The sequence below is a fragment of the Dehalococcoidales bacterium genome (assembly GCA_035529395.1).
Lineage (GTDB): Bacteria > Chloroflexota > Dehalococcoidia > Dehalococcoidales > Fen-1064 > DUES01.
In genome coordinates this window covers 1-56,399 of record DATKWT010000058.1, presented here as the reverse complement: position 1 = coordinate 56,399, position 56,399 = coordinate 1, and the positions used below count along the sequence as shown (strand labels likewise).

Annotated in this window: 52 protein-coding genes; 18 read left to right on the top strand and 34 right to left on the bottom strand. The window is 55.7% G+C overall.

From position 1 onward, the window contains the following. Positions 1–439 precede the first annotated feature (439 nt). From VMW13_04035 to VMW13_03985, 11 genes are all read right to left on the bottom strand, one after another. A complete protein-coding gene (locus VMW13_04035; protein ID HUV43984.1) occupies positions 440–808 on the bottom strand; it encodes a helix-turn-helix transcriptional regulator in 369 nt (122 codons plus the stop codon). A 166-nt stretch (positions 809–974) separates the two neighbouring features. Continuing rightward, positions 975–2,918: an FAD-dependent oxidoreductase gene (locus VMW13_04030; GenBank protein ID HUV43983.1), complete on the bottom strand. Its 1,944-nt coding sequence runs from the start codon at positions 2,916–2,918 to the stop codon at positions 975–977. A gap of 109 nt (positions 2,919–3,027) precedes the next feature. Then, positions 3,028–3,531 (bottom strand): VOC family protein, encoded by a 504-nt coding sequence (locus VMW13_04025; protein HUV43982.1) that lies wholly within the window; start codon positions 3,529–3,531, stop codon positions 3,028–3,030. A 36-nt stretch (positions 3,532–3,567) separates the two neighbouring features. Beyond that, positions 3,568–4,473 carry a 3-hydroxyacyl-CoA dehydrogenase NAD-binding domain-containing protein gene (locus VMW13_04020; protein ID HUV43981.1) on the bottom strand — a complete coding sequence of 302 codons (906 nt, stop codon included), beginning with the start codon at positions 4,471–4,473 and terminating at the stop codon, positions 3,568–3,570. Between the two features lie 27 nt (positions 4,474–4,500). Further along, a complete protein-coding gene (locus VMW13_04015) occupies positions 4,501–5,337 on the bottom strand; it encodes an enoyl-CoA hydratase/isomerase family protein (GenBank protein ID HUV43980.1) in 837 nt (278 codons plus the stop codon). Between the two features lie 61 nt (positions 5,338–5,398). Continuing rightward, on the bottom strand, positions 5,399–6,220 hold the full coding sequence (locus VMW13_04010) for a CoA-transferase (protein ID HUV43979.1): 822 nt from the start codon (positions 6,218–6,220) through the stop codon (positions 5,399–5,401). After that, a complete protein-coding gene (locus VMW13_04005) occupies positions 6,217–7,188 on the bottom strand; it encodes a CoA-transferase (protein ID HUV43978.1) in 972 nt (323 codons plus the stop codon). Before VMW13_04005 ends, VMW13_04010 begins: the two co-directional genes overlap by 4 nt. A 487-nt stretch (positions 7,189–7,675) precedes the next feature. Continuing rightward, complete coding sequence (locus tag VMW13_04000) at positions 7,676–7,861, bottom strand: hypothetical protein (GenBank protein HUV43977.1); 186 nt, start codon at positions 7,859–7,861, stop codon at positions 7,676–7,678. 182 nt (positions 7,862–8,043) lie between these two features. Further along, the gene (locus VMW13_03995; GenBank protein ID HUV43976.1) at positions 8,044–8,250 is read right to left on the bottom strand and encodes a 4Fe-4S binding protein; all 207 of its coding nucleotides are present in this window, start codon (positions 8,248–8,250) and stop codon (positions 8,044–8,046) included. A 74-nt stretch (positions 8,251–8,324) separates the two neighbouring features. Further along, positions 8,325–8,996 (bottom strand): Crp/Fnr family transcriptional regulator, encoded by a 672-nt coding sequence (locus VMW13_03990; GenBank protein ID HUV43975.1) that lies wholly within the window; start codon positions 8,994–8,996, stop codon positions 8,325–8,327. Between the two features lie 245 nt (positions 8,997–9,241). After that, complete coding sequence (locus tag VMW13_03985; GenBank protein ID HUV43974.1) at positions 9,242–10,522, bottom strand: MFS transporter; 1,281 nt, start codon at positions 10,520–10,522, stop codon at positions 9,242–9,244. 500 nt (positions 10,523–11,022) lie between these two features. Between VMW13_03985 and VMW13_03980 the strand changes: the two genes are divergently transcribed. Beyond that, on the top strand, positions 11,023–11,766 hold the full coding sequence (locus VMW13_03980; protein HUV43973.1) for a TatD family hydrolase: 744 nt from the start codon (positions 11,023–11,025) through the stop codon (positions 11,764–11,766). Positions 11,767–12,109: 343 nt separating this feature from the next. On the opposite strand, the gene VMW13_03975 is transcribed toward VMW13_03980, so the two are convergent. Further along, the gene (locus VMW13_03975) at positions 12,110–13,714 is read right to left on the bottom strand and encodes a thiamine pyrophosphate-binding protein (GenBank protein ID HUV43972.1); all 1,605 of its coding nucleotides are present in this window, start codon (positions 13,712–13,714) and stop codon (positions 12,110–12,112) included. Between the two features lie 224 nt (positions 13,715–13,938). After that, the gene (locus VMW13_03970; GenBank protein ID HUV43971.1) at positions 13,939–14,736 is read right to left on the bottom strand and encodes an SDR family NAD(P)-dependent oxidoreductase; all 798 of its coding nucleotides are present in this window, start codon (positions 14,734–14,736) and stop codon (positions 13,939–13,941) included. Positions 14,737–14,984: 248 nt separating this feature from the next. Between VMW13_03970 and VMW13_03965 the strand changes: the two genes are divergently transcribed. After that, entirely contained in the window at positions 14,985–16,175 is a 1,191-nt protein-coding gene (locus VMW13_03965; GenBank protein HUV43970.1) for a CaiB/BaiF CoA-transferase family protein, read from the top strand. 49 nt (positions 16,176–16,224) lie between these two features. On the opposite strand, the gene VMW13_03960 is transcribed toward VMW13_03965, so the two are convergent. From VMW13_03960 to VMW13_03925, 8 genes are all read right to left on the bottom strand, one after another. Then, on the bottom strand, positions 16,225–17,199 hold the full coding sequence (locus VMW13_03960) for a GNAT family N-acetyltransferase (GenBank protein HUV43969.1): 975 nt from the start codon (positions 17,197–17,199) through the stop codon (positions 16,225–16,227). Between the two features lie 31 nt (positions 17,200–17,230). Further along, a complete protein-coding gene (gene rsgA / locus VMW13_03955) occupies positions 17,231–18,331 on the bottom strand; it encodes a ribosome small subunit-dependent GTPase A (GenBank protein ID HUV43968.1) in 1,101 nt (366 codons plus the stop codon). Between the two features lie 348 nt (positions 18,332–18,679). Continuing rightward, the gene (locus VMW13_03950; protein HUV43967.1) at positions 18,680–20,140 is read right to left on the bottom strand and encodes a CoA-binding protein; all 1,461 of its coding nucleotides are present in this window, start codon (positions 20,138–20,140) and stop codon (positions 18,680–18,682) included. A 143-nt stretch (positions 20,141–20,283) separates the two neighbouring features. Further along, positions 20,284–20,973: a TIGR00730 family Rossman fold protein gene (locus tag VMW13_03945; GenBank protein HUV43966.1), complete on the bottom strand. Its 690-nt coding sequence runs from the start codon at positions 20,971–20,973 to the stop codon at positions 20,284–20,286. 370 nt (positions 20,974–21,343) lie between these two features. Continuing rightward, entirely contained in the window at positions 21,344–22,102 is a 759-nt protein-coding gene (locus VMW13_03940) for an SDR family NAD(P)-dependent oxidoreductase (protein HUV43965.1), read from the bottom strand. 326 nt (positions 22,103–22,428) lie between these two features. Further along, positions 22,429–22,863: a GNAT family N-acetyltransferase gene (locus tag VMW13_03935; GenBank protein HUV43964.1), complete on the bottom strand. Its 435-nt coding sequence runs from the start codon at positions 22,861–22,863 to the stop codon at positions 22,429–22,431. Between the two features lie 113 nt (positions 22,864–22,976). After that, entirely contained in the window at positions 22,977–23,384 is a 408-nt protein-coding gene (locus VMW13_03930) for a Zn-ribbon domain-containing OB-fold protein (protein HUV43963.1), read from the bottom strand. Between the two features lie 7 nt (positions 23,385–23,391). Further along, a complete protein-coding gene (locus VMW13_03925; protein HUV43962.1) occupies positions 23,392–24,552 on the bottom strand; it encodes a thiolase family protein in 1,161 nt (386 codons plus the stop codon). A 538-nt stretch (positions 24,553–25,090) separates the two neighbouring features. On the opposite strand from VMW13_03925, the gene VMW13_03920 reads away from it, so the two are divergent. Further along, the gene (locus tag VMW13_03920) at positions 25,091–25,570 is read left to right on the top strand and encodes a carboxymuconolactone decarboxylase family protein (protein ID HUV43961.1); all 480 of its coding nucleotides are present in this window, start codon (positions 25,091–25,093) and stop codon (positions 25,568–25,570) included. Positions 25,571–25,719: 149 nt separating this feature from the next. On the opposite strand, the gene VMW13_03915 is transcribed toward VMW13_03920, so the two are convergent. Further along, positions 25,720–26,406, bottom strand: a complete 687-nt coding sequence (locus tag VMW13_03915; protein HUV43960.1) for a DUF1847 domain-containing protein — start codon at positions 26,404–26,406, stop codon at positions 25,720–25,722. 287 nt (positions 26,407–26,693) lie between these two features. Between VMW13_03915 and VMW13_03910 the strand changes: the two genes are divergently transcribed. Further along, positions 26,694–27,317, top strand: coding sequence for a glycerol-3-phosphate acyltransferase (locus VMW13_03910; GenBank protein HUV43959.1), 624 nt, complete (start codon positions 26,694–26,696; stop codon positions 27,315–27,317). Positions 27,318–27,433: 116 nt separating this feature from the next. On the opposite strand, the gene VMW13_03905 is transcribed toward VMW13_03910, so the two are convergent. Then, positions 27,434–27,865, bottom strand: coding sequence for a MaoC/PaaZ C-terminal domain-containing protein (locus VMW13_03905; protein HUV43958.1), 432 nt, complete (start codon positions 27,863–27,865; stop codon positions 27,434–27,436). A gap of 25 nt (positions 27,866–27,890) precedes the next feature. Further along, on the bottom strand, positions 27,891–28,355 hold the full coding sequence (locus VMW13_03900; protein HUV43957.1) for a MaoC family dehydratase N-terminal domain-containing protein: 465 nt from the start codon (positions 28,353–28,355) through the stop codon (positions 27,891–27,893). A gap of 601 nt (positions 28,356–28,956) precedes the next feature. On the opposite strand from VMW13_03900, the gene VMW13_03895 reads away from it, so the two are divergent. From VMW13_03895 to VMW13_03875, 5 genes are all read left to right on the top strand, one after another. Continuing rightward, positions 28,957–29,259: a GYD domain-containing protein gene (locus VMW13_03895; GenBank protein ID HUV43956.1), complete on the top strand. Its 303-nt coding sequence runs from the start codon at positions 28,957–28,959 to the stop codon at positions 29,257–29,259. A gap of 181 nt (positions 29,260–29,440) precedes the next feature. Further along, positions 29,441–30,607: a TRAP transporter substrate-binding protein gene (locus VMW13_03890; GenBank protein HUV43955.1), complete on the top strand. Its 1,167-nt coding sequence runs from the start codon at positions 29,441–29,443 to the stop codon at positions 30,605–30,607. 78 nt (positions 30,608–30,685) lie between these two features. Beyond that, complete coding sequence (locus tag VMW13_03885) at positions 30,686–31,186, top strand: TRAP transporter small permease (protein HUV43954.1); 501 nt, start codon at positions 30,686–30,688, stop codon at positions 31,184–31,186. Then, complete coding sequence (locus VMW13_03880; GenBank protein ID HUV43953.1) at positions 31,183–32,487, top strand: TRAP transporter large permease; 1,305 nt, start codon at positions 31,183–31,185, stop codon at positions 32,485–32,487. The genes VMW13_03885 and VMW13_03880 overlap by 4 nt, the downstream gene beginning before the upstream one ends. Positions 32,488–32,528: 41 nt before the next feature. Beyond that, a complete protein-coding gene (locus VMW13_03875; GenBank protein HUV43952.1) occupies positions 32,529–34,079 on the top strand; it encodes an AMP-binding protein in 1,551 nt (516 codons plus the stop codon). Between the two features lie 196 nt (positions 34,080–34,275). Here the strand turns inward: VMW13_03875 and VMW13_03870 are convergent, their stop codons facing one another. The 4 genes from VMW13_03870 to VMW13_03855 form a co-directional block, all read right to left on the bottom strand. Further along, a complete protein-coding gene (locus VMW13_03870; GenBank protein ID HUV43951.1) occupies positions 34,276–34,584 on the bottom strand; it encodes a zinc-ribbon domain containing protein in 309 nt (102 codons plus the stop codon). Positions 34,585–34,794: 210 nt separating this feature from the next. Continuing rightward, positions 34,795–35,433, bottom strand: a complete 639-nt coding sequence (locus VMW13_03865; GenBank protein HUV43950.1) for a 50S ribosomal protein L25 — start codon at positions 35,431–35,433, stop codon at positions 34,795–34,797. Positions 35,434–35,736: 303 nt separating this feature from the next. After that, a complete protein-coding gene (locus tag VMW13_03860; GenBank protein HUV43949.1) occupies positions 35,737–37,662 on the bottom strand; it encodes an aldehyde ferredoxin oxidoreductase N-terminal domain-containing protein in 1,926 nt (641 codons plus the stop codon). Next, positions 37,619–38,248 (bottom strand): 4Fe-4S dicluster domain-containing protein, encoded by a 630-nt coding sequence (locus tag VMW13_03855; GenBank protein HUV43948.1) that lies wholly within the window; start codon positions 38,246–38,248, stop codon positions 37,619–37,621. The genes VMW13_03860 and VMW13_03855 overlap by 44 nt, the downstream gene beginning before the upstream one ends. A gap of 398 nt (positions 38,249–38,646) precedes the next feature. Here VMW13_03855 and fdhD point away from each other — a divergent pair, with 398 nt between their 5' ends. Both fdhD and VMW13_03845 read left to right on the top strand, forming a co-directional pair. Further along, on the top strand, positions 38,647–39,498 hold the full coding sequence (gene fdhD, locus VMW13_03850) for a formate dehydrogenase accessory sulfurtransferase FdhD (protein HUV43947.1): 852 nt from the start codon (positions 38,647–38,649) through the stop codon (positions 39,496–39,498). Beyond that, positions 39,495–40,598 carry a serine hydrolase gene (locus VMW13_03845; GenBank protein HUV43946.1) on the top strand — a complete coding sequence of 368 codons (1,104 nt, stop codon included), beginning with the start codon at positions 39,495–39,497 and terminating at the stop codon, positions 40,596–40,598. The genes fdhD and VMW13_03845 overlap by 4 nt, the downstream gene beginning before the upstream one ends. A gap of 337 nt (positions 40,599–40,935) precedes the next feature. Here the strand turns inward: VMW13_03845 and VMW13_03840 are convergent, their stop codons facing one another. The 3 genes from VMW13_03840 to ltaE all read right to left on the bottom strand — a co-directional run bounded on the left by VMW13_03840 (position 40,936) and on the right by ltaE (position 45,169). Further along, positions 40,936–42,366 carry a CoA-binding protein gene (locus VMW13_03840; GenBank protein HUV43945.1) on the bottom strand — a complete coding sequence of 477 codons (1,431 nt, stop codon included), beginning with the start codon at positions 42,364–42,366 and terminating at the stop codon, positions 40,936–40,938. Between the two features lie 200 nt (positions 42,367–42,566). Further along, positions 42,567–43,868, bottom strand: a complete 1,302-nt coding sequence (locus tag VMW13_03835; GenBank protein ID HUV43944.1) for an MFS transporter — start codon at positions 43,866–43,868, stop codon at positions 42,567–42,569. A gap of 260 nt (positions 43,869–44,128) precedes the next feature. After that, positions 44,129–45,169, bottom strand: a complete 1,041-nt coding sequence (gene ltaE, locus VMW13_03830) for a low-specificity L-threonine aldolase (protein ID HUV43943.1) — start codon at positions 45,167–45,169, stop codon at positions 44,129–44,131. A 331-nt stretch (positions 45,170–45,500) separates the two neighbouring features. On the opposite strand from ltaE, the gene VMW13_03825 reads away from it, so the two are divergent. The 5 genes from VMW13_03825 (at position 45,501) to VMW13_03805 (ending at position 51,459) form a co-directional block, all read left to right on the top strand. Continuing rightward, complete coding sequence (locus VMW13_03825) at positions 45,501–46,961, top strand: hypothetical protein (GenBank protein ID HUV43942.1); 1,461 nt, start codon at positions 45,501–45,503, stop codon at positions 46,959–46,961. A 112-nt stretch (positions 46,962–47,073) separates the two neighbouring features. Beyond that, entirely contained in the window at positions 47,074–48,558 is a 1,485-nt protein-coding gene (locus tag VMW13_03820) for an alpha-L-arabinofuranosidase C-terminal domain-containing protein (protein ID HUV43941.1), read from the top strand. 119 nt (positions 48,559–48,677) lie between these two features. Next, positions 48,678–49,979, top strand: coding sequence for an anaerobic sulfatase maturase (locus tag VMW13_03815; protein ID HUV43940.1), 1,302 nt, complete (start codon positions 48,678–48,680; stop codon positions 49,977–49,979). 163 nt (positions 49,980–50,142) lie between these two features. Continuing rightward, positions 50,143–50,511, top strand: coding sequence for a hypothetical protein (locus tag VMW13_03810; protein HUV43939.1), 369 nt, complete (start codon positions 50,143–50,145; stop codon positions 50,509–50,511). A 309-nt stretch (positions 50,512–50,820) separates the two neighbouring features. Next, positions 50,821–51,459 carry an MBL fold metallo-hydrolase gene (locus VMW13_03805; GenBank protein ID HUV43938.1) on the top strand — a complete coding sequence of 213 codons (639 nt, stop codon included), beginning with the start codon at positions 50,821–50,823 and terminating at the stop codon, positions 51,457–51,459. Between the two features lie 22 nt (positions 51,460–51,481). On the opposite strand, the gene VMW13_03800 is transcribed toward VMW13_03805, so the two are convergent. Next, positions 51,482–52,183 (bottom strand): PIG-L deacetylase family protein, encoded by a 702-nt coding sequence (locus tag VMW13_03800; GenBank protein ID HUV43937.1) that lies wholly within the window; start codon positions 52,181–52,183, stop codon positions 51,482–51,484. Positions 52,184–52,269: 86 nt separating this feature from the next. Between VMW13_03800 and VMW13_03795 the strand changes: the two genes are divergently transcribed. Then, on the top strand, positions 52,270–53,184 hold the full coding sequence (locus tag VMW13_03795; GenBank protein ID HUV43936.1) for a GNAT family N-acetyltransferase: 915 nt from the start codon (positions 52,270–52,272) through the stop codon (positions 53,182–53,184). Here VMW13_03795 and VMW13_03790 read toward each other — a convergent pair. Next, positions 53,181–54,416: a glycosyltransferase gene (locus VMW13_03790; GenBank protein ID HUV43935.1), complete on the bottom strand. Its 1,236-nt coding sequence runs from the start codon at positions 54,414–54,416 to the stop codon at positions 53,181–53,183. The genes VMW13_03795 and VMW13_03790 overlap by 4 nt on opposite strands. Positions 54,417–54,440: 24 nt before the next feature. Then, a complete protein-coding gene (locus tag VMW13_03785; GenBank protein ID HUV43934.1) occupies positions 54,441–55,421 on the bottom strand; it encodes a GNAT family N-acetyltransferase in 981 nt (326 codons plus the stop codon). 219 nt (positions 55,422–55,640) lie between these two features. Between VMW13_03785 and VMW13_03780 the strand changes: the two genes are divergently transcribed. Continuing rightward, a partial coding sequence (locus tag VMW13_03780) for an amidase (protein HUV43933.1) occupies positions 55,641–56,399 on the top strand: 759 nt, incomplete at its 3' end.

The window sequence follows — 56,399 nt, the reverse complement described above, 5'->3', positions numbered from 1 at the left end:
TCAGTTCTCATGAGACGTCACAGGCGCATATTGTCTCCGGGTGGTGGTAGGACCAAAGTGTAACAGTTGTTCGTTTGTGATAGGCCGAACTGACAGATGGTAATACGGTGGAGGGCCATAGTCTGGAAGTGCCGACAGTTCCTGCAAAGAAGAAATAGGATGAGCGGATGAAGGTACGCAGTGGTCAGGAGAGCAGTCCGGCTTGGTCTCACAGACCCTGCTCGTTAAGGTGGGGCCACATTTACCCGTCGCGCAGGCCTCAAAAATACACATAGCGAAATAGTCCGCCATGAGCTTGTTGAAATAGCCCATAATAACGCCCTCTTGCTGGATACAGCTATGGCGTTATTGCGGCTCCGGCAGCGGCTGATTATTGGGTACGTTATCCCGGCGTTGCTACTAAAGATGGGACCATGGTTATGGTTCCCACTCAGGTTGTTTACCGGGCGCGCTGTTTATCCCGTCGGCGCTCGATGAGGTCCTCAATCATGATGATAATGTCCTCATCAAGCTCGTTGGGATACTTGCGGTTGGCGTACTCACGGAACTCCGGCCATTCAGCAGTCGGTGCCTGGGTTATTGTTGGCAGGTGTCCCGACATGGAGAGGACTTCCTCCACGGAAACGCCACTGTACTCAGCCAGCTTGCGGCATGAAGCTGTGCTGGGGACATCTTCACCTGACATCCAGCGTCCGACGGTTGGGTGGCTGACACCGATATCGGAGGCTAGCTGACTGGGCAGTCGCCTCCGACGGGCCATCAGTTTCTCCAGGAATGGTATTATGGTGGTCTCTTTGTTGGTACTCATACCAATATTCTAGCATACCTGCCATCCGCCTGCCAAATACGTCGTAACCCAATATGGCAGACTATCGTATCCGTCAGTACGGAGTCCACTACCTGCACAATGTCATTATTACAGCTTGAGAAGGTGCCGGACTTCTGTGGCATACCACAGAAGTCCGGTGCGTTTTTTAAATCGACCTTGCCAGGACAGCGCCGTCATTAACGGCCCAGAGTATCTTTTTAACGCCCCGGCAGTCACCGATGACGTGGATGTTCTTCACTTTGTCCTTGAGTGCATAGTACAGTCCGTTGTTCTCGACGCCGCCAAAGGCGAGGACCACGGTATCAATACCATCAATGATTCTATCTTCCTCGGTGTAGATGTTGGTCACAGTGACCTTGTTACCAGATATCTCTCTGACCCTGGTATTAGGGGTTAGTGTGACCCCGTTCATGAGCAGCCGCTGAAGCAGGACAGCACGGGTGATATTCTCAACTGAGGGCCCCGGATACTGTCCCGGGAAGACGACTTCCACTTTCTTGCCCTGTTGGAGCAGATAATCAGCGGTACTGAGTCCCTGAATGTGCGACTGGTTATCAATGACAACCACGTTCTGCCCGACTTCAACCGTGTCGTTGAGGACGTCCCGGACATCGACGACGTTGTCCTGGTCGACACCGGGGATGTCGTCGGGGACGTACGGTAGTGAGCCGGTGGCAATAACGACAATATCCGGTGCCTGTTCGAGTACGGCATCCACGGTCACCTCGGAGTTGAGGTGTACATTCACGTTGTTCAGATTCATCTGGTACCGGTAATAACGTGCCAGTTCCCCGATGTCTTCCCGTCCGGGCGCTTTGGCAGCGGTCAGGGTCAGCCCGCCGAGGTCATCGCTCTTGTCCCAGAGGGAAACGTCGTGGCCGCGCGCCGCGGCTACGCGGGCCATTTCCATTCCGGCAGGGCCGCCGCCAATGACCATCACCTTCTTCTTTTCCGTCACCGGTACCAGCTCCAGCCAGCCGAGGATACTCTCCTTGCCCACAGTGGGGTTATAGGCGCACGTAATCCCCTGTGGATGGCGGTTCTGCTGGACATTCTGCCAGCAGCCTTCGGAGCAGGACATACACTTGCGTATCTCTTCGACCCTGCCTTCGCGGGCCTTGTTCGGAAGCTCGGGGTCGCATATCGTAGCCCGGTTCATTGCCACAAGGTCCGCCTGCCGCTCCTCAAGTATCTTCTCCGCCTGGGTTGGGTCATTGATACGGCCGATACAGCAGACGGGCAGGTCTACCACTTCCTTGATGTTCGCTGCCAGGTAAACGGAGTGGCCCAGCGGGTAGTACATGGGCGCAATGGTCAGGTAACTGCCTGTGCTGACGTTCAGGTAGTCCAACTTTCCGGTGTTGGCCATCATCGGGGCCATTACCTTCATGTCCTCGATAGTGTATCCACCCGGCCTGAACTCGTCTCCATTGAACCTGATGCCCACCACGAAGTCACTGCCAACAGCGGCACGGACGGCATCGATGACCTCCAGGGTAAACCTCATCCGCCCCTCGAGGCTGCCACCGTACTCGTCGGTGCGGTGATTGGTCACCGGTGACATGAACTGGTTGAACAGGTACCCATGGGCACCATGCAGTTCCACGCCGTCGACCCCTGCTTTCTTCACTTCGGCCGCACTCCAGGCAAAGGCCTCGACGACTTCCTTTATCTCTTCCCTGGTCATTTCATGGGGAATGCCACCGCCGGCGGCACGAGGTACCGCCGAAGCGGACCACGCCTGGTTACCCACCAGCTCTGACGCCGACGAAGACCCGCCGTGCCAGAGCTGGACAAAGAACCGGGTGCCGTGCTGTTTTATCGCGTCGGCCGCTCTCTTCAGTTTCTCGGTGTGGTTGGGCATGAGGCTGGGCACCATCAGGGTTGACCGGTGGACGCCCCAGACCCCGGTGCAGATAAGGCCCACTCCACCCTTAGCCTTCGATTCCCAGTAGGCTATCAGGCGGTCTCCGGGCAGCATGTCCGGGTCACGCATTGCCGGGTAGTGTCCCGGGACTACTATACGGTTCGGAATGGTGACGGGACCTACCTTGATAGGACTGAAAAGAAGCGGAAACCGGTCTGCCATTTGTTTACCTCCATATCCCTGAATGTGATTACTTCGCGCCGAGAACAAAAGGCGCCAGGATAGCGCCCGAATTACCCTGTTACAAACCAATACCGATAGGTAGCTGACTCTACTTGATGTCTTTCAGGTCCGGCAGAGAACCATCTTCTCCAACGGTTGCTTCACCTAGTTCGAGCCTGAATCCGACCTTCTCCATGGTGTCAATCATGTGCACCGGGGCCTGGTTCTCCTTGACACTGACACCGGGAGGCATGATTTCTGTCATATAGGACCAGTCCAGGGGGAACTTGAGCAGTACAGGGGCACCCTCCTTTTCCAGGGCGCTCACCGTCTCGTCCATGTTCTCCACGGTGAAAGTAAGGTTGTGCACACCCGGGCCCTTCTCCTTGAGGAAGTCCGACCAGAGAGTTCCCTCCATCCGGGGTTCGATGAACTGGAGCACGACCCCACCCAGCTCTACGTGAACAACATGTGCGCCGGGACCGTCCAACATGCCGGCGAACTTGAGCTGGGTCTTTTCCGCGCCGAAGACCCGCTTGAGGAACTGGTAGGCTTCTTCAGCGTCACGGACAGCTATCTCGATGTGTACCAACGGTGATACTTTGCTTGGCATATCTTGCTCCTTTCGCCCTTCAGGCAGTACTAACGCCTAGTCGTTCTCCCCGGTGAGGAAATCCGGCTGCTGGAAGGCGGGATTGGGGTACGTGTAGAACCCCTTCCCGGTTTTCATGCCCAGTTCACCGCGCTCAACATAGGGGAGGATGAAGGCCATCATCTGCTCCTGGGTAACTTCGGTATCATTACTTGTCAGGCCCTGACCGGCCTCGAGGACGATGTTCAGGCCGACGCCGTCCATCATGGCAAAGGGTCCGGCGGGTTGTCCCGTGACCATCATATATGCCCGGTCGATATCATGTGGGTCGCCGTAACCTCCGGCTGCCAGGATGAGCGCGGTACGCAGAAGACCACCGAGCATGGTGTTGAACAGGTAGCCGCCCTTTTCCTTCTTCATGACCATGGGCACTTCCCCGATGCTGCGCGCGAACCGCTTCAGGAACTCCACGGTCTCATCCGAGGTCCGAGGTCCCCGCATGATGTCCACCAGTGACCCCAGCCCGCCGTGGAAGTGCATTGCGGCAAACCTATCACCACGTGAGACGGCACCTTCGATGTCCGAGACCAGTAGACTGGAAGTGTTGGTGGTCATGATGGTGCGGGAAGGACAGAGCTTGTCGAACCGGGCGTGTGTCTGGCGTTTAACCTCCACCAATTCAGCAACGGACTCGCTGAGGATATCCGCATTCCCGGCTGCTTCGACGGGGTTGGTGGTGTAGCTGATGCGGGCCATTCCGGCATCAAGCTCCTCCTGGTTCACCGCGCCGGCGGCAATCATCATTGCCCCCATCTGTCTCTGCCGGTCCGGACAATTCTGCAACGCTTCTTCGGAGATATCGTAGACGGTCACCTCATAGCCGCCGCGTACGGCAGACATCAGGGAAATACGCCCGCCCATGGTACCGGCTCCGAGAACGCATACCTTCTTGACTTCATCCATCAGTATCTATTTCCCCCTTTTTATCAGTCAGGACTGCGCCTGGCTGTTCTTATCCTGGTCGGTGTCTTCCTCTTCGTCCAGAATACGCCGTGCATTCTGTCCTGTGGCCACATAGGCACGCATTCTCTCCATGGCCTCGCCACTCTGGAGTAGTTCACGGAAGAGCTCTGATTCCATAGCAAGACCGTCTTCCAGGGGCATATCTATACCTTCGAAGATACACTGCCGGATATGGTGAACGGCCAGTGGCGGTCGCGTTGCAAGCTCCCTGGCGAAAGCAAGCGCCTCCGGCATCAACCTCTCCGGGTCGCAGGCCCTGGTGATAAGACCGATACGCTCCGCTTCGTCAGCAAAGACGGCTCTGCCCAGCAGTTGTAGCTCCAGCGACTTGGCGATGCCGATAAGGCGTGGCATACGCTGTGTCCCGCCACCACCGGGCAGGATGCCGACGTTAACCTCACCCTGGGCCGCCCGGGCAGTACGTGACATGAAGCGGAAATCGAAGCTCATCACCCGCTCCAGGCCGCCGCCGGCCAAATTGGCATTGATTGCCGCGATGATTGGCTTGGAGTCGCGCCGGAAGCCGATGCGGCGCTGTGGAGGCGGTGCCTGTGCTGCCTGCTTGGCAAGGTTCTCTCCCATATTGACCAGTATCAATACATCGAAGTGCTGGATAAAGACGTCCGGCATGGCACTTGTGAAGATGCCCACTCTGAGGTCCGGGTCAGCATAGAACTCGCTTTCAAGATTGGCGAACTCCATTCCGGTCTCTGTGGTCCAGAGATTCTTGGGCGGGTTGTCGAATCTCCAAATAATGACCGGTCCGTCCTTCTCAATCTGGAAGAATCTTGGCTGCTCTGTCATTAGTCACTCCTTCTGCTTTTTACTTCTCTTCTCGAGCCGGCCCTTGATTTATACGGCAGACTCAGTCCTCCGGTTTGTACTCAATCCATGTACCCTGACCGAGGACACGGCCGCCGGGGTCAATCTCGGCACGTAGTACCGTAAGCTGCTGCTCGGTCGGTGGCGGCAGTTTCTCCAGTGGGTCGGCGATGAGCGGTTCGAAGTCCATCTCGACAAGCAGGTCGTCCAGGGTAACCCAGGGCGCAATCGCCAGGAGCTTCATCATGTGGGTCTCTTCATCGAAGCCGAACATGGCTATCTCCGAGACCACCCGGTATGGTCCGGTGTTTGCCGGGAGACCGGCCCTTTCGCGGGCGCGAGGAGAGCCATCCAGATAGCCCGGAGACGAGATGAAATCGACTCTCCTGGGGTACTTGCGCTTCTCCTGGTCGGCCATGAAGATTGTCTGCCAGCACATTGAGGCTATCTCGTTGGCGCCGCCCGGGCCACCAAACCGCCTTTCCGGGTGCTCATAACTCCCACCGATGAATGTAGAGTTAATGTTGCCGTACATGTCTACCTGGAGACAGTCCAGAATACCGTAGTCGTAGTAGCCCATGGCGCAGTGGAAACCGACGGTATTCATATCCTTCCAGGCAACAGCGCGGTACTCGGCAGCGCCGCTTGCCCCGGAAAGGAACGGGACATACTCCAACGGGTCCGGACATATGGTGCCATCCTCAACGACGTAATAAGCTCTGGGGGCAAGGGTCTTCCTTGCCAGCATCATCGCCATCATCGGTGACCCGCCGATGGCCACCCAGTAGTACTTGTTGTTCTCAATCAGGTTGGCGACATTGATAAGGAGTGACTCGGTTGTGGTGAAGTTGATTGTCTCACTCATGCGCGGTAACCCTCCCTGAAAGTCTCGGCCTGCATCAACTGAATGAGCTTTCTGGCTCCCACCAGCTTGTCCAGCATCTCGGCGTGGGACTCAAAAGCGTAGACCCATTTCTCCAGATATGCGTCCATGGTACCCATGCGGTCAGCCATCATCATCTCTATCATGTGCTCCGGGTCGCTGCCATAGAGCCCCGGCATGGCACCCGGATACGTGCCAAACGGCACATTTACCACAGCATCGACCATGTAGTAAGGAACAGTGGTGAGCTGTGGGCGACGCCGTATCTCATCGGAACTGACAACCTCCTCGGTAGAGATGATAAGCTTCTTGGCACAGGAACAAGTCTCCATCGGGGAAAGGCCGGAACCGAAAATGCGGGCATTACCAAACTCGTCGCACTGGTGGACATGAACGACAGCAACGTCCAGGTTGAGCGCCGGGACGAGGCATATCTCCTGTCCGGTGAAGGGGTCTTTGATAAGCTTGGCACCGGACTGCTCGAAGGTGTCGGTACCGCCAATGTAGCGGAGAGGCAGGAAGGGCAGCCCCATGGCGCCGGCAAGTTCGCGGTAGACCACTGCGCCATTGGTCCACTCGGTGACCTTGATTAAGCCTTCCTGGATTGCCCGGGAGCAGGTACCGCTCTGGATGAACCAGCCGATGTCAATCCGGCTGACACAGCCACCGGCGATGAGAATGGCCGGGTCCATGCCGCTGAACCTGACAGCCACCCAGAGGTCCTTCTTCTTCTGGCGGATAATCTCGTGCATGAGGGCAGCAGGCCCTCTCTTGTGGATGTTGAGGTCGTAACCCAGATAGTCACCATCACTGACGAACTTCTCGACGGCCTCTTTGGCTGTCATCACCTTGCTCTTCAGCTCCCGGGACTTGTGCGTCCGCACCCATTCCCGGTGACCGTCCGGGTCCGGGGTCCGGTACACTCCCTTGCCTGAAGCCAGTACTTCCATAGTCAATAGTCTCCTTTCCTTAGTTAGTTAGTACCTGGCTGGTCGGGTACTAACACATCGGTAATGCACGAATATTGGCACAGGCGCTGGTGCATGTCAAGAGAGTTTGGCCATGTTGGTAATTGCTGCGGACATGAGAAAAGGCACCCATAAGGTGCCCTTCATGTTGGATTCTGTGGTGAAACCGGACTGATGCGCTACCCCGAGGACGAATCACCCCCGGGCGGTGAGGAGTGTTTCCTGCTGTCGGTTACGTAAAAGCCTGACCCTTTGAAGATAACCGCGGTGGGTTGGAAAACACGGTGGGTATCTCCTTCGCACTGGGGACAGGACTCCATAGATGTATCGTGAAAGCTGCGACGTACTTCAAATCGGGTCGAGCATTCTTCACATTCGTATTCGTAGATAGGCAATCCGATGTATCCTTTTTTATCCCTGCTACTATCAATATAGCATATTTCTTGTGTCGGTGACCTTGCTGGCAGCGTCAGGCTGCATTCAGGTCATCATGTTTACCTGCGGTTCGTACCGGTCGCTTCATGAACTGTTCAAGGTCCTTCAGTTCCCGGCGGTGGCCACACAAAAGGCATTGCTCGTACCAGCCATCTATGTCATTGTCTATATAACTGTCACCACCACATCGGGGACAGGCCTTAAATCTCCACCTTAGCATCAGCCACACCTCCTTCATCCGCGCCGGGTTCTCTCCCTTGATGTTCTACTCAATTCTAGGCGCAAGGAGAGACATTGTATGTAACATTTGTCTCTTTGGGGTAGCTGCGGTTGGGTGAAGGAGGAGGGATGCCAGCAGGTTAAAAAGTGGGATATACTGGCCGTACAGGCTGTGGTTACCGGTTAAGGCCGGGTCACTTCGTCGAGTACTATCTCAAAGGGACAGGTAATGGCTCCGAGGGGGCATACAGCTTCGCACATCATGCACCAGCCACAGGCCTGGGTCTCAATAACGGTGACAGTCTCTTCGATATAGACCAACGCACCACAGGTACACACACTGACGCAAAGTCCGCAGTTGTCGCACTTATCCTTATCGATTTGTGGCATGAACGGCAATGTAGTCTACCCCCGTCTTTCTTATACTATATCCTGGTACTGCGTCTCAGTCTGTAACATATATCTCAGACCGATGCTGCTACCATATCTTCGAGTGCTTCTTTGTCGGCTATCTTTATCTGGTGCCGCTCCAGCCTGATAGCCCCTTCCTCTTCCAGTGCCTTGAGCGACCGGGCGACGACCTCCCGAACGGTACCCGCCATGGCGGCCATATCCTGCTGGGTCAGCCGCGGCCTGGGAGAGGTGCCGTCGCCGGCGTGTTCCAGGAGTATCTTGGCTACGCGGCCAATGACGTGCCGGAAGGAGAGGTCCTCTACAAGCTCCACCAACTGTCGTGTCCGGTCAACGAGTACCCTGATGGTATTCAGGGCCACCTGCGGGTGCTGCCTCAGGATGGTCTGGATTTCGTTCTTTGATATCCCATAGAGTACGACGGGACTCATTGTCTGGGCACTGGCTGGTGCAGGACCGTCATCGAAAATGGCGATGTCGTTAAAGGAATCCCCGGGTCGTGCTATGCTCAGAATCTGTTCCTTACCTTCAGCGGACGTCTTGAATACCTTGACTGCACCCGAGGCGATGAAGAAAAGCGCCTCGGCGGATTCGCCCTCGAACTGGATTATTTCGTTGCGGTCGACCGTCCTCTCGAATATAAGCTGCCGCACTGAGTCCAGCTCAGTTGCGTCAAGTCCGGTGAAGTAGGGGATTGATTCCAGGAACTCCCGCTGAATGGTCATGCTCTCCCACGTGTCTGAGGTTGTGCTTCAGATACACCTAAGATTATATCAAGAGCCGCCGGAACGCAAGGCTTTGTACTCGTCCGGTATATCAGTGACACTCCGGTATAGCCGATGCCGGTTGCCACTGGAAAGCAGAAGGAGAAGACCGACAAGTAGTCTTCTGAACGCCTGCCGTCTCACTTCCCCGCATCACCTGGAAACGTTTGTATCTGTGGACCCTGCCCCGGGCGGGGTCTTTCCAGTTACGGTTTGTCCTGTGAATCGGTCAGATGGTAATCGACAGACGGACCAATCCGGGCCCTCGTGCCCCACAGGTAGAAGCCCACTGCAGCAATAAAAGCCACAGCGCTGATTGTACTCCAGATAAACCATGGCTCACGAGGAAAAGTGTCGAGCAGGACCCCGCCGAACAGCGGTCCCAGGGACATACTCAGACTCTGGCTCAGTCCGAAGAACCCCATGTACCGCCCTCGACGGTCTGATGGTGCAAGCTGTCCCACTGTTGATAGTGACAGTGGAGTGAACGTTATCTCTCCGGCGGTGACAATCGCTATCGATGCCAGCGCCCAGCCGAAGTTCTGGACCCAGCCCATAGACAGCCAGCCGATGCCGAAGAACAGACTCCCCAGTATCATACCTCGGGCCCTGGTCAGTCTTCCTGCCCAGCGCGCCACCGGGTACTGGAACAATACCACGATAATACCGTTGGCGGTGAGCAGCATCCCGTACTGGGCAGTTGACAGGCCCATCCGGTCCACCGTGAAGATAGACAGGGTACTGCCAAGCTGTCCCATCGTCATGAACACCAGCAGGCAAAGGCCACTGAAAGCCAGGAAGGTCCGGTCGGTGGCTGCGGTGAACATACTGCGGAAGTCTACGCGGTCCGTGGTGGCAACGTAGGACTCCCTGAGGAGCAGGAATATCAGAGAGAAAGTCAGGATGCTTGATAGGGCGGTCACTCCGAAGAGCCAGGCGTAAGGCAGGAAGGTTATCAGGTATCCGCCCACTGCCGGGCCCATTGCCCAGCCAATATTCTGTCCTACCCGCAGGAGTCCATAGGTCTCGGTAAGCTGGTTCTCGGGAGAGAGGTCAGCCACCATGGCTGTCATGGCGGGACGCATCATCATTCCTGCTGACTGGCCGGCGATATAGATGGTGATGATGCTCCATACCGGTGCCGAGGTCGCTATCAGGACAGCCAGCCCCGAGTAGAGGAACATCCTGATGATAGAGGTACCGAGAAGCAGTCGTCGCCGACCGAGTCGGTCAGCCAGCACGCCTCCCACCATCTGAGTGGTAGAGGAGCAGATGCCCCCGATAAGAAAAAGTACACCGACCAGTGTCATCACCAGGCCACGTTCCTGGTGGAGGTACAGGGGTAAAAAAGGCAGGCAAATGGAGAAACCTGCCGAAGCAACCAGCTGAATGACCATGAGCGCCCAAATCCCGCGTGGGAAGCGGTTAAGCACGTTTCCACGCAGGTATTGTGTCGCCCTTGAATATGGATTAACCATCAGCGGCATGGATGTCGACCCCTTCTGTGGAGGTGAGGGCCCTCACCAGTCCGGCATTCGGCGTCTGTACTTGCTCCGTACACCCGAAGTGAAACTCTTTGCCTTTCAGTATATCATACGGTGGTAAACGGCCATTGTTGCTTCTGGCCGGTGATTGACAGGATTACTGCATGGTTGTATCTTAGCAGAGTGATGAAAAAGGAGAGTCCAGAGGGAGCGCCCCTCAGAAGGGGCGAAACCCCTCTTCTGAGAGGGGCCGAAGCCTCCTTTGGCAGGGGTGTCTGGGCGTCATTCTTACAGAATGACGTTAGCAGAATCCGAAACCAGATTCTGCCGGTGTCCCCCAGATACAATCTTTCCCCCCTTCCTCGGTAGGAAGGCTCTTCCTGGACAGGAAGGGGAAGGCACCGCCCCTTCTGAGGGGCGCCACATCTGGGCCGCACGGGGATTGGTCGAAAGGGTTTTTCAGCAACCTGTTAGGGCAGAATGCGGGTTGCAGGAGGTAGACGGTGTTTTCAGACAGCCACTGCCACATGGACGGTTTTGAGTCGGAACAACAGCTTATGGAGGTACTTGAGAGGGCGGCGGCCAGCAATCTTGACATAATACTGACAACGGGGATGAGCCTGGAGTCATCGGAAGAGGCCATCCGCCTGGCGAGGACTCACCGGGTAGTACTGGCTGCGGTAGGAATCCATCCCTGGAATGCCGTTGCCCCCACGGACGAACTGTGCCGTCGTCTTGAAGAGCTTGCCATCACGGAAAGCGTTGTTGCCATGGGTGAAATAGGACTGGACTATGCCCGAAGTCCACAGACGGCAACCGAGCAGAGAGAACTGCTGAAGTATGAGCTGTCACTGGCCCACGAGAAAGGTCTGCCTGTAAACCTGCACTGTCGCGAAGCCCATGCCGACATGATGGGACTGCTTCGCAGGGAGGTCGGCTCCGGGTTGACAGGGAACATCCACGGGTTCTCCGGTGACAGCGACATGTTGAAGGACTGGCTTGAAATCGGGTTCTACGTTGCTATCGGCAGGGCGGTACTTGGAGATATGCCCGAACTGGAAGAGGCAGTTACCCGGATTCCGTCCGACCGGCTGCTCACCGAGACGGATGCTACACCGAGGGGGCAGTCAGCCGGTCCCGCAGAGGTGGTTGCAGTGGCCGAGAAAGTGGCCGCACTCCGCGGCGTTACAACCGAAGAAATTGGCCGGACCGCTACGGCAAACCTCAAGCGCCTGCTCAGACTGTAACCGGACTGTGGTGATGCCCGGCACTGTGGCTGGCACAGGTCTAGCAGGGTGATGAAAAAGGGGAGTCCAGAGGGAGCGCCCCTATGGCAGGGGTGTCTGGGCGTCATTCTTACAGAATGACGTTAGCAGAATCCGAAACCAGATTCTGCCGGTGTCCCCCAGATATAATCTTTTCCCCCTTCCTCGGTAGGAAGGCTTTTCCTGGACAGGAAGGGGAAGGCACCGCCCCTTCTGAGGGGCCCCGCCTCTTCTGAGAGGCGCTCCATCTGGGCCGCACGGGGATTGGTCGAAAGGGTTTTTCAGCAACCTGTTAGGAGTGTCCTCAGGTTTTTTCGTTACCCTCCTAGAAGGAGGTCCGCACATTGATACAGGCGGGCAGACCCGAAGCGAAGGCCCTTTCCAGCGCAGGACGTATGTCTTCCGGTTTGTCTACTGCTTCTCCGTAGCCGCCAAGGGCCTCGACTACCTTATCGTAGCGGACATAGCCCAGGTCGGACCCCACCACGCGGCCAGTCCCCCTGTTCTGCTGGAGGCGCTTTATCACTCCCCAGCTGCCGTCGTTGCTGATTATGGAGACAATGGGAAGGTTATGCCTGACCATGGTGTTAAACTCCATGGCGTTCAGCCCGAACGAGCCGTCGCCACTGAGGTAGAGCACCTGATTGTCCGGTCTCGCCAGCCTGGCTGCTATTGAGTAGCTGGGACCCACACCGAGTGTCCCGGTAGGGAGAATGCTGAGCATGTGCCCGGGGTAATAGCTCCGCAAAACCCTGAATCCCCACCCGGAGATTTCACCGCCATCCATAACTATTGTAGCGTCCCGGTCAAGGAAGTCACGAATCTCCCGGCAGAGACGGGCGGGATGGACCGGGCTACTATCGGAGTTCATAAGGCCGGCCATCTGCTCCTGCTGGACCATAACAAGCTTGTGGCATTGCTCCACCCAGGGTAGTTCCTTTCTGCCCTGGCACCTGTCGCGGGCTTCGTCGCTCATCTGCCTCAGCACCGCTTTCGCATCCCCGATAATGCCGATGTCAATCGGCCGGTTACGCCCTATCTCGGTGGGCTCGATGTCTATCTGAATCCACTTGCTGTCCTTATTGAACTGGGGGGCTCGTCCGTAAGCCATCAGGAAGTCCATCCGTTTGCCGATGACCAGAATTGCGTCTGCCTGGTCGGTTCCCACGCGGGGATTGAGGCATAGCGGATGGTCGGCGGGAAGCGAGCTGCTGCCGATACTGCTGCTGAAAGGTATACCGGTCAATTCAATGAACTCGCGGAGCTCATCGGCGGCCTGCGACCACCAGAGGCCCATGCCGCCGATTACCAGCGGTCGTTCGGCCTTCAGAAGGATGTCCACGGCCTGCCTGACCATCTCCGGGTCTCCCTGGGGTCGGGCGTCTGTCCGGTAGTTGGTCGGCAGCACTACCTCATCCTCTTCAATCTCAGCGTTGAGCACGTCAACGGGAAACTCCAGGTAGACCGGTCCCGGTCGACCGCCAAGGGCCTGCCGGAATGCCATGCTGACATACTCGGCGATTCGTTTCGTCTCGTAGCCCGCCCGTGCCCACTTGGTGATGGCGCTGGCCAGTTCCAGGGAGTTCATGTCCTGGAGGGCACCCAGTTCGAAGTTCTGTATTCCTGTCCTGCCCCCGAAGACTATTATCGGGCAGGCCTTCCCGAAAGCGTCCCACAGTCCGGTGACGGCGTTGGTGAATCCCGGCCCCGCGGTGGCGGCGGCAATACCCGGTTTTCCCGTCATCATAGCCCAGCCTTCGGCGGCGAAGACCGCCGCCTGTTCATGACGGGTGTCTATGACCTTAATACCTTCGTCGGTACAACCCTGGAATATAGGGTCGATTTCCCCGCCGGACAGGGCGAATATATACTCTACTCCCTCCTGCTTGAGCACTCTGGCAACCAGCTTGCCTCCGTTAATCCTGGCCACTAGTTAGACCTCCTTAGTACTGCTGAATCTCACCTGTTCCCGGTTTGGTGTATGCCGAGTTTCTAGTACTCAGTTGCCTAAATACCAGGTAGTATGTTCCGCAGGGTGAGACCCTTCGCTACACTCAGGGTGACATGCCATTGACATGTCATTCTTAGCCGGGACTCCGAGCGGAGCGAGGAGACACAGAATCTGAATGTTGCGCGGATTTGTGCAACTAGGTACTAGTTCATAACATTGCCGCCGTTGACGTTCAGGGACTGACCGGTGATGGCCCGTGCGTCCTCGGAAGCGAAGAAGACTACCGTTCGTCCAATGTCTTCCGCTGTCTCCTCTCTCCCCATCGGTCTTTGGGAAACTATCCGTTTCTCGAAAAACTCACGCGGCGACATGTCTTTAAGAGCGGGGTTCATGTCAATCAAACCCTGCGCCAGCCTCTCCCACAGTGGCGTCCAGATGACACCGGGGCAGACGCAGTTGACGTTGATATTGTCGCCAGCCAGTTGCAGGGCGAGTGACTTTGTGAGAGAAATCACACCGCTCTTGAATGCGGAATAGGCCATCAGCAGGGGGGAGCCAACCCGACCCGCCTCCGAGGATATGTTGATTATCTTACCGCTCTTCTGCTCTCTGAGGTAGGGTATTACTGCCTGGGACATGAGGACGTGCGCTTTCAGGGTCAGGCGATAGTATCCGTCCCAGCCGGTCCCGCCCAAGGCTATACTATCGGAGCCTCCTTCGTCGGAGCCACCGACATTATTGACCAGGATGTCGATCCTGCCGAAGTGGTCGATAACCTCCCGGACCGACTTCACCACGGAGTCATCATCGGTGGCATCAGCAACGACGACCAGTGCGCGTCGTCCCATTTGCTCCACTTCGGTGGCGACCTTTCTGGCGGTCTCAGGGTTGATTTCAATCACGGCAACATCAGCCCCTTCTTCAGCAAGACAGAGCACAATACCCCGGCCGATTCCCTGACCGCCACCGGTAACGACGGCAATCTTGTCTTTTAGTTTCATCTTGACCTCGCTATTACGACATATTCAGGGTATGTCCACCATTATAGCATCACTTCGTAAATATCCAAACTGCCCCGGCTGCTCTTGCGGTCGACGGTGTGTCTCTCATTCAGAACAGGTATTCTCCGGTGGCAACCGGCATTGGATGTGCCGGAGTGCCAATAATGTATTGAACGAGTACAGATAGTTGCACACCGGACAGGGGGGAATGTATCATGTCACTATCGAATCTGTCCAGGAGGTCTACCATGCTGCCGTTTGAAGGACTCGTTGCCTTGGATTTCACACGTGGGTACCCGGGGTCGCACACTACCATGTTCCTTGGTGATTTTGGGGCTGACGTTATCAGAGTCGACCCACCACCCGGTGCCACGCCGCGTGGGGATATGGACCAGGAGAGACTAGCCGCTTTCCAGACAGTCCACCGCAACAAGAAGAGCATCATCATCAACCTTAAGAGCGAGGATGGCCATGCGGTGCTGAAGAAGCTGGTAGAAAAGGCGGACGTGCTGCTGGAAGGTTTCCGTCCCGGGGTGATGGCACGCCTTGGTGCCGGCTACGAGGACTTGAAAGTGATAAACCCCCGGCTGGTCTATTGCTCGCTGAGCGGTTTCGGGCAGGACGGACCCTATGTTTCCAGGCCCGCCCACGATATGAACTACATCTCACTTGCCGGCGCCCTCAGCCTTATCGGACAGCGGAACGGCCCCCCATACCTACCGAGCAACCTGGTCGCCGACTTCGGCGGTGCGGCGATGCATGGCCTGTCGGGTATCCTGATCGCACTCTTCGCCAGGGAGAGGACCGGGCGGGGTCAGCATGTCGATATCGCCTATCTTGATAGCGTCATCTCACTCATGTCACAGGAAACGCCCAACTACTTCCTCACTGGCGAGGCGCCCCGCCGCGGCGAAACGCGCCTCACCGGTGCACATCCCTGGACGAACGTCTACCGCTGCAAGGACGGGGAGTATGTCACCATTGCCTGCATCGAGCCGCAGTTCTGGGACACCCTGTGCAAGGAGTTCGGCAGGGAGGACCTGATACGGTTCCAGAGAGAGCCTTACCCGCAGGAAGAGCTGGACGATGTCACCAGGCAACTGGCGGAGGTATTCCTGGCAAAGACCCGCGATGAATGGGCCGCGTTCTTCGAAGGAAAAGAGGTCTGCTTTGGTCCGGTCCTCTACCTGAACGAGACGTTCCAGGACCCGCAGGTCCGGCACCGCGAGATGGTGGTGGAGATTGACCATCCCACGGTGGGTAAGGTGAGACAGATTGGCCTGCCGGTCAAGCTGTCCGATACCCCCGGGGAGATAAGAAGGCTGGGCACTCCCAATGGCGCTGATACCGGGGAGATATTGCGAGAACTGGGCTATGGTGAGGAGGAGGTCGGGGCACTGCTCGACTCGGGGGCGGTAACGCAGTCGGGTGCGGGGTAAGGTCCAGAGATATCGTGAGATGAACTGGCCGCGTTGAGCAAGCAGGCAATCAGCTTTGGAATTCGCGAAGAATGTCGGTCTCGTCCCGGTCCTTGTGTGCCCAGGCGATCCGCTCGTCGACGTGGCGCACCAGCGAGTAGCACACCGGTCTGAAGCCCTTCGATTCCCAGAAGCGGGAACCGATTATATTGGTGGATTCGTAGTCTACTGAACAGCGCTCATAACCGGCCGACCGAGCCCAGTCCAGCGAATAGTCCAGCAATGCGGTGCCGAAGCCACGAAGACGAAGGTCCTCCCTGGTGAAGGTGCGGTTAAAGGCGACGATGGTTTTGTCGGAGACGGGCATCACGGCACCATGCGGGTCTGACGGCTGGAGTCCCATGAATCCGACCGGTTCATCATCATGATATGCCAACCACATTGCGTTGTTAGAATCGGAGAGCCACTGCTGTGTCCGCTGTCTCTCGCGGTGAGTAATAAAGGGCATGAATGCGGGCGCGCTGGCCATATGTCGCCGCAGGGCAATCACCAAGGTAATAACCGGGTCGATATCCTGGAGTGTGGCGCGACGGATTTCGACATCGGTTACCGGTCCTTCAACAGGAGCGAGATCGCGGAAGGCGTCCACAGTCGTCACGCCAAAGCCGAGGGAGTACCAGGCATCGGAAACAGTATGTTCGTGGGCAAAGACGGTGACGGCGTGAGCAAAGTATCCGTCAGTAACCCAGCGGGGCGCCAATTCGGCGTACATAGCCCGATAGATTTCACGATTATCATCAGAGTCAGCGGCATGGCACCAATCGGGACTCCAGGCTAGGCGACGGTCTATGTTAAGGACGAGGAGACCCAAAAGAAAGCCGGCGAGTCGGCCGTTCGCATAGTCCCGTAGCCTGGGCACTATAGAGCCTGAGTCTTCAAATGCAGGAGGGAGGGAGAGGTCAAGCTTTCTCTCTGCCCGGTACCTTGCTGCTACCAGAGCACCGGCGTCTTCCAGGTGCTCCTCGTTGAAAGGCATAATTACCATTCGGTTACTCCTTTACTTCACGTTAATCCCATTATAGGTTCTCGCTGTACCATCTTGACCACTTGGATATCTTTTTCCACTTTGCCTTATCTTCGAGACGAGTCCGAATATCCTCGCGCGCTGCCAGATGTCGAAGCTCTTTCTCCAGCTTCCTGTAGCTCTGAAGACGGGCAGTATCCAGACTGCCCTGCTGGATTGCCGCCTTGACGGCACATCCCGGCTCGGAGTGATGTGTGCAATCTCTGAAGCGGCACTCACGTGACAGCCATTCGATGTCTTCAAACGCGCTGCCGAGGCTGTCTTCATCGGCCCACATCTGGACCTCCCGCAGGCCCGGGGTGTCAATGACAGCCCCTCCGACGGGAAGGAGGACCAACTCGCGCCGGGTGGTCGTATGCCTTCCTTTTCTGTCTGTGCTCCGCACTTCACCAACTTCCTGCCTTTCGATACCGAGTAGAGCGTTCAGCAGAGCGGATTTACCCACTCCGGAAGGACCGAGAAAGACGGTTGTCTTTCCTCTGGTCAGGTACGTCTCCAGAGCGTCCAGCCCCGATCGCTCGGTAGCACTGACGGCATGAATGGGTACACCGAGAGCGACGGGTTCAACGTCCCGTATGCACGCGTCGACATCCGGGCAGAGGTCCGCTTTGTTCAGTACGATTACCGGAACCGCACCGCTTTCCCAGGCAAGGGTCAGGTAGCGTTCGAGCCTTCTCAGGTTAAGGTTCCGGCTGCCGTCCAGCCCGCTGACGATGAATACCGTGTCTACGTTAGCGGCAAGTACCTGCTCGCGACTCAGGCTGCCGGACATCCGTGCCCGGTCATCGGACATCTTACGGGAGAAGCAACTTCTTCGGGGAAGGACCGCGTATATCAGACCCTTTTGCTCATCAGTGTTTGGCATGATAATTACCCAGTCGCCAACGGAAGGGTACCGGTCACCTGCCCGGCTCTCGTATCGCATCCTGCCCGATACTCGTGCGGGAAACTCTCCGTATTGGCTATACACCTGATAGGAGTGCTTTCCCGCAGCGATAACCCTGGCTGGCACACAGCCATCCACCATCGAAGACTTGAAGTGGTCCATGAAAAATGAATCCCATCCCAGTTCTGCCAGTCTGTCTTGACACATATCGTTTGCGCTGCTCCCTTTATTCGGATTGTGCGAGTACTCGTTGCGCGGCTGTCGTTACAGGTCGGGAAAAGAAAAGACCGCGGATGTGTCACGCCCGCGGTCTATCTTGCTTTGGTATCCTTGGTCCACCCATAGGAGCAGGACAAAGAAAAAACCGTTCCCGGGGGAACGGCCTAAAACACTCACAGTCACAAGAGACTACTCGGCCGGAAACCCTCCGGAGCGCGACAAGCTAATGTATCGTCTTACTTCTGCAATCATCACACCCCTCCTTTCCGGTTTCCCTTTGCATGTATGGACCGGTGTCTACTGTCCAGTTGATGATATCATTGGAATCATGGCAAGTCAAGCTGACGGTTGCTCAGCATCTCCCGGAGCGGTCCGCAGGCGGCTATTCCAGGCGACCACCCGGGCCATGGCGACGGCCGCCTGTCGCAGGGAGTGGAAGACAGCGAATCCGGCGTTGACGAACGCCTCCTGGATGGCAAGGAACTCCTTCATCGCTTCCATGCTGAGGCCGGGGCGCACTGCCAGCACAATCGGCTTACCTGATTCCTGCCAGACCTTTTTCATGGCATCGATGGTGGGTTCGAGGAAGTCCGGTGAGGCGAAGCGTCCTCCACCCAGACCGCCGATGGGGTGGAAGCCCAGGTGGTAGATGAGAATGTCTATTTCAGCGAGCCGGCTGAGGACGCGCATCGTCGGTCCGATTGCCTGGGGAGTGGCCAGGGTCGGAGCATCGATAGGATTGGTGAGGATACTGCCTGCCAGGGGCAGGAACTGGAGAAGCTCCTCCTTCGTTTCACGGGATATGGCCGGCATATACAGCCCTGCCTTTTCTATTTCATCACTGGCGAGGACGCTGGGGCCACCACCGGCCCCAACCAGGGCAACGCCGGTACCCTGCGGCCGGGGACTGGCAAAACGCAAGGCCACGAGCACGTCAATCAGTTCATCGAAGTCATCGACTTGAATAGCCCCCACTTGCCGGCAGAGGGCCTTGAAAACGTCCACAGAACTGGTCAGGCTGGCAGTGTGTCCGTGAGCAGCCCGCAGGCCGGCCCCGGTAGTACCTCCTTTATAGATAACCACCGGCTTGCGTGAGGCGGCCTCCCTGAACGCTGCCTTGAAGCGCTCTCCGTCCTTGGCACCTTCGATGTAGGCAGCGATAATCTCAGTTTCCGGGTCACTGGCGAAATAGTGAAAGAGCTCACTATCATCGATGTCCAGGCCGTTCCCGTAGCTGACCACCTTGCTGAAGCGAAGGCCCCGGGGACCGCCGTCCGCCGGGAAGAAACTGGCGTGACCGCCGCTCTGTGAGATGAAGGCTACCGGACCGGGTTCCATTGGCCCGCTCCCGGCCTGGACCAGTCGGCTCTTTGGGACGAATAACCCAATGCAGTTCGGACCGATAATGCGGAATCCACCCTGCCTGGCTTTGTCCAGCATAGTCTGTTCCAGCTCCGCACGCTCGGCGATGCCGCTTTCGCCGAATCCGGCGGTGAAAAACTGGACCGCCTTCACTCCCTTGGCAGCGCAGTCATCCAGGAGCGTAAGCGCCGACTCCGCGGGTATGCTGACGACAACGTAGTCGACAACGCCGGGGATATCACGCACGTTGGGGTAGCAGGGGATACCGAATACATCGGTATATTTGGGGTTGACGGCATAGATAGCCGGGAAACCAGCTTGTTGCAGTGACATGAGGACTCCGGTTCCGAAGCCTCTGCCTGCGGGCGAGGCCCCTACTACGGCAACACCACGGGGCGAAAAAACATCATCCAGGGAGGGTCGTTTTAATTCCATGTGGTCATAATATCAGGCCGGACAGCAAACGGCAAATCCTGACGGGAACGGCAAATCCTGACGGGGACGGCAAATCTTGCCGCGAACGGCAAATCTTGACGCGGGTGCCGCGCGTTTCGTCAGTCGGTGGTTAGATTGAAACTCTATGCGTGTTTTTCCAGTGCCCTTCTACCGCCGATTTCGTGCTTGATGCACCACTGCTGTACTGCATCGACGACAGTGTCCGGTTCGTCACATATCCGCAGCAGGTCGAAGTCGTCTTCGGAGATATATCCCCGAGCCTGAACAGTGCTTCTCAGCCATTCGAGGAAACCACTCCAGTACTGGCTGTCAAAGAGTATCACCGGAAAAGGTCGTATCTTGAATGTCTGTATCAACGTCAGCACCTCGGTTACCTCATCTAGTGTCCCCAGACCGCCGGGCATAATAACGAAGGCTATGGCGTATTTCACCAGCATGACCTTGCGCACGAAGAAGTGGTGAAAGGTTATCGACTTCGTGGTATAGGGATTGGGGTTCTGTTCCTCCGGTAACTCTATATTCAGACCTACGGAAGTTACGCCGGCAGCCAGGGCTCCTTTGTTGGCTGCCTCCATAACACCGGGACCGCCGCCGGTTATTATCGAGAAGCCGCTCTCACCGAGACGGCGTGCGACTTCTTCTGTCCGCGCGTAAAGCTCATCGCCCGGCTGCACCCGGGCCGAGCCATAGATGCTCACCGCTGGTTCGACTCCTGAGAGTGTATCGAAGCCCTCCACCAGCTCTCCCATTATGCGGAACATGCGCCAGGACTCTTCCTTGGCCATTTCATTGATTTCGTAATCGTATGCCATACTGCCCTCCCTGTACATCGAATACTATCATATTGTGTGTTGGCAGTGGTAACCCGGCGGTTATGTGAGTGACCGGTGAATTCATGGCTCTGGCTGCCATCCATGTAGAGGCGACGACTGGTTCCGGTCTCCGGGTTCCGTTGACTATGGCTGAGAAGACGGGTGACATCCAGGCGTTTCTGGTGAAGGTAGTTAGCAACGACGGCTTTATGCCGCTTGTGCGCACACTCAAAGATGTCGGTTGTCAGGGCTGTAATACGCTGAAAGTATGCGGCCCCTGTGGGACAGGAAACCGGAGGCAGCCTGCCAGGTGTCGCTCTGGCACCCTATGGTCAGTCTCGGACAGCTGTTCGAAGAGCAGGCTATCTGCCTACTGGGCGGAGAGGCCGCCGTCAATGGGTATCGTCTGCCCGGTTATGTAGGAAGAATCCTCCGATGCCAGGAACAGCACTGTCGCTGCTGTCTCCTCTGCTTTGCCGTGTCGTTTCAGCGGTACCCTTTCCTCAACACGGCGAATACGCTTCTCGGTCATAATCGGCGCTACCAGGGGTGTGTCCATGAGGCCCGGGGCCACGCAGTTCACCCTGATGTTGTCCTTCGCCAGGGCGACGGCAAGACACCGGGTCAGGGCAATGACGCCGGCCTTGGACGCCGAGTAGGCGTAGATACCGTGGGAGTGGTAGGCTGCCATAGACGAGTTGTTGACTATCGTGCCGCCGCCATTCTTGACCATCTCGGGGACGGCGTATTTGCACATCAGGAGAACGCTCTTCAGATTGAGGTCCATCGTCGCATCCCACTCCTCGACGGTAACCTTGAGGCCGGTACCTCCGTAGGCACCACCGACATTGTTGAAGAGAATGTCCAGTTTTCCGTAGGTGGCGATTGCCGTCTCTACGAGTTTCCTGGCACCCTGTTCACTGGTGACGTCGGCCTGGACTGCGACAGCTTCACCACCTTCGCTGTGAATGATGCCTGCGGTCTCCTCGGCGGCCTCCAGATTCAGGTCAGCGGCAATGACCCTGGCCCCTTCCCTGGCGAAGAGAATCGCCGTGGCTTTGCCGTTACCCATACCGGGTCTTATCGAACCGGCTCCTGACACTACTGCAACCTTATTCTTTAGCCTCATTTTTCCATCACCTCAAAGACGGCGCTGAGATACCGGGTCCGAACCCTGTAGAATGCTTCCGGTGGGTTCTGCTGCCAGAATATACGACCGTAATAGCCGGCGTCAAGGAATGAGAGTACTGAAGGTATCGACCTCTAGCCCCGGTACTTATTGGAAGGCATTCATCAGTGAAGCCGCTTACCTCCAGCCAGTGACTGTACTGGACATGCACGGGTACATTTAGAGACGAGAGGGGCTGGGTTTTCTCAGGCTCAATACTGGTTCCCACGTCGTCAGTCTCAGCCCTATCTGTCGTCACAAGGTTAGTGTATCCGCATTGGCCTGTTTCAGAGCTTCATCCACATCTCCATGTGTTCGATACCAGCCTCCCAGAAGGGAGAGCCTGTTTCCTGGAAGCCGTGCAAGCTATAGAACCCGGTGACGGTTGTCTGAGCATGCAGGACCGCCTGCTCTATACCTCTGTTTCTTAGCTCATGCTTCACGAAGGAGAGAATGGCGCTGCCGATACCTTTGCGCCGGAACGGTTCCAGAACGGCCATCCTTTCTATCTTCGCCTGGTTGTGGGTCGGAAATCTGACCCTGGCCGTACCAACGACTATATCCCTGTTTCTAGCAATAACGTGCAACGCTTCGCCGTCAAGGCCGTCATACTCAAGGGCTTCAGCGACACCCTGCTCCTGGACAAAGACCAGTCGCCTGACACCAAAGGCACTCTGGAGTTCCATGTCACTGGTGACCAGTTTGCAGGTGAAATCATTCATGATTACGTGTCACCCTGAGTTTACCTGCTGGCTTTGCCAGCAGGCCGAAGCCGAAGGGTCTCACCCTGCGGAACATACTACCTGGTATTTCTGCAACTGAGTACCAGTGGGAACTATGACCTCGGCCTGAACCTGGGAAGACTGAATTCCCCGGTGATGTCTTCCCAGACTACTTCCACGGGCATATCGCACTCAATCTCGTGGGGTTCGCAGCCAACAAGGTTGCTGAGGAAATGAGGCCCTTCCTCAAGTCCAATCACTGCGGTTACATAGGGCACCTCGCCCTCAAATCCTGGATGATACGCCTGGTGGTAGATAGCATAGGTGTACACCGTGCCCTTCCCGGTGGCTTGTACCAACTCAGTATCATGAGAGTGGCAGTTGGGGCAGAGTATTGAAGGCGGCCAGCGAACCAGACCACAATTGAGACACTTCTGAAACAGCAGCCTGTGCTCCCGGCAACCATCCCAGAAGAACCTGTCATCGGCATTCGGCTGAGGTAACGGTTTCTGATAGGTCATTTTTAGACTACAACCTCCTTAGGATGGCGGTCGCGTGGGTCTGGAGTATGCCACCGTTATCACTGCATAGCAAAATTTCAGGCGTCCTGGTGTCGGTCCTGGGCCCCAACTGTCTCTCCCCACACCTGCCCATCAACTGCATGGTCGCTTCCGTGAGCTGCGTCAGGCCCATGAAGTAAGCCTCCGAGAGTTGACCGCCGGACGTATTGACCGGCATGCTGCCGCCCGGCTCGATAGTGCCGTTTTTGAACCAATCCTCACCCTCCCCGGGTCCGAAGAAACCGTAGTCCTGTAGTGTAATCTCTACCGTGTAGGTGAAACAGTCGTATATCTCGCAGGCATCGATATCATCCACTGTAATCCCGGCCATTGACAGTGCTGTCATCCCCGATATCTTCGCACCGGTAGGGCCAGCCATATTGGTTGCCTGCTCAATCTCACAGGACGGGTTGTGCTGCCCTATTCCCATAATGGCGACCACCGGATGTCTCAAGTCACGAGCCCGCTCAACAGAGGTTATCACACAGGCACGACCGCCGTCAGTAACCAGGCAGTTATCGAAGAGTCTCAGCGGCTCCACCACCCACCTGGAGCTGTAGTAGTCCTCAAAGGTCATCGTGCGGTCATGCATCATGGCCATCGGGTTGAGATTGGCCCACTTCCTCTGACCTGCGGCAATATGCTTCCATGTTTCCGGACCGGTCTTGAAGGTGTGCATGGCTCTTCGTGCAGCCATGGCATAGCCGGATGTTGCCCCGAACTGTCCGAAGACCGCCTTATTGTGGTCCTCTATCCGCTGTCCGAAGAAACGCCCTCCCGAGAGTGGGTTGTGGGCATATGAGATGACTGCATAGTTGCACAGTCCTGCTTCAAGCCAGCCCAGGGCATTGAGAAGCTGGCTCCGGGCACAATTGGCTTCCTGGCTCATTACGTTAGGGGCCAGTCCGAGTTGCTGTGCCACCAGGTAGGGTGTTACATCAGGTTCGCCGCCAAGAGAAGGGAAGTGACGATAGCATATCAGACCATCGATGTCGTCCTTACCCAATCCGGCGTCTTTGATGGCATTGCTGACTGCTTCTACATGAAAGCTCAAGGCTGTCCTGTTGGGCACGCGTCCCTGCGGGGTATAGCCCACGCCAACAATGGCGTACCTGTCCTTCAGATTCACCGGTACTTACCTCCCTTGCTGCTCTCATCGAGAGCGTATTGCCTGATACTGTCTGATACAAACCCAATCCCAATGAAACCATGGGCGAGGTTACTTCTTGACCATCTCAAGCAGTTGGACCGTGCCCTGGCAAGTCAAGCGACGTCGTGCAATCACAGCCGTTAGCTCTCCGTTACCGCAAACATCAGCATAGCGTGCTTAAGCCCAGAGAATCCTTCCGTAGCCGTTCAGTCTCGCTCGCTTCGTAAGTCCTGCTACATGAAACGGGGAATGCATCTTGAATCATACAGACACTACTACACGGAGTCAATCCGGCCGGGGGAGTTGAGCAAACGACATTTTCAGCGTGTCGTGCCGTGTAGTAAAGGATGCCCGGGCGAACGCAGTAACTGCAAAATGCGACGGGGTGTGATAGGAGCAGAAATGGCTTCTCTCCCTCCCCGGGATGACTTTCTGTAATCGTTGATACTATACTGTCATTATACATATTCTGTATTCTTCATCCTGTTCTCATTAGCTGAGGTCAACAGTGTCGGCCATGAGATTCAAGAAAAGAACATATGGCAGCATCAGGGAATTCTTCGCTGATCTGTGCTTTCTTATCAGGCACAGGAAACGACTGAGGGAATTAAAGAGTAAGGAACTGATATCACCAGCTTTCCAGGAAAGGCTCATGCTCGCTGTAACGGCAGTAGACGGCTGTCGCTATTGTTCCTACTTTCATACCAGGCAGGCTTTGAAAAGCGGGGTTACCCAGGAAGAAATCGGCCAGCTATTATCGGGAGATACTGACGTCTGTCCCAAGGAAGAGGGCTTGGCCGTCATCTATGCACAGCACTGGGCTGAATCCAATGCTAATCCTGGCCCCGAGGCCGTTCTGAAGCTGCAGGAGACATATGGTGTTGAAAAGGCGGAAGCCGTTGACCTGGTGCTCCGGATGGTTCGGCTGGGCAACCTAGCGGGGAACTCCTTTGACTACCTGCTGTATCGGATGTCCCTTGGCAAGTGGCAAAGATAGAGTTCAACATATCGGCAGTCTCCTGGTCTGCAAGAAGACAGATGGTTCAATAATGATACCGGGTCTGTGAATCTTCGGAGCATTCCAGGCAATGACCCGATGGGTGCCAGCGGACTACTCCGACAGCTCGTACCCACTTCTTCCCCGCCTTAAACGGTCTCCTTGCGCCGTAGCTTGCGATAGTAGACCGAAGGGGAGAGATACAGACCTGCCACCGGGTTATGACCGAAGACCCTGTCCTTGGCCACCAGCACGGTCACCGGGGCCTGGGAGTACTTGAAGAACAGCGAATCATGCCCTACACAAAGTCCCACCAGCACGTTGAACTCCGTGCCCTCGTCGTTTAATATTTCAGCCTGGGATATGGGGCTACACATCGATTCCCAATTACCTGGGCCTCTAAACTTGCTTATTATCTTTTCCTCGTCCTTGATGCCTATCCTCTCTTTGGGTATGCCGCCTGCCTTGCAGCAAACGGACACAACATCGAAGCCTCTCCTCTCCAGGATTGTGTTTAGTGTTTCGGCCTCACCCCTCAGGCCGTCGCAGAAGGCAATACCAAGCTTCTTGTAGCCCATCTTCCTGGCGAACTGCGCTGTCTCCTCTACCCTCGGGTAACGGGTAGTAAGGCCCTCGGGGAGGTTCATGTAGCACTCAGACTCTTGAATCGACGCCTGCCGGGCAAACTCCCTTATCTCCGGCTTGTCGTATTCCTGCAATGCTCGATTGATAACCTCTGACTTTGTCCTGGTCGGGCAGTTTGATGGTCCTTCTTGAGAATGCTCGCTGCCACACACTACTTTGTCACACCTGGCACACTCGACCTTCTCAGTCATAGAGTCCCCTCCTTGTCGAAATACATGAGACTTGTTGTGATTTTCCGGCCTAACTCTTTGCCAGTTCTATGCCCCTGTTAAGAGCCTTCAAATTAATTTCGAATGCTCTGGGGAAGCGCTCCTGTCAATAACAATATATTCATGGCACGCTGTTGTCAATCTCCGGCCGGGAACTTTATTGACAGGTAAATGCCGTATAGTCTATCCTCAATGCACGCAAAGGTTGGGAAAGAAAGAGGTCGTAGTACCAGATTTCCCGGTAAAAAAGGTGAATAGGGGGTAGTGGAGTGGAAGGTGTCCTCATTGCTCTGGCGCTGGTGATTGCCTATCTGTTCGGCTCCATTCCCTCGGCATACCTTATCGGTCGGCTGAGGAAAGGAACGGATATTCGTGAGATAGGTACCCGGAACATGGGTGCGATGAATGTCTTCTATAACGTTGGCTTCTGGTGGGGTGCCCTTGTCCTGGCGATTGATATGGGGAAAGGGGCTGCCGCAGTCGCGGTGGCTGGCGCCTTTGGCGTGCCGGAGATAGTGCAGTTCCTCGCCGGTGGAGCCGCTGTTCTAGGCCACAGTTTCCCGGTCTTTCTGCGCTTTAGTGGTGGTAAGGGAGGCGCAACCTGTATTGGTATCCTGTTCTTCGTAATGCCGTGGGGCATACCAATTTACCTTGGTATCTTCGGGCTGACTCTGCTGCTAACACGCTATCCCACTTTTAGCTATAGTCTGCCACTGCTCTGTTTCCCGTTTGTCGGCTGGTTGAAATATGACAGGTGGGAGCTAATCGTTTTCTCCGTGGTGCTGTTGCTGATACCGCTTATCAGGTATATCCCACGGTTGAAGGAGATGCGGGGCAAGGCGGAAAACTGGGGTCACGTATTTCGCCGTAAAAGCCTGGAGGACAGGTTCTAAGAATGCAAAGGTTGCCGGCAGCCCTGACGATGATGTCGGGACAGTCCGACAACCTTCTTGTTGACCCGTAATTATTGAATTCGTAGTGTCAGTCAGACCAAAAGTACTGACGGCAGCTAGCTCTTCGAGGGGAGAACGACCACGGCGGTGCCGGGTGTAGTCTTTTCACCCTTGGAGTTCTCCAGCCAGATATCACACTCCACGATATGCTCGTTACCCTCAACATGCTTCTTGGTCACCACACCTTTGCAGGTGAGAGCGTCATTGGGGATGTCCATGCCGCGGTAGCTGCAGCCGTAGCTCTTTATTATACCCTCATTACCGGCCCAATCTCCGACGAGCTGGCCCAGCCAGGCGCTCTTCAAGGCTCCGTGAATGATTAATCCGGGCAGGTTATTGCCCAGGGCGAAGTCCTTGTCGTAGTGTATCTGATAGAAGTCTCCGGAGGCCCCGGCCCAGCGTACCAGCTGCTGGGTGGTGGCGTTCTTCGCCAGTGGGGTTACCTCTGTTCCTTCCTGTACGTCTTCAAAGTAAAGCTGTTCAGCCATTTCCTTCTCCTTTCCTTCCCGGCAGTTAGTAGCTGATGCCAGTGCTGCGTGCCTTGGCGACTATCTCTCCGCCCTGGTTCTTAAAGGTGGTCTCATTGATGATGATTAGCATCTTGCCCATGCCGCCTGTTCTCTCGCGGATTTCGGCGAGCTTGCCAGTAGCGGATATGGTATCGCCTGCCTGTATCGTCTTGAAGAACTCGTAATCATTACCGCCGTTAAGCATACGCGTAAACGGGCTCTGGAAACTACGCCGTCCGCCGCCAGCCTTGACGGGGAAGGCGTACTGGGCCATAAAGCCCGGTGGTGCAATGATACTGCGGTACCCCTTGCTCCTGGCGTATTCTTCATCACGGTAGAGTGGATTGGGGTCACCGATTGATTCCGCCCACCGTCTTATCGGTTCCTTCTCAATCTCGTATACGGAGGGTTCCGATTCCACGCCGATAGCGGCCTTCATCTCATCCGTAATTACCGAGTCTTCTGTCATAACTACACCTCCTTTGTTATAGCGTCAGTAAGCGTTCGTCTGATATTATAGCACAACCGGAATGATGTGCAATAGTATGCGTACTTTAGTACGCGTACTCCCCTGACCCGTCGATTCTTTGGGGGAGACCTTACCTGTCATTGCGAGGAGCCGGAGGCGACATGGTCCTTCTCTGGAAGGACACGCAATCCCTACGGGATTGCCGCAATCTATGGAAATGGAGGTGAGATTGCGCGCCACTGGACTCAGTGGCGCTCGCTTCGGCCTGCTGGCTTTACCAGCAGGATCGCTCGCAAAGACGTGGAAATCCGTCGATAGAGCTAGTGTAGTGCTTCTAACGGTACGTTAGTTTGCCGAGACTTCGAAAGTAGGTCCCAGTCGAGCCGTCCTTATTAAGGGTTTGGAATCAGCATCGTCATACAAAATAACGATATATAGGAAGCACTACACTAGCACTCCTGAGGTGGGCATTCTGAATCTGGACTCACTTTAGTACGCATACTCGCAGCCCGGCATTGATACACCGGTATGCCAGACCTGCTATAATACTGGCGGGATTCCTGCTGGAATCCCGCAGAGACCCTATCCAGGGAGGTAAGAAATGTCCGTCTACCTTATGCTCACCACGCTAACTGACGCCGGCAGGAAGGCCATCCAGGAAGACCCCGAAGCCCTCCAGGGAATCAACAAAGAGATGGAGCTCATGGGGGTAAAAATCATTGACCAGTACGCCCTTCTGGGGCAGTACGACTTCGTCAATATCGTGGAGGCCCCCAGCAATGAGGCGATCGCCAAGCTGGCAATACGGCTCAGTGCCCGCGGGATGTACCAGACACTGACACTGGCGGCGATAACTATCGCTGATCTCATCGAGACCCTTAAGGAACGTGAAACACCCTGGTAATCTGTTTCACACCATACCTTCTCCTATATCGGCAGATTATGCTCGGTGATACGGATGGCTGACAACTTGCAGCAGGCTCCGGGTCAGCTTTGACCTGCCGTAGTGGGTTGTGATACAGTGTACCGAGCGTGCTGGAAGCGTCATCGCACGTGAAGTCCTCCCATCCGGGAGGCCTCTTTGAATGGGGACTGATGTCCGGTCAGGTCTAAGAACTGCGATTCTATTGTCGGAGGTTGAACCGGTGAAGAAAAATACCCTGGTAATTCTGGTATCCCTGGTAGTGGCTCTATGTGTGTTACCGGGCTGCCAGAGCGAAGAACAGCCACTTGAGACGATTGAGCTAACCTACAGTAACTTTTTCCCACCCACCCACCTGCACTCCATACTGGCGGAGGAGTGGATAAAAGAGGTCGAGAGCAGGACTGACGGAAAGGTCAAGATAACCTACTACCCCGGCGGTTCGCTGGTATCTGCACCGCAGACCTATGACGGCGTGGTCCAGGGCATTGCCGATATCGCCATGTCCGTCTTCGCCTACACGCCCGGGCGCTTCCCAGCCTGCGAATTGGTTGACCTGCCACATGCCTACCCTAATGGGTGGGTGGCTACCAGGGTCGCCAACGACTTCTACCAGGAGTTCAAGCCTGCCGAGCTCGATGATACCCACCCCCTCTACTTCCACGCGCATGGTCCCGGAGTCATCTTCACCACCGAGAAAGCCGTACGCACCATGGAAGACCTCAAGGGCCTGGTAATAAGGTCCACCGGTATTGGTGCCAGTATTGTAGAGGCCCTCGGAGCGGAGGGCTACGGCGCCTCCCAGGGGGAGGCTTATGAGATGCTCTCCAAGAACGTCGTCAACGGTAGTTTCACACCTCGGGAGGTTCTCAAGGGGTGGAAACAGGCCGATGTAGTGAAATACGTGACCGGCTGCTACGATGTCGGCAACACGACCATGATGTTCGTGGTTATGAACAAGGACAAGTGGGATTCCCTGCCGGTCGACGTTCAGAAGGTTTTCAGCGATGTCAGTGAAGAATGGATTTTGAAGCACGGCCAGGTCTGGGACTACTACGATAAGGCCGGCATTGACTACTTCCTGAGCCTCGGTGGTGACCGGGAGGTTATCGAGCTTCCTGAAGCAGAAATGGCCCGCTGGGTAGAGGTGGCAGTAGACCCACTGATTGAGCAGTATATAGCTGATAAGACAGAAGCGGGATTAAGCGCGGCCGAGTATCAGGCCTACATACTGGAGCGAGTTGCCTACTGGGGCAGCCGGACACCGACAGCTGAACAGAGTGCCCAGTGGGTTGAGGATGAGCTGGTACCACTCCTTCCGCAAGACTAGTCAACCGGCAGATAGCAGCAAGTCAGGGTGTCCGCAGCAGGTAATCTGCCACGGGCACCCTGTTGGTTATATGGAGTTATGTCACGGATAGTTGAGCGCCTTGAGAGGTTTGCCGATAAATCATCACGCTGGGTGACCGTGATTGCCGGTATCGCCCTCGTGGGCATGCTGGCAATCACCATTGCCGATATCGTCGGCATCAAGCTCTTCAGCCAGCCGGTACCCGGAGCAATTGAGATAGTCGGCTACCTCGGGGTACTGGTAACGGCCTTTGCCCTCAGCTATACACTGTTAGAGCGCGGCCATGTCCAGGTAGAGTTCTTCACGACTCGAATGCCGCCACGGGTACAGTCGGCTGTTTCTGCCTTCGTATCTCTACTCGGCCTCGGTCTGTTCGCGCTACTCGCCTGGCGGAGCTTTGAATATGCCCGCATTGTCCAGACTACCGGCCAGGTCTCGATGACCCAGCGAATCCCGTTCCACCCCTTCATTTACGCCATAGCCTTCTGCTGTATCCCTGTCTGCCTGGTGATGCTGAGCCAGTTGCTGCGGGCAATTCTACAAGTGGTGAAGAAGTGAATCCCGTCATAGCAGGCATTATCGGCGTTGTCGCCCTGGTTGCCATCATGCTCGTCGGGATGCCGGTCGGATTCGCCATGGCATTCGTCGGGCTGGTCGGCTATGCCTTACTGGTATCGCCGGACGTTGGATTGAGCCGCCTTGCACTGGACTTCTTCGAGCAGTTCTCGTCCTATTCGCTTACCGTCATCCCGATGTTTATGCTAATGGGCTCCCTGGCCTATACCACAGGTATGAGTCGCAGACTCTATGACGCCAGTCACAAGCTCTTTGGCCAGGTGCGTGGTGGTCTTGTCATGGCAACCATTGCCGGCTGCGCCGGCTTCGCCGCCATTTGTGGGTCAACCACGGCAACCGCGGCAGCCATGGGCCGTGTCTCCCTGCCGGAGATGAAGCGCTACGGCTGTGATGACTCACTGGCGACGGGTAGTGTTGCCGCAGCCGGTAGCCTCGGTATCCTCATTCCGCCAAGCACCATATTCATCGTCTACGGGATACTTACGGAGCAGTCCATCGGGAAGCTCTTTATGGCGGGGGTCTTCCCGGGTCTGTTGCTGGCGGTGCTCTTTATAACCGTAGTTTTTCTGTTATGCTGGCGTAACCCTTCGCTGGCACCGGCCGGAAAACCGACCACGTGGCGGGAGAAGATTGCCGGACTTGGCAGCACCACCGAGATGCTCATCCTCTTTGCTCTGGTAATGGGCGGGCTCTTCCTGGGATGGTTTGACCCGACCAAGGCAGGAGCAGTCGGTGCTGCCGGTGCGCTGCTCATCGGACTATCTCGGCGTCAGATCACCTGGGAGGGATTCCGCTTTGCCGTTACAGATGCGCTGAAGGTCACCTGTCAGGTTATTGTTATCATCACCGGGGCTGTCCTCTTCGGACACTTCATTGCCGTGACCAGAATCCCCTTCATGCTGGCCGAGTGGGTGGGCGGGCTGCCGTTACCAACAACGGCCATCATGGCCATAATAATCCTCATGTACCTGCTGGGTGGCTTTTTCATGGATGCCCTCGCCCTGATTACCCTCACCATACCTATTATCTACCCGCTGGTGATGACTCTGGGGTTTGACCCCATCTGGTTTGGTGTGATAATTGTACTGGTAACGGAGATGGGCGTAATCACACCACCAGTGGGTATAAACGTCTATGTCATCAAGGGGATTGCCAAGGACGTGCCCCTGGAGACCATCTTCAAGGGGATATTCCCCTTCCTCGGCGCTCTTATTATTGCCGTAGCAATACTGATAGCCTGGCCCAAAATAGCCACATTCCTGCCCGGCCTGGCAGGTCCATAGCAGCGCCAAATTAATCAGGGCCACCGGAGGTTTACCGGTCAATGACCATAGTTGATATGCTCGAAAGGAATGCCGGGGAGTACCCGGATGAGACTGCCCTCATCGAGCTGAAGCCCAGCCAGGGGATAAGACGTCAGGTTACCTGGAAGGAATTCAATGATAGAGCGAACCGGATAGCGTGTGTGCTCACCGAGAGAGGTATCGACAAGGGTGACCGCGTCATTCACCTGATGATGAACTCGGTAGCCTGGCTGGAAGCCTATTTCGGTATCATCCGCACCGGTGCCTGGGCGGTCCCGCTCAACTTCCGGTTCAGTGCGAAGGACATCCGGTATTGCGTTGATATCTCCGAGGCGAGGGCAATGGTCCTCGGAGAGGAGTTTATCGACAGGATAGCCGAAATCCGCACGCATCTGTCCACCATCAGGGACTACCTGTTTGTCGGGCAGGACCTGCCCGATGGCATGGAAGACCTCGAGGCCCTTATTGCCGAGGCGTCTTCCCAATCATTGGACGTGCCGCTGGGAGATGACGACACCTGCGGTCTGTACTTCACCTCCGGGACCACCGGTGACCCGAAGCCAATTGTGCTCACTCACCGCAACATGGAGTTCGCCGCAATAACCGAGCAGCGCCACCATTATCAACGGCACGAAGATAACTTCGTTCTCATCCCACCGCTATACCACACCGGCGCTAAGATGCACTGGTTCGGTAGCCTGCTCGTCGGGGGCAGGGCTACCATATTAACCGAGGTTAACCCGCAGAGCATCTTTGAGGCCGTGGACAGCGAGAGAGGGACAATCGTCTGGCTGCTGGTACCGTGGGCGCAGGATATCCTCGGTGCACTGGACCGTGGAGAACTCAGGATTGAGGACTACGACCTGAGTTGCTGGCGGCTGATGCACATCGGAGCCCAACCAGTGCCTCCCAGTCTGGTGCGACGCTGGAAAGAGTATTTCCCGGCAATGCAGTACGATACCAACTACGGTCTGAGTGAAGCGACCGGACCGGGGTGCGTCCATCTCGGAATAGAGAACGAGCACAAGGTAGGTGCAATCGGTAAGGCTGGAGAAGGCTGGCAGGTACGAATAGTCGGTGAACAGGGCAACGATGTTGCCCCCGGAGAGAACGGAGAGCTGCTCGTCAGGGGCGATGGTGTGATGAAGGAGTACCACAAGAATCCGGCCAGGACAGCCGAGACCCTGAGAAACGGCTGGCTATACACCGGCGATATCGCTAGGATGGACGATGACGGTTTCATCTACCTGACCGACCGGAAGAAGGACGTGGTGATTACTGGCGGTGAGAATATCTATCCGGTAGAAGTTGAGGACATCATCCAGAGTCATCCCGGGGTCTACGACGTTGCCGTAATCGGTATCCCTGACGAAAGACTGGGAGAGATAGCCGTAGCCGTAATCGACCCAAACCCCGGTGAGACCCTCACCGCAGACGATGTTCTGGCCTTCTGCGAAGAGCATTTGCCCCGCTATAAACGGCCACGCCGATTCTTTTTCGATAAAGTACCGCGTAACCCGACCGGTAAGATAGAAAAACCCGCCCTGAGGAAAAAGTACGGCGGGGGATGAGGCTGTACGGCATGTACATCGCATGGTCGTTCGCACCCCCTGAGATGCCGACCGGTGACTAATCCCCAGAATACGCCGGCAAGTAATCCTGACCTGACAACAACCATAGGCTTACCCGGACAGACTTCAGGGAGCAGAAAGTGAAACGCATGGACCAGGTACCTGGTCCATGCGTTTCTTAAAATGCAGGTTACTACTATCGCCTGTTCAGGCTCATCTTGCTGTAGCAATCGCTACAATATACCGGTCTGCCTTCACGGGGCTGGAACGGTACTTCGGTGTCTTTGCCACACTGGGCACACACCGCGGGGAACATCTGTCGCTGGCTCCTGAAACCGTAACCACCAGTACTCTGGCGGTTCGCTTTCCTTGCCTCACGACAGGAGGGACAGCGCTTGGGGTCGTTCTCGTATCCCTTGGAAGCAAAGAACTCCTGTTCCTCAGCGCTGAACGTGAAAGTGGCGCCACAATCGTAGCATGTTATGGTCCTGTCTTCGTAGGCCATGGATGACCTCCTCTCTTATATACTCGGTAAGAGTTTCGGTCATCTGACACTTGTATGTGGACCCGTTGGGATGTAACTTGAGGGTTGAATTAGTATGCAATAACCTACTCTAAAACCTATTATGTATTATACAGCAATTAAACCGAATTTGCAACCCAGGAATCAATGCCTGGCCAGCCGATATCATATCGAGGGAAACTGTTCTCCCGGTTACTCGCCTTCAGCCGGTGAAGGTTCTTCCTCAGGTTCAGCTACTTCTTCTGCTATCACGGGTTCTTCCACCTTAGCTATCGGCCGCAGTATGACCCGCACAACAACAAGCTCGGCGTCATCCTGGACCGTGACATCCTCATTGACTTCAATATCTTTTACCCGCAGGACCTGGTCCGGCTCTGAGAGAGAACTGACATCCAGGTCCAGACTACCCGGCATACTGGCCGGAAGACACTCGACAGCCAGCGTATTCAGCTCCTGCACTATCATGTGCTCTCTCGATTTCAAGATCGGTGCTTCCCCTACCAGGATAAGAGGCACGTCTATCTTCACCCGCTCTTTCATACTGACCTGAAAGAAATCCACATGGAGCAGCCCGCCTCTTACCGGCTCTCGGTGGACTCCACGGACTACGACTGGTCTTGGCTTTTTTTCCCCATGTATTTTGATGTTGATAAGCCTTGTCTGCCCCGCTCTGGATAATGTCTGTTGCAGACTTGTGGCATCGCACTGCAAGGCTAGTGACTCGACACCATGGCCAAAAAGATGAACAGGCATAATACCCTGGCGACGCAGGAACCTGACTTCCTTTCCCAGCATCTCCCGACGAGTGGTTTCCAGTTCTATATTCTCCATCCAGTCCCTCCTCCAGAGTTCAAGCCCCGGGATGCTACAGTACGTTGTAACCAGCTCCTATAGATCTCGTTAACAAGACGGAATAATGATTCATGCTGAACGGGCAGTCCGTTTCGTTCGAGTTCCCGGTGCCATCAGCAGGGCAATAATAGACGGGAGAAACGGTTTCCCTATCTCCGGTCTTGACCCGATGACGCGACCGGGCGTCTGTTCAAGTATACCACGAACCCCTGCCTGTGCGAAATGTGAACAGGATATTGGACCGAATATTCGGCCACGGTCCAAGTTTCAAACCGGTCACAATCAGCGAGAGGGGGCACTTGCTATCTGAGGCTCTTGCCGGCTGTGCTGGCCCAGTTTACCGGCGCTCTGCAGCGTGTCAGCCACGTCCTTCATGCCCAGCTCTTCCAGTCTGGCTCTGGCAGGCCAGCCGGTGCTGACGTCCCAGCCGCGTACGCCGTAGTACCTGTCTTTGAGGGCTTCCCACTGGTCTCTATCCAGTGGTGCAGCCAGTGTCTGGTCCCCACCAGCTATTTGCTCAAACCAGACGTGGCTCAAGGTATCATCTTCCCTTGTACGGTTCTCTCTGAGTACCATAATGGCTCTACGAAGGGCCCAGATTCTCTCTCCCGCTTCCCATAGCTTGTCTACACTGTAATCTATCCCGGTAACTGCGGACAGGACCTGGCTTTCAAAGATTCTTATATCCATAGCGGGTGGATGATAGAATGCGTATGGTATGCTTGCGTATTCACATATCGGCAGGGAATTCTTCAGACTCTGGTGGTTCTGTACCCAGGCGGTCTGATCTTCTGTTCGCTCATACACATTCTTTTTCCCGCCTGGAGTCATATCACCACCGGGTACTCCAAAGTGGGCAGCTATTTGTGGATACGGACCGAAAGTAAAGACGTAGTCGTGACAGGAGCTATATGGGTCTCTGGTGTCGGTAGCCCAGTGCAAAGCCGACCCCACGTTTTCTATATGATGGGATGTATAGCCCCTGGCCGGATATCGCTCTTGATACAGGTCCACAGCCCTCTGGCCTAGCTGCTCTGCCGCTCTACCCACGCCCTGGGACAGCAGACTGGTCCCGTCGGCTATTCCGTTCAGCAGCTCCGTGAGGAACTTGTGGTGAGCTTTCTGCCCGCCGTACTGCCGTTGCCCGGCATAGTCTATCTGCGGAATAGTTGATAAACCCAGGTCCTTTTTACTGGCAGCTCCGTAGCCGACGGCTGCCGTAAGGAATATCATCATTCCCAGCAGCTCGTAGTTGTTAATGCCCAGCTTCTGTGAGAGGATATTTCCTTCCCAGTAGCCCTCGGAACTGTCTCTGGTGAAATACCCGTACCACGCTTCGACACACATCTGGGCGCCTTTGCCTATGCCCGGGATATCGTAGAAACCCATGCACTGGTAGGGGCATCCGTAACAGCCGGCGAATTTTTTAAGATGGTTGATTTGCATGTCTGCCTTAATAACCTCTCCGCACAAGGGATATCTACCCCATGATTGTGCTGCTCCACTCAACCATTCACCCGCCGCCATCCTGTCACTGACCAGTCCCAGGAAATCGTCAGGTCTGGCAATCTTCAGAGAACCGGTCCCCCGGACGACTATTGCCTTCAGGTTCTTTGACCCCATGACAGCCCCGTAGCCACCCTGGCCGGCAGCGCTGGCAGTCTCATTCAGAATTATGGAAAGACGGGAGAGGTTCTCTCCGGCCGGGCCTATGGTCAGCACCGAGGCCCTGGGATGACTGCTCATCAGCGTTTGCTGTGTCTCAAAGGTGTCTACTCCCCACAGGTGCCTGGCGTCCTTGAGTTCCACATCATCGTTGTGTATCGACAGATAGACCGGTCTGTCCGCCTTCCCCAGAATGACTATGCCATCGTAGCCGGCGTACTTGAGCTCAGAAGGGAATTTCCCCCCGAACCCCGAATAGGCGAACAGCTCCTCCGGATAACACTGAGGCGCTATGCCGCAGACTTCGGCCCTGTTGAACGGCCCGCTGGCACCTGTCAGTGGGCCAACTGATATTAGAAGGGGGCTGTCAGGATGAAAAGCATCTACCTTCGGGCTTCCCAGTTCCCAGAATATCCTGGTGTTCAGCCCCACCCCTCCAATGAACTTCTCCGGTTCAAAGTCTGATGTGGGTACCCTGGTTATCCTGTTATTGGTGAGGTCAACCCAGAGAATACTCCCGGTCCAACCGTACGACTTCGCCATTTTCCTTCCTCTCATCCTTGGTTACATATCTCAGGGCCTTCATGGAGCAGTATTCGACGCATATCGGCCCCTTGTCTCTGCCCATGCACAGGTTGCAGGAGAAAACTACCTTCTTCTCGGGATGCAGTACTACCCTCGGTGGGTCAAACGGACAGGCTTCAATGCACTTCTCACAACCGGTGCAATTCTCTTCATTGACGTATCTGGCCCCGGTCACACTATCAATGCATAGAGCCGTGTCCTTCAGTGGGCAGGCAAAGTAGCAGCTTGGAGAACGACACTGCTGGCATACATTGAAGGTGAATTCGTAGGTAAAGGGGTCCCGGACTACTCCTGACCTGGCCAGCGCCGGACCCTGCTCACCTTCGTGATACAGCGAACACATCAGGCCACACACGCCGCAGCCGGAGCATATGGTCGGGTCATGTGTTATCACCCCGGATATCGGGACCTCCTCTTCTGTTTTTGTTGTGGACGGTGAGCAGGCAGCGAGACCGGCGATAGCACCAGTGATGGCAACAGCACCTGCCCCCGTAAGAAACTGCCTTCTGTCTATGCCTTTAGATTCCTTCCTGTCTTCTGGCATTTGTCATCTTTCCTTTCACAGAGCTAGTATCCGGATATGAAGTGACAGGGGTTGTACGCCAGGAGTGAAAAGCCGGAAACCAAGTTCCTGAGGCTCAGCCTCTCTTTTTCGCCACTGCAAGCAGTCTATCTGTGACGCTCGAAATGGCCCCGGGCAACCCGGTCTTTCTTATGAGCATCTAGTATGATATAGTACTGTCTTGACCCCGTCAAGCATCCTGGATAATGTTGCTTTGTCAATGGGCATCAATATTGCGTAGTCTACTCTGAGCGGTTACTTCCGGTCACTTGTAACCTTCGGACAAGCCACAAGACTATCAGGGGAAAAGAAGGGTGTTGACCGGGGTGACTCACAGGTGTCTTGCTGCAACTGGTGGCTGGAGAAGGGGACAAGGAAAGGTGAAAAACGAGCTTGAGGGACTCCCGGTAGTACAGTTTGTCGGGGAAAACAAGAGCAGCATCGAGAAGACGGTTGCCAGGGAATTCTCCCTCACCATTGTCCTGAACAACCAGGAGCTGGTAACCCTGCTCTGTTCTCCATCAGACCTGGAGTATCTGGCTGTCGGCTTCCTTCTGTCCGAGGGACTACTGGATACTAAAGATGAAATCAGGAGCATTGCCGTTGATGACCGGAGAGGCGTGGCCCGTGTCGAGACCAGGGAAGGCAAGGAATTAACGAGTGAACGCCTGGCCAAACGTTTGATAGCGTCGAGTGGTGGTAGAGGGACTTCCGCCTCTAGTGCTGCTGATGCTCAATCGCTGGCAAAGGTAGAATACAGAAGTGAAGTAACGGTGCCTGGGATATATACCCTGGTAAAGGAGTTCCAGCACCACTCCCGACTCTACCAGGCGACACACGGTGTTCACAGTGCCGCTCTGTGTGATACCGATATCCTCGTCTTCGCCGAGGATATCGGGCGGCATAATGCCATCGACAAGGTCTTTGGCAAATGCCTCATGGAGGATATACTCACAGATGGGCGGATGGTGGTTACCAGCGGCAGGGTCTCCTCGGAGATATTGCTCAAAGTAGCCAGGAGGAGAATACCCGTTATCATCTCCATAGCCGCTCCCACTGATGTAGCGGTGGAACTGGCAGGCAGTCTGGGGGTAACCCTGGTTGGCTCCGTTAGCGGGAGCAAAATGAATGTCTTCAGTTATGACTGGAGAATTCTGCGTGACGAAGAACCGGACGGCAATCCGGGTAGTAACTCATTACCGGTATTCCAGAGAAGGGAGGGAGAACGATGAAGAAACTGGCCTGTATCTTGATAGCCCTGATGATTCTGTCTCTTGTTGCCGGTTGCAGCGGCGCAGGGGAAACCGCAACCAAAGAATCCAGCGAATACTGGCCTACTGAGGGCTGGCGGACCTCAGCGCCTGAAGAGCAGGATATGGATTCGGTCAAGCTGGCCGGGGTTACCACGTATATTGAGGGTATGAATAAGGGTGGCATGTACATAGATTCCGTCGTGGTGGTTCGCCACGGCCGCATCGTGCTGGAGGAGTATCCGCGACCTGACTACGATGAGGACAAGCCGCACATCCTTCACTCGGTCACAAAGAGCTTCGTCTCCGCACTCGTAGGTATCGCCATTGAGCAGGGCTACATCGAGGGCATCCATGCCCGGATTGTCGACCTGTTTTCAGACCGTACTATGGATAACATGGACGAGCAGAAGGAGTCTATCACACTGGAAGATTACCTGACGATGAAGGCGGGCTACGAGTGGGAGGAATGGAAATACGCATACACTGACCAGCGTAACGATTACATTCGGGCTATCTACTACAGCAGCGATCCTGTTCAGTATGTGCTCGACCTGCCAATGATGGAGGAGCCGGGAGTTAGGTGGAACTACAATGGGGGAACCACACACCTGCTGTCTGCTCTGATAACAGAAGTCACCGGGTATGATACCCTTGATTTTGCACGGGAGCACCTGTTTAGCCCACTGGGAATAAAGGATGTGTCATGGGAACATGACCGTCACGGCATTTACTATGGCGGGGGAGGGCTATCACTAAAGCCTCGTGACGCGGCGAAGTTCGGCTATCTATATCTACACAATGGTAACTGGGACGGCAAACAGGTTGTACCGGCAGACTTCGTGGCCGAAGCCGTGAAGAGCCATTACCTTTCCTCAGCGACCAGCGGCTACGGCTACCAGAGCTGGTGGACATACCCACAGGACGGAGTGTACTACGCGGCCGGGTTGTACGGGCAGAGGATATACGTTGCCCCGGAGCTTGACCTGGTGGTCGTCTTCACTACGAGTATGAGCATAAGCGATCCCGAGTTCTGGATGCGCGAGATGCTGTTTGACTACATCATGGCGGCGTGCGACTAGGTTCGCAGTCCTGCGACCAGGGTCCAGTTGCGTGTTGCTCAGAATGACAACGGAGGGTCGGATTGCTTCGTCGCTGGTGCTCCTCGCAATGACAATCCTCTCTCCTGTCTTTGCGAGCGAAGCGAAGCAATCTACTATGTGGAGAATTGAGGTTCTGCGCCACTGACCTCAGTGGCAGTTTGCTCAAGAATGACGTGTCACCATGAGATTGCCTGCTGGCTTTGCCAGCAAGCCGAAGCCGAAGGGTCTCACCCCGCGGAACATACTGGCTGGTATCTCTGTCACTAAGTACTGGGCGCCGTACGGGGGGCAGGCACGCTGGGTTGCCGGTTTCACGCTAGCGAGACTCCCTGCGCTGATAGTACCCAATAAGCTTACTGGCAGCTCCAGCCGCTCGTTCGATGCTCGGATAGCCTGGAACGCCAGCGGCCATTAGCCCGGCCTTGACTTCTTCCATCAGCTCCCGCATCCAGGTATGGTCATCGTCGTTAATGCTGCCCTGTCCCCGCTCCTCCATCACCGCCAGCAGCGGCTTGTTTTTGAGTTCGTTCAGCCGGTACTGCTCGAGAAACGTATCCGCCGAGACCTTCCCCTGACCACCGTGGAAGTGTGCATGTACGAAGGTAATCAGTAGATCGAAGTTCGAGTTCCCGGCCATTATCTTCAGCATTTCCCCGGTATCCCAGCTTCTGTCTATCCTGATTGACATATCTGCCGGGTTGCCAATCCAGTCCCAGATTGGGCTACCCTGGGCTTTCATCTCCTCTCGAATCTCCATTGGCAACGGAATAACGTCGAGCCCGGCTTCCTCGCAGAGGTCGGCGGCAAGCACGCTACTTCCCCCGGCGCCACCGGCTACACCCACTCTTCGACCGGAGATTGACGGCAGGAAGTGGAACGCGGTGGCCACGTCCACCAGCTCGCTCGGATGCTGAGCAGAAACAGCCCCGGCCTGGCTGACCATTGTCTCCCACACTTGCATGGACCCGGCGAGGGAAGCCGTGTGAGAAGCGGTGGCCCTGACTCCCGACTGTCCCCTGCCACCCTTGACGATGATGACCGGCTTGGTGGCTGTCGTGCGGCGCAGGGTATCATAGAAACGCCTCCCGTCGCGCACGCCTTCGATGTACATCATGATTACTTTTGTCTCCGAGTCCTGCGCGAAGTACTCCAGGTAGTCAGACTCGTTGAAATCAAGGGCGTTGCCATAGCTTATAGCCTTGCTGAAGCGTAAGCCCCTTTGCGCTGCCATGTCGACGATTTCATGTATTGCCGAGCCACTCTGTGAAGCCAGTCCTACAGACCCGGACTCCGTGGGCATGCCACTGCTGAAGGATATCCGTTCGCCAGGATAATAGACGCCCATGCAATTCGGCCCAATGAGCCGAATACCCGCTTTCCTCGCCTGGTTTAGTATTTCTTTCTCAAGATCAGCGGCCTCTTTGCGTCCCGTTTCACTGAAACGAGCGGTGTAGAGGTGAATTGCCTTGACGCCCTTCGCGGCGGAGTCCGATATCATTCCCAGAACCTGTGACGCCGGAACAGACGAGATTACGTAGTCGACCACCCCAGGTATATCCTTTACGCTGGCGTAGGCCTTGATACCCATAATCTCCGTGTACTTGGGGTTGACCGGGTAGATCTGCCCCCTGTAGCCCAGTTCGACAAGAGGCGCGAGAAAACCGGATCCCCGCCCGCCGCCACCTGAAGCCCCAACCACTGCGATAGCCCTGGGGTGAAGGATTTCCTCCAATGGGTGAGTTGCCATTAATAGGACCTCCCGTAAGTGCGATGTCTACTCGGAGCCGGAGAGACATCGGTGCTGATTACTGAGACAATACTGACGTCCCTTCTGTCTACGATGATTGTACCATCCTGGAGTCGAAATGCCCAACACGTGAGCAGTGGCCTATGTCAGGATGCACAGGTCCACCGGCTGATGCCCGGGAGAATCTGATATCGGGGACATCATGTCGCTCTGCGGGTGGGACGAGGTATCATGAGGAAGAACACCCCGGAGAGAACGATTAGCACGATGAAGATGTAGAACGCCAGGCTGTAGCTATGGGTAACGTCGTAGAGATAACCTGCCAGGAGTGGGGCCGATACCGTCCCGACCACACTCAGAGACATGGTTATACCGGCAATTGTGGCGTAATTCTTCCTGCCGAACAGGTCCGCTCGCAGTGCAATCGTCAATGGGATAACACCACCATATCCCAGTCCATATACGACCACGAAGAGGTAGAGCAGCGGGAGGGTATCGGCGTTGATGAAGATGAATATTCCCACACCCTGAAGAACGCAAAGCAGAAATAGCAGTTTTTTCTTATCGAACCGGTCACCCAGCCAACCGAAAATAAATCTGCCCGGAACACTCATAAGTACCATCAGTCCGAGCACGTTGGAAGCAGTCTGGTAGGGGATGCCGATGTCCGTGAGATGAGGAATCTGGTGGACTACAATTGAGCTCAGGATGCAGGCTCTCAGCATCATCGAGACAGAATATACCCAGAAAGCGCGCGTTCTCATCGCTTCACGGACAGTAAAGCTGATGTCCTTCTGGTCCTCATCATCAGGATGGTCTTTGTTGAAACCATGCCCTGCATCAGAAGCGAAACCGGTAGACTTCCGGGATTCACCATCTGGCCGCAGACCCATATCCTCAGGGGTACTTCTGACAAGCAGGCTCAGTGGAAGGGGAATGACCAGTGTTGCCACGCCGATGATGACCGCCGCCAGTCTCCATCCGTACTGGATAATAAGCCAGGCAATCACAGGCACGAACACCGCTCCGCCGACACCGTTTCCGGTGATAAGGAAGGAAAGGGCCCTGCTCCTCTTCTTGATAAACCATTTGGCCACAGCTGCGCCGGTGGCATGCGTGTAGCCAATGTTAAAGCCTATGGAAACCAATAGAAATATTATATAGAGGCTAGGAGGGCTGTTAACCAGCTTCAGCAGGATGAAACCGGTGCCGGTGAATATTACCCCGAGGATAAGTATCCGTCTTGCCCCGAACCGGTCGGTAAGCCATCCTACAATCGGTCCCTCGATACCACCTTCGAGGCGGGACATGGAGAATACACCGGATAGCAGTGTTCTTGACCAGCCGAACTCGACCATCAACGGATTGAAGAAGGTGCTGAACCCGTAGAAGAAGGTGCCGACACCGAAGGCATTGATGATGAAACCCACCCATACTATCCACCACCCGTAGAATACCGACCTGCCCCTGGCTTTCACCTTGCTGATGATGTCTGAATTCAACGAGTTACTTCTCCAATATAGAAAGACCCGCTGGAAAGAAGACAACTCCGGCGGGTCATGTATCGCACTGCAACCGGCAACCGGTTCACACTTGCCTGAACATTCAGCATTGGTAGTGCGGTCTACCTGTAGGCAGTCTAGTGGGTTTGTGCCTTCATTGTCAACAAGCTTGACATAATAATACAAAGCAGTAGGAGTGTAATTCGAATCTTCTCGATTTATCGGCAGTGCCGCAAACGATACGCGTCTTGTGAGGTTTTCTAACCCAACTCCTTAGTGCATTGTCCTATGCGGTCCAGGGCTTCATCGATATCGGCGGAGTCTACCATGCGGTGTGTTACCGCCCGGTAACGGTTGTTGCCCCGGTAGCCGAACTTTACACCCCGCGTGTCCATCCGGCGTATGAAATCAGCACCGGAAGCAGCGAGGGCGGACTCAAACATGACGATGTTGCTCGGTACTTCCACACGGGGCACTGACAGTCCGGGAATGTTCTCCAGACCGCGTGCCAGGCGGCGCGCGTTGGCGTGGTCCTCGGAGAGCCGGTTCACCGTGGTCTGGAGTGCCACGATACCTGCGGCGGCAATAACCCCGGCCTGGCGCATACCACCGCCGACCATTTTGCGCCACTTTCGGGCGCTTTCTATGAACTCTCTGGTGCCGCAGAGCATGGAACCCACCGGGGCGCTGAGTCCTTTGGAGAGGCAGAAACAGACGGAGTCGACATCTCTGGTAAGGTCGCTGGCAGGCACACCCAGAGCGATAGCGGCATTGAAGATGCGCGCTCCATCGAGATGGACACGAAAGTCGTGACCGTGAGCCAGCGAGACAACAGAGGATGTGAAATCGGGCGTCAGGACGGAGCCGCCGCAACGATTGTGGGTGTTTTCCAGGCACAGCAGGGCGGTCCGGGGGAAATGTATGTCCCTGCTGCGGATGGCCCGCTCAATTGAATCGAGGTCCATCCGGCCCTCGCTATCATTTGGTACCGTGCGCAGCATGACCCCTCCCAGAGCGGATGCCCCGCCAACCTCGTACCAGAAGATGTGGGCTTCGCTGCCAACGATAACCTCTTCTCCGGGGCGTGTCTGGGCCAGTATAGCGAGAAGATTGCCCATTGTACCGCTGGTGGTGAACAGGGCTGCTTCCTTGCCAAGCATCTCGGACGTCATCTGCTCAAGCCGGTTTACTGTAGGGTCTTCCCCGTAGACGTCATCACCAAGTTCTGCTTCATACATGGCACGGCGCATCTCGTCTGTGGGGAGGGTTACGGTATCACTACGCAGGTCAATAACCTTCACTGATATCTCCTCTCCTGCCGGTAGTGCCCCCTCGCTTCCAGAGGGGACCGGGATGAAGTGTACTGGCACAAGTATTGGTACACACAGAATCGAGTTTAATCTTCGCCTGATGGATTGTCAACGAGGTGTTGTAGGGGGTACAGTATATTAGCATGGTGCTGAATAAGGGGAGTCCAGGCAAGGAAAACCGCGACAGAAATCCATTCAAAGGTACAGGAGATGCGGTTTGAATGGGAGTGTTCGCAGGTGTGGCTGCCTTGCGTCTCTGGTAGAAAACCATGTGGCAGGCCGGTACTTGTGAATCGAGAAGAAGTCTGGCAGAGGGGGATTCATGGGACTTTCTCAGGGAAGACACGGCGTTATTGTCATTCACGGTATCAGTGATAACGAGCAACGGGGAGAGCTACTGGCGAGTGTAACCAACTCCCTGGCGGATTCCCTGCTGGAGTCGCCGGCAGGGCAGGGGACAGATTCGCCGGCATATCCGGTGATTAAGCGGGAGACGGACATAACATCGGACCCGCCTTCGGCCACCCTGTACATCAGGGCACCGGATAGCACTGAAGCTACCTGGGTCTGCAAGGAGGCGTTCTGGGCAGATGCCTTCCCGGCACCGTTGGCGTCTTCGGTGCTACGCTGGCTATGGCCACAGATTGGTAGTCAGTTGAGGTATGCCTGGGAGGGTTTCTGGAGGGACCCGGCTAATAACGAGAAATACCGTCCGGAGGGTCGTCAGGCACCCGAGAAATCCCACTGGAGGGCTTACGCTTTCACAAACTGTGTCTACCGAGCGGAACTGCTCGCGATGGGTCTCTTGCTACTACCACTCTCGGTTGTGGTGCCGGTGGCCCTTTTCTTCATATGGCCTCTCTACTGGATGCCCCGGCTGCAATTCCTGGCACGCTTTCTGGACTGGCTCCACAAGATGGACCCGTTCCTGAGCCGCAGTCTCGGAGATGTGAGGCGTTACATCGAGCATGGCATGTGGTCGGCGAGTGCCAGAGGAAGGTTGGAGAGCATCGTTATCGACATGCTGAATGATAAGTTCGGGAAGGTGGAGGATATCACTATCATAGCTCACTCCATGGGGGCAGTGGTGGCCTACGATGCCCTCGGGGAAGGTGGCAGGATTGCACAGGTGGTGGAGCAGTTGGGAGCCAGCGGGAAGCGGAAAAAGCTCACCTTTGTGACTATAGGTAGTGGAATCAACCAGGTCTTTCGTATGGTCCGAAAATCAAACCTTTATGCACAGATGCAGTTCCGCCGACCTCTAGCCAGGCAGATAACCGGATTCGAGCCCGGTACCGGTCAGAAGTCCGCGTCCTTGCAGGAACGGTTCTTCTGGCTGGATATCTATGCTCGCTTCGACCCGGTGCCGGCGGGCGACCTTGATGACGAAATCATCGAGCAGGCACAGGTCCACAAAGACCAGGTAAAACGGCGCAGGGTTATCAATCTGGATAATCCGGTGCGAGACCACAGCTACTACTGGAAGAACCATGCTCTGGTGATGCCCCGTATTGCCAGGGCAATAAACGGTGGTGCCGAGTACCCCTGGCCGGAAGCGGGCATTACCGACAAGAAGGTGAAACGGCATATTCAAGCGGTGGCTATGCTTGCTCTGCTGCGGTTGTTGATGGCCATCGTAGTAGTGGGGTGTCTGGTGATGGGCGGACTCACTCTGACCGGTGTATTGACCATCCTGTCGTATGTGGTCTGGCTCTTCTTCGCATTGCTTGCAGTCGGTGCCTATCAGTTTATCAGGTCTTCCCGGTTTGGTGACATCTCGTAGCAGGAAGAAAAAGGAGACAGACCGGAGCCGGTTTCCTTGACTGAGGTTCCCATGCATTATATGCTGATAGTACCTTCTCACAGCCTGTCTCGGAGCGTAAAGGAGGCGGGATTTGAACAGCATAAGAATCGATCTGGAACGTACCCTGGGCGCAATCGACCGCAACATCTTCGGCGGGTTTGCGGAACACCTGGGCCGCTGTATCTACGGCGGAATCTACGAGCCGGACTCTCCATTAGCCGACGAGCACGGTCTGCGGACCGACGTGCTCGATGCTCTCCGCCGGCTGCGGATGCCGCTGATACGGTATCCCGGCGGGAATTTCGCCTCTGGATACCGCTGGCGGGATGGAATTGGACCGGTCCCGGAACGCCCCGCCCGGGCTGACCTTGCCTGGTTTGTCACTGACCCAAATCACTTCGGGACCGACGAGTTTGTCCGTTTCTGTCGCAAGCTTGGTTCAGAACCGTATCTCGTGGTCAACTGCGGTGACGGCGATATGAGGGAGGCCCGTGACTGGGTGGAATACTGCAACGGCACGCAGGACTCAGCCCTGGTGAGGTTGCGGCATGAGCACGGATTTCCAGAACCACACAAGGTAAGGTACTGGGGTATCGGCAACGAGGTGGACGGCCCCTGGCAGATCGGCCACAAGACTCCGCAGGAATACGCGCGGGCCTTTGCCGAGTTCGGCAAGGTGATGAAGTGGGTGGACCCGGACATCAAGCTGGTTGCATCGGCGGTCTCGCTCTGGGGAGAGGACTTCGTGGAGCGTGGGCAGCTGCTCCTGGAGCAGGCGGGCGACCTGATTGACTATATGGCCCTGCACTGGTATGTGGGCAATCCGCAGGACGACTTCACCTTCTATATGGCCCGCTCTGAGTTCATCGAGGAGCGTCTCTGCGCCTATGAAGGCCTGATCCGAGTTGTCTGCATCGAGAGGGGCATCAGGCGACCGGTCCATATCGCTGTTGATGAGTGGAACGTCTGGTACCGGGAACGCCCGTCATCTGACACCGGGCCAAAAGACAGGAACCAGCTGGAGGAGACCTACAACCTGGAGGATGCGCTGGTTGTGGCGACGCACCTGAATGCCTTTGTACGGCACGCCTCCACAGTGCGAATGGCCAACCTTGCCCAGATTGTGAACGTGATTGCTCCCATCTTCACCAGACCGGATGGCCTGGTGTTGCAGACAATCTTCTACCCCTTCGAGATGTACAGTCGGACTTGTGGACCGGCGGCGCTCGATGTATGGTGGGAGGGGGAAACGTTCACTGGCGGGAGGCGCACGGGTGTCCGCATACTTGACGTCTCGGCGACTATTGACGAAAAGAAGAAGGAGTTGGTCCTCTACGTTGTCAACCGAAGCAGGACCCAACCGATGGAGACGACCATCTCACTGTTTGACGGCCGCTTTGCCGGGGATGCTCGTGCTTATGTGGTCAATGGTACGGACATCAAATCGGAAAACACCTTCGACACGCCAGACCAGGTAATGACGCGCGAGAGCTCTCTCGTTGTTGAAGGCCCTTCCATGACCTACACATTCGAGCCGCATTCGGTGACGGCTCTGGTATATTCGGTGGGTCGGTAGGAATCCAAGATTCTGAATATGCAGTTAAAATGACTCTTGACAGGAATCCAGTGTTCTGTCCATAAGGCGTGACGCAGAGCTGGTCCAGTAACTGTCGAGTCTGTTGGGAGGTCGGATAAGTGAATGCAAGGCAGGGAGAAAACTCGCGGTCACCATTGGCTTTCAACGTGATGGTCAAGCCGCGTGGTGCGGTATGCAACCTTGACTGCCAGTACTGCTACTACCTGCGTAAGGAGCAGCTCTACCCCGATGGCGACTTCCGTATGGATGATGACATGCTCGAGGCGTTTACTCGCCAGTATATCAGGGCGCAGCAGGTACCGGAGGTGACCTTTGCCTGGCAGGGTGGTGAGCCGCTGCTGGCAGGACTGGAATTCTTTGAGCGTGCGCTACAGTTCCAGCAGAAGTACAGTCGGCCGGGCATGATAATCAAGAATGCTGTGCAGACCAACGGGGTTCTCCTCGATGACGAGTGGTGCCGGTTCTTCAAGAGGTATGACTTCCTTGTCGGTATCAGTATTGACGGACCTCATGAAATGCATGATGCCTACCGGGTTGATAAAGGGGGCCAGCCGACCCTTGACCGGGTAATGGCCGGTGTGGAGTATCTAAACAAGCACAACGTTGATTTCAACACGTTAACCTGTGTTCATGCCGCTAATGTTGACTACCCGCTTGAGGTGTACCGGTTCCTGCGTGGCAAGGTGGAGGCGCACTTCATGCAGTTCATTCCTATCGTCCTGAGGGACAACGAGACCGGCTTTCAGGAAGGTAATGCCCTGACACCGCACTCGGTCACGGGAAAGCAGTACGGCTCTTTCCTGAAGACTATCTTTGATGAGTGGGTCCGGCGTGATGTCGGGACGGTCTTCGTGCAGATATTCGATGTTGCCCTTGCTGCCTGGGCGGGAGAAAGCCCCGGTCTGTGCATCTTCGATGAGACCTGCGGCACCGCCATGGTACTGGAGCATAACGGTGACCTCTATTCGTGCGACCATTTCGTGGAGCCGCGTTATTACCTGGACAACATTAGCTCGCGAGACCTTACTGAACTGGTAACGTCGGAGCAACAGGTCCGTTTCAGTCATGCCAAGCGTGATTCTCTGCCCGGGTACTGTCGTGAATGCAGTGTAAAGTTCATTTGTAACGGCGGTTGCCCCAAGAACCGCATTCTTTCCACACCGGACGGTGAACCGGGGCTGAACTACCTGTGCGAAGGATACCGGGACCTGTTTGCCCATATTGGTCCGACGATGCAGTACATGGCCGAGGAGTTACGGGAAGGCCGTTCCCCGGCAAACATAATGTACGTAATAGCACAGCAGGACGCTCGGCTCCATATGAGGTTCGCTACGGCACAGCGCAACGACCCCTGCCCCTGCGGCAGCGGACTTAAATTCAAGAACTGCCACGGTCGGTAGTGCCACTTCTCCAGGTCAGTAAACGAGGTGATGGCAGTAAGGCTGACCATCCCACATCATACGGGCGAGGTGCGATGTAACACGATGAATGGCCACCTGTTCGGGTGCTGCACAAAGACGGAATTGCCAGTGATGGCACGATATTTACAGAATGCTTTGCAGTATGCTCTACATTACTTTCACTGAAGGAAGAAGTGTGAAAAAAACACGCAGGCCTGTGATTGGCGGAATCCTGACAATAGTCTCCGGAGCTCTTGCTTCATTAGGGGCTGTCAACTATGCTGTTGGGCTTGGCAATATAAGCGGACTTGGTAAGGGAGATATACCTCCGTTTGTACCGAGCATTATCTTTGGAGTACCTGTTCTGTCAATTGTTATCGGGGTACTTGCTCTGGCAGGTGGGGTTCTTGCCATGCAGAGAAAGAAGTGGAAATGGTCACTTGCCGGTTCAATTGCAGGTACATTGTCGGTGCTTCCATTGGGAATACCGGCCATCATACTTATAGCTCTATCTAAAGACGAGTTTGAATAGTGTGGAATACTTTGTTTACAAAGCTCTGAAGCTATACGTTGGACTATGCAGTATATTGCTATCTCCGGAAGCCCCTTGAACGCAGCCATTTACATGAAACACGTTCGGAAATTTGACAACCGGCCTATGGGTGTAGTATAATATTGTTTAGTTGTGATGGCAGAAGGTCTCCTTTTTGGAGGCCTTTCTTATTTTATCTCACCTGCTGTGGTAATATACTGCTATCATAGTATGCATCGGTCGGCTCGGTAAATCCTGCATTCTTCCCTATCCGGGCGGTGCATAGCTGCAAGACGGGAGGTTAGTGAAATGCCAGTTGTAGCTGAAGACAGCAGTATCAAGATTGTGCAGCTTGATGTCGGTGGTGGAATGGTCTCCAACGCCTACTTACTCGTCTGTCAGGAGACCGGGGACAGCGTTATCGTCGATGCCCCCGGAGATGCCGGTAAGATTCTGGAGCAGGCAAAGGGTACCAGCCCCAGGTATATCCTGATAACGCACAATCACTTCGACCACCTTGGTGCCCTTGTTCAGTTACGTTCGCAGTTGCAGATTCCCGTGGCCGCTCATCCTCTGGATGCCTTGCCTTCGTCGCCGGATATCCTGCTCAACGATGGCGATATCGTTTCCTTCGGCAAGATAGAGCTCAAGGTACTGCACACACCGGGCCATACACCCGGGGGAATTTGCTTCTATACCGATAAACACCTCGTATCCGGGGATACGCTATTCCCCGGGGGGCCGGGTAAGACAGGGTCACCGGACGCGTTCCGGCAGATAGTCGAGTCAATAACTGATAAGCTGCTGGTACTGCCCGACGATACCAAAGTGTATTCGGGGCATGGTGACCCGACTGTGCTCAAGAAAGAAAAAGAAGAAATCGCCGTTTTCAAATCGCGGAGTCACACTCCGAACCTGTGCGGTGATGTGCTCTGGCTGTCTTCCTAGTGCCTGGTAATGGCTGAACTGCCTACCGCCAGAGCTCCTCACGGTGGAATGCCTCGGCCAGTTCGAACCCCGAGCCCTCCGACATAAGGCGGTAGCGCTCTCTCATGCGTTGCTCCATCTCGGGGAAGCGGTCAGGGTTTATCTGACTTTTATGACAGGCCAGGGCGGCTAACTTGATATCAAAGGTATCGGTGATATCCAGGTGGTAGTTGGTGTCCGGTGAGCCCCACAGCAGGACCTCTCTGACCCGGTGTGGTTCGAAGCCCTGCTCGTGCAGGTCAGGATAGGCATGGACGTCTCTGGCATAGGGAAAGATGGCATCCATGACTACCCGCCCGACAATCCGATGGTCCCTGTGCCAGATGTACTTGCGGTATGGGTCGGCGGTAACCACGGTATTCGGCCGGTATTTCCGTATCATGCGCACAAGCTCTTTTCGGAACTCGGGGGTATCCTCCAATCCCGCGTCCGGGTATCGCAGGAATACCACCTCACGTACACCCAGCAACTCCGCCGCCGCCAGTTGCTCCTCCTCACGGGTCCTGGCTAGCTCTGCCGGGTCCACGTCGGGGTCGCTGGTGCCCTTGTCTCCGTTGGTGCAGACGACGTATACAACATCCTTGCCCTCCCTCACCCAGTTAACCACCGTACCGGCCACGCCGAACTCGGCATCGTCCGGATGTGGTGTGAACACTAATGCATGAACAGGTTTTACAGTATCCATAAATCTCCTCTGAACTAAGTACAAACATATATTGTATAATATCCGAGGGAGCGGACACAATTCTCACGAGGGGAGATTACTACGGAATGCTTGATAGTGGCTACATAATTCGGAACTACCGCCCTGAGGATATTCACTCTTTCGTGCGTCTGAGGAACGACTCCGCCGAGTTGTCACCCGATACAGGCTACCTGTCTCCAGACGTCATACGGGAGAGTCTCGACCGACCGGGCTATACACCGGAGCACGACCTGTTTGTCGCTGATAAAGGTGGTGAGTTGGTGGGTTACCTGGACATAAACGCTGAGCCGAAGATAGGCCGGGTGGTCCTGGACTGTCTGATTGGACCACAACACCGCAGGCGTGGTCTGGCACACAGGCTATTCCAGCAGGCAGTTGTGCGGGCCATAGCCCTGGGAATAGAAGTAGCCCACGTGAATGTACGGGATGAAAATGCATTGGCCCGAGTGGTCCTGGAACAGGCTGGCTTCCAGGTCATACGCCGCTCGATAGAGCTTATAGTGGACCCGGTGCGGCTGCCCGAGCCGGTCCGGAGTGCGTTGCCGATACGTCCCCTGGGCACTGACGAGGTGCATATACTGACCGACATTCAGAATCGTTCATTCACCGGCACCTGGGGGTTCAGTCCCAATACAACTGAAGAGATAAGCTACGCTACTCACAACGGCAGTGCTACTGAAGGCGTCCGCATTGCTATGGATGGAGAGAGACCCGTCGGGTACTGCTGGGTAAGGATACAGGAGAACGGAAGGGGTAAGATCTGGGGTAGGATTGGCATGCTCGGTGTTGACCCGGACTACCGTGGGAAGGGTCTTGGCCGGGAGCTACTGCTGGACGGGCTGTCCTATCTCAAAGAGAAGGGCTTCAAGACAGCTCAAATCACCGTTGATAGCGAGAACACTGTCGCCTGCGCCCTCTATCAGTCGGTCGGCTTTACACACAGGGACACCAGCCTGTGGTATGAGAAGTCCCTGGACTAGGCCGAACCGACCAGGCGGTCGGTAAGCACTCGGTCACACTCCTCGGCGATCATTTCGGCAATATTTGCCCAGTCGAATCGGGCGACCGACTCCACTATGAAGGCTTTGTCGCTGTTGCCACCGTGCGGTCTCGCAAGGAGCCGGGATATCCTGTCGGCCAGCAATTCAGGTGTGTTGTCCGCCACCACGTAGCCTGTCTTGCCATCGATGACGATGTTCTCCATGTCACCCACCCTGGTGGTCACCACCGGCGTGCCGCAGGCGAGTGACTCCAGGGCAACCAGCCCGAAGCTCTCGTAGTACGAGGGCATGACGGTAACATCAGCGGCGCTGTAGTAGCAGGGAAGCCTCTCCTGCTTCACCAGTTCCTGGAAACTGACCGAGTCCTCTATCCCGAGGGAGCGACACAGACTCTTCAGTTGGTCTACATCGTCTCGACTGCACGCGTCGCCGCCGATGACGATCAGCTTCAGATTAGGCGTGTCCCTGAGCAGGCCTACCGCCTGTATCAGCCTGTCTATCCCCTTGAGCGGTTCGATCCTGCCGACGAAGAGGACTACCTTGTCCTCCTCGCTGAGACCGAGATATCGGCGGGCTTCGCCAGTGTCAGTTGGCTGGAACCGGTCAAGGTTGACGCCGCAAGGAATAACGCTGATCCGGTCAGGATTGGCCGAGTAGTTAGCGATGAGCTGCGCTTTGTCGCGCTCCGTAGCGATGATGATGCGCTGGCTGTCCCCGATCAGGTTCCTCTCCGCCTCGATGCGTAGCTCCGGCTCATCCTCACCGATACCGAGAGCGTTCTTGACAGCGCCCAGGGTGTGGAACATGGTCATGTGCGGGACATTCCACCAACATTGCAGCAGCTTGCCTGCCCAGCCTGAGAGCCAGTAGTGGCTGAAGACCAGGTCATAACACAGGTTGTGTTCCCGGCGGAAGTCCTCTAGGTTGCAGACGAAGTCCGGCAGGTAGGCATAGACCATCAGCTTGTGAATGTCCTCGAAGTCACCGGCTTGCAAGTGTATCAAACGAGCGTTATCGCTGATTTCCACCACCTGGTCGTCATTGGGGTCGTGGACACGCGTATAGATGTCAACCAGGTGCCCCTGACTGCCGAGATGGCTGGCCAATTCGCGGACATAGACATTCATACCGCCGGTGTCCTTGGCCCCGAGGTTGCCCACCGGACAGCTATGGGCGCAGAGTAAAGCCAGCTTCATCGGTCGGACGGTCATCGAACTCCTGTATCGCGCGTGGTGTCAGGCAATAGTGATCCGGCAGCGGTAGAGTTGGACCTCCTGACCACCGAGGTGGTGCTTGTAGTGCTCGTTGCCCTTGAGAAAATCAAACCTCTTCCTGCCCCTCTCAATGCTATCCTTGATGAACAGAGCCTTGGAGAGCACTCCGACGCTCAACGGACTGTACTCGGGATCGAAGGCGCTGTTGTACAGGTATATAATACCATTGTAGTCGAAAACGATGATTACCGCCACCGCCACTCCGTCCAGTTCGAGGATGCCGGACCTGAGCAGACCAGCCCGGGACATCGCCACCATCATCGATTGGAAGAATCCCTCCATCTCACCGGTCATGAAGGCGGCCTTGTCTTCCTGGCTTTTACCAAAGAGTTCCAGGAAGGTGTCCATGAATCCCGGTACAGACTCAACATCGCTGATGAAACGGTAGTTCACGCTACCGGTCTCTTCCAGTCTTCTCAGCTTCCTTCTGACCTCGTGGCGCTGCTTGGAGTTCAGGAACTGCAGGTACTCCTCCCAGGTGGGCGGCAGGTCTCGTTCCAGGGAGATATCTTCCTCCTGGCAGGATACTTCGTGCCCGAGTTGCCGTGCCGTTTCTATCATCGTAGACATGACCACCGAATCAGGTCGGACAGAACCGAGGTCGAGGAGGCTGACACCTTTTTGCTTCATAGTATTAAGCAAGGCAGTGCAGAAAACGCTCTCTTTGCCGGGGGCAGTAATGAAGTCCGCGTAGTCGCAAACATCAGGGCTGCCGATAATGGAGGCTTTTCCCTCCGAGATTAGCAGTGGAGCAATACCGATGACGTTCTCGTCCTCTCGGCCAACCAGGAAGGAAGGATGTATCTCAGGAGCAAATGACTGCTGCCATTCATTCAGCCATGGGGGTAGCACGAAGAGAGTGTCCCAACGTAAATCATTACGATGGCTTTCCCAGAAACGGGCAAACCAGTCGAAGGTTTCATCGGTGATAGTATAGTCCATAGGCGTAAATACCAGTGTAACACGGGCTCAGGGTGGAAGCAACGAGGCCCCAGCCGTCAGGTTGCAGGGCAGGGGATGGAGAGGAGAGCCGCCTGCTGTACCAGTTTATATACTGTGCTTTGCACGGGTATTCCTGACGGGCAGATAACGCTTGTCGTCTGGTGAGGTATCGTCTATACTTTCTGCTATACACAGAGGTTATTAACCGGGGAGGGAACCATGAACAATCTGGAAATCTGCCGTATGACTGCATGGGAAATGCGGGAGGCGATTGCTGCCGGGGAGCTTTCCCCCGTAGAAGTGGTGAATGCTGTCCTTGACCGTATCGAGCAGCTTAACCCGAAGGTGAATGCCTACTGCACTGTGGTCGCTGACAGCGCCCGTAAGGAAGCACAGCAGGCGGAAGCCAGAGTACTGAGGAAAGAGGAACTTGGCCCGTTGCATGGAGTACCGGTGTCCATCAAGGACCTGGTCTTCACCAGGGGTATTCGCACTACCGGCGGTTCTCGGCTGTACGAGGACTTTGTTCCGGAGCAGGACTCAATAGTCGTTGAGCGTCTGAAAAAGGCCGGAGCAATCGTCATCGGGAAGACCAACACACCGGAGTTCGGATGGGTTGCCGTGACCGATAATGACATATTTGGACCGACACGCAACCCCTGGAATCTTGAATGTACCCCTGGGGGTTCGAGCGGTGGCGCAGCCTGTGCTGTGGCGCTGAGCATGGGGCCGCTGGCCATCGGGAGTGACGGTGGTGGCTCAATCCGAATTCCCAGCAGCCTGTGTGGTGTCTTCGGTATAAAACCGTCCTACGGGCGTGTTCCCGCTTCCCCGGGCTTCCCGGGCCTCTGGGAGGGGTTGTCTGTCACCGGGCCGATAACGCGTACCGTCAGGGATGCAGCCCTGGCAATGGAAATCATCGCGGGTAGGGATGACAGGGACCACTTCTCTCTGCCGGACACGCATCTGAGCTATCTG

Coding starts and splice junctions, on each gene's coding strand:
- VMW13_03935 (HUV43964.1), bottom strand. CDS start 22,863: ATGAATGATTTCACCTGCAAACTGGTCACCAGTGACATGGAACTCCAG.
- VMW13_03905 (HUV43958.1), bottom strand. CDS start 27,865: ATGGCTGAACAGCTTTACTTTGAAGACGTACAGGAAGGAACAGAGGTA.
- VMW13_04010 (HUV43979.1), bottom strand. CDS start 6,220: ATGAGTGAGACAATCAACTTCACCACAACCGAGTCACTCCTTATCAAT.
- VMW13_03825 (HUV43942.1), top strand. CDS start 45,501: ATGGGACTTTCTCAGGGAAGACACGGCGTTATTGTCATTCACGGTATC.
- VMW13_03965 (HUV43970.1), top strand. CDS start 14,985: ATGCTGCCGTTTGAAGGACTCGTTGCCTTGGATTTCACACGTGGGTAC.
- VMW13_04035 (HUV43984.1), bottom strand. CDS start 808: ATGAGTACCAACAAAGAGACCACCATAATACCATTCCTGGAGAAACTG.
- VMW13_03870 (HUV43951.1), bottom strand. CDS start 34,584: ATGGCCTACGAAGACAGGACCATAACATGCTACGATTGTGGCGCCACT.
- VMW13_03900 (HUV43957.1), bottom strand. CDS start 28,355: ATGACAGAAGACTCGGTAATTACGGATGAGATGAAGGCCGCTATCGGC.
- VMW13_03800 (HUV43937.1), bottom strand. CDS start 52,183: ATGGATACTGTAAAACCTGTTCATGCATTAGTGTTCACACCACATCCG.
- VMW13_03805 (HUV43938.1), top strand. CDS start 50,821: ATGCCAGTTGTAGCTGAAGACAGCAGTATCAAGATTGTGCAGCTTGAT.
- VMW13_03990 (HUV43975.1), bottom strand. CDS start 8,996: ATGACCATTCAGCGGGAGTTCCTGGAATCAATCCCCTACTTCACCGGA.
- VMW13_03840 (HUV43945.1), bottom strand. CDS start 42,366: ATGGCAACTCACCCATTGGAGGAAATCCTTCACCCCAGGGCTATCGCA.
- VMW13_04020 (HUV43981.1), bottom strand. CDS start 4,473: ATGGATGAAGTCAAGAAGGTATGCGTTCTCGGAGCCGGTACCATGGGC.
- VMW13_03895 (HUV43956.1), top strand. CDS start 28,957: ATGTCCGTCTACCTTATGCTCACCACGCTAACTGACGCCGGCAGGAAG.
- VMW13_03890 (HUV43955.1), top strand. CDS start 29,441: ATGGGGACTGATGTCCGGTCAGGTCTAAGAACTGCGATTCTATTGTCG.
- VMW13_03795 (HUV43936.1), top strand. CDS start 52,270: ATGCTTGATAGTGGCTACATAATTCGGAACTACCGCCCTGAGGATATT.
- VMW13_04000 (HUV43977.1), bottom strand. CDS start 7,861: ATGCTAAGGTGGAGATTTAAGGCCTGTCCCCGATGTGGTGGTGACAGT.
- VMW13_03930 (HUV43963.1), bottom strand. CDS start 23,384: ATGACCTATCAGAAACCGTTACCTCAGCCGAATGCCGATGACAGGTTC.
- rsgA (HUV43968.1), bottom strand. CDS start 18,331: ATGTGTCAAGACAGACTGGCAGAACTGGGATGGGATTCATTTTTCATG.
- VMW13_03875 (HUV43952.1), top strand. CDS start 32,529: ATGACCATAGTTGATATGCTCGAAAGGAATGCCGGGGAGTACCCGGAT.
- VMW13_03940 (HUV43965.1), bottom strand. CDS start 22,102: ATGAGGCTAAAGAATAAGGTTGCAGTAGTGTCAGGAGCCGGTTCGATA.
- VMW13_03945 (HUV43966.1), bottom strand. CDS start 20,973: ATGGCATACGATTACGAAATCAATGAAATGGCCAAGGAAGAGTCCTGG.
- VMW13_03960 (HUV43969.1), bottom strand. CDS start 17,199: ATGGTAATTATGCCTTTCAACGAGGAGCACCTGGAAGACGCCGGTGCT.
- VMW13_03970 (HUV43971.1), bottom strand. CDS start 14,736: ATGAAACTAAAAGACAAGATTGCCGTCGTTACCGGTGGCGGTCAGGGA.
- VMW13_03985 (HUV43974.1), bottom strand. CDS start 10,522: ATGCCGCTGATGGTTAATCCATATTCAAGGGCGACACAATACCTGCGT.
- VMW13_03995 (HUV43976.1), bottom strand. CDS start 8,250: ATGCCACAAATCGATAAGGATAAGTGCGACAACTGCGGACTTTGCGTC.
- VMW13_03950 (HUV43967.1), bottom strand. CDS start 20,140: ATGGAATTAAAACGACCCTCCCTGGATGATGTTTTTTCGCCCCGTGGT.
- VMW13_03860 (HUV43949.1), bottom strand. CDS start 37,662: ATGGCGAAGTCGTACGGTTGGACCGGGAGTATTCTCTGGGTTGACCTC.
- VMW13_04025 (HUV43982.1), bottom strand. CDS start 3,531: ATGCCAAGCAAAGTATCACCGTTGGTACACATCGAGATAGCTGTCCGT.
- VMW13_03865 (HUV43950.1), bottom strand. CDS start 35,433: ATGGAGAATATAGAACTGGAAACCACTCGTCGGGAGATGCTGGGAAAG.
- VMW13_03790 (HUV43935.1), bottom strand. CDS start 54,416: ATGACCGTCCGACCGATGAAGCTGGCTTTACTCTGCGCCCATAGCTGT.
- VMW13_03855 (HUV43948.1), bottom strand. CDS start 38,248: ATGCCAGAAGACAGGAAGGAATCTAAAGGCATAGACAGAAGGCAGTTT.
- VMW13_03845 (HUV43946.1), top strand. CDS start 39,495: ATGAAGAAACTGGCCTGTATCTTGATAGCCCTGATGATTCTGTCTCTT.
- VMW13_03920 (HUV43961.1), top strand. CDS start 25,091: ATGAGATTCAAGAAAAGAACATATGGCAGCATCAGGGAATTCTTCGCT.
- VMW13_03885 (HUV43954.1), top strand. CDS start 30,686: ATGTCACGGATAGTTGAGCGCCTTGAGAGGTTTGCCGATAAATCATCA.
- VMW13_04030 (HUV43983.1), bottom strand. CDS start 2,918: ATGGCAGACCGGTTTCCGCTTCTTTTCAGTCCTATCAAGGTAGGTCCC.
- VMW13_03785 (HUV43934.1), bottom strand. CDS start 55,421: ATGGACTATACTATCACCGATGAAACCTTCGACTGGTTTGCCCGTTTC.
- VMW13_03810 (HUV43939.1), top strand. CDS start 50,143: ATGCTCTACATTACTTTCACTGAAGGAAGAAGTGTGAAAAAAACACGC.
- VMW13_03915 (HUV43960.1), bottom strand. CDS start 26,406: ATGACTGAGAAGGTCGAGTGTGCCAGGTGTGACAAAGTAGTGTGTGGC.
- VMW13_04005 (HUV43978.1), bottom strand. CDS start 7,188: ATGGAAGTACTGGCTTCAGGCAAGGGAGTGTACCGGACCCCGGACCCG.
- VMW13_04015 (HUV43980.1), bottom strand. CDS start 5,337: ATGACAGAGCAGCCAAGATTCTTCCAGATTGAGAAGGACGGACCGGTC.